Source organism: Stackebrandtia soli (assembly GCF_965137155.1).
In the GTDB taxonomy this organism is placed as follows: domain Bacteria; phylum Actinomycetota; class Actinomycetes; order Mycobacteriales; family Micromonosporaceae; genus Stackebrandtia; species Stackebrandtia soli.
In genome coordinates, this window is sequence record NZ_CBCRZX010000015.1 from 1 (window position 1) to 57,671 (window position 57,671).

A 57,671-nucleotide genomic window follows, 5' to 3' on the forward strand; every position below is an offset into this window, starting at 1 on the left:
CGGTTGGGGAGCGTCGGGGGTGAACAGCGCCGCGAATCGGGCGCGGTCTCCGGTTGCCACGCTGAGCCGGTCGGCGAGCGCGTCGACGTCGGTGGCGGTGTGCCGCGCCGCGTACAGCGCGTCGAGTTCCGGTGAGTCGAAAGGGATCGCGATGTCGACACGGTCGGAGTTGGGCAACAGCGGACTGTTGAAGATGAATGGTTGGTTCAGGTCCGGTTCGGCCAGGAGCGAGATCGACTGCGCGTTCCGTTGGTAGGCGTCGTCGCGATAGACGAGGGATTCGAAGAACCGGATGGCGGGCTGATCGAAGTCGTCGTAGGTGAGCTCGACGAGGCCGCGCAGTCCTTCGGGAAGACTGTCGTAGATGGATGTCAGGGGGCCGCCATCGGCGTGCTCGCGCAGGAGCGCACGGGCCGCGATGACGTCTTCGGCGAACCGCAGCATCGGGGCGGCGTCGAGACGTACCCGCTCGCTGTACACCTTCACATCGTCGATGGTGGACTGTCCTGGGTCGAGAAACGGGCCCGCCATTCGGGCGGGGTTCGCCAGCGCGTCGGCGTGGATCTTGGCGTTCGCAAGGTAACTATCCATGATGGCCAGCTGTCGGTTGCGCAGGTTGAGTCCACCGGTCAGCGGGCTGACCAACTGTGGCCAGGCGTACCACCGGTGGATCAGCGGCTGCGGACTCACCGAAGGGGACAAGAACAGTTCCTGGGCCACGGGTTACTCCAATGCGGTCGGTTACGGCTGGCTTTGGTGGTGTCGGTGGACGGCGCGGCCGTGATCTCCGCCGCGCAAGCCGTCCGAGCGGCGCAGGTCGCCGGTGATCAGGATGCGTTTGAGCCACCGGTCGGTGCCGTCGAAGCGCGGCGTGAAGGGGTGGCGCCCGTGGACGGCGCGCTTGTTGTCCACGAGCAGCATCTCGCCGGGCTCGAGGACGACGTCGCACAACCGTTCGTTGATGGCCGTGATGACGGCGGACAGCGCGGCCTCGGCCTCGGGGTCGTCCAGGTCGAACTTCATGAACGCCGGGTCGATGCGGACGAACGGCGCGGCCCGGTCCCCCGACAGGATCGGGGTGGGTTCGGGCGTGTCGCTCATCGCGGTGATCGCCGCGAATGACGTGTCGGCGTGCTGCGGGTCCTCGTCCCCGGCGATCTCGCTGTTGAGCGCGGCCGTGTGCGAATCGTCGGGCAGCAGGACGAACCGGTCTTCGAACAGCACGCGCCGGACATCGGGGTCCAGGTCGAGATCGTCGACCAGGCCGAGGGTCGTGGCCGTCTTGTCGGGATTCCGAAGACCCATCAAGATGATCCAGTCGGGGCGGTCGGCGAGGAAGGCGTCCTCGTTGTGCCATTCGAGCAGCACGTTCGAACTCGTGCCCAACTGCCGCTTCTCGTGTCCGGGGATTGGGAAGACGTCGAGGACGAGCCGTCCACGTTGTTGCGTCGCGAAGGAGAACGGGTCGCCGATGAGCGATCCGATGAGGAGCAACAGCGTCTCCATGCGGACGGTGTACGGGTCTTTGTCGGTGATGGTGTAGCTCATGGGGGTGGGCTCGACGCGGGTCTCGTCGACGGGGAGCCCGGAGAGGATGAATCCGCCGTAGGGGCGTCCGGTCAGCCGGAAGTGGGTGGCGACTCGACGAAGTCGCTCCGGCAGGTGGTGCGCCAGGAGCGCCAGTTCCAGGAAGTCCGGTACGAGAGAGGCTCCGAAGGAGACCATCGCGGCGTCGACCAGTTCGTCGATGACCGTCGATTCGCCTGTGGTCAACCGGAACAAGGGGACGCCGTCGCGCGTCTCGAGCGGGATCACGGCGGTGTCGCTCATACGGGTCCTTCTGTTCGGCTGCACCGATACGGGGGCAGTGCTCGTCGGGACGGATCGGACGCGAGGCTTCGCCCACTGCCGCAAGCGGCCGGGGGCGCCACTGTGTCCATGTCCAGGATGCGAGTCTACTGATCGTGGCAAACGCCGACTACCAGGCACTTCGATGTCGATCGAATGTCGATCACGTTGCGTCGTCGGCGGTCTGGGCATGTCGCGGTGTCGGTTCGGTCTGGCCGTCGGCTCTCTACTCCGTACAATCCCGTCCAATGCACACCTACCCTGTGAACGATCCTGGAGAACCAGATCTCCGTTCGGCCAACCGTTTCCTGACGTGGCTGGCCTTTCGGCACGCCGGTGTCGTCTCAGCCGGACTCGGCTGGGGCTGCCTGTGGATGGTCAGTATGGCGCTGACACCGTACGCGATCGGCCGAAGCATCGACGCCGTCATCTCGTCTGATATGGACAGTATGTTGTGGTGGGTTGCGGCCGTGTTCGTGCTCGCCGTCCTGACCGCGGTCGGAGGCATCATGCGGCACCGATGCGACACGGCCATCCGTCTCGGCGTCACGTATCGCATCATGCAGTTGGTGACCCGGCACGCCACGCGTCTCGGCGCCCGACTCCAGGAACGGATCGCGGCCGGTGAGGTCGTCGCCGTCGGTACCAACGACATCTCCCAGGTCGGATACCTTCTGGATTCCCTGGCCCGTGGGCTCGGCGCGGTCGTGACGATCCTCGTCGTCGCCGCGATGCTGTTGGTCGCGTCCATCCCGATGGGACTCGTCGTCCTCATCGGAGTTCCCCTGTTGCTGTTCGGCACGGGGCCGTTGCTGCGCCCGTTGCACAATCGGATCGAGCAGCGTCGAGACCGACAGGCCGACCTCGTTGAACGAGCCTCCGACATCGTTGTCGGCCTGCGGGTGTTGCGTGGCATCGGCGGCGAGTCGACGTTCTCGCGGCGCTATCGCCGAGATTCGGCGGAGGTGCGGGACGCGGGTGTGCGGGTCGCGCGGATCGAGTCGGTTCTGTCGGCGGCCGAGGTGCTCCTGCCGGGCATACTCGTCATCGCCGTCGTGTGGCTCGGTGCCCGTCTCGCGGTCGCCGACGCGTTGACGCCCGGCGAACTCGTCACCTTCTACGGTTACGTCGCGTTCCTGGCGTTGCCGATGCGGGTCGTCACCGAACTCGTCGACCTGGCGGTGGGCGCGAACGTCTCCGCCGGCCGGGTCGTGAAGGTGCTGTCCCTGGCGTCCGCGCCCGATGGCGACGCCGTGCCGCCTCCCCCTCGGTCTCCTGTGCACGATCCCGTTTCCGGCTTCGTCGCGAAACCCGGCAGCCTCACCGCGTTGGTGACCCCGGAACCGGAGATCGGAGCCGAGATCGCGGAGCGGCTCGGCGGTTTCGCCGCCGGTGCGACCATCGGCGGAGTGCCGGTGTCCTCCGTGCCGACCGACGTCGTCCGGCAGCGTGTACTGCTCGCGGACAACGAGGCCACACTCTTCGCCGGACCGTTGTCGGATGAACTCGACGGTCCACCGGACCGGGTCGCGGCGGCGTTGCGCGTCGCGTGCGCCGAGGACGTCGTCGCCGCGCTTCCGGACGGCCTGAACTCGATCATCGGCGAGAGAGGACTGTCCTTCTCGGGGGGAGAGCGGCAACGGATTCGTCTGGCGCGCGCCCTATTGCGGGATCCGGAGGTGTTGATCCTCGTTGAACCGACCAGCGCGGTCGACGCGCACACGGAGACCGTGATCGCCCGTCGGCTCCGCCAAGCCCGTGCGGGCAAGACTACGATCGTCGTCTCCACCAGCCCGCTCGTGCTGGACCAAGCGGACGAAGTGGTCGTGTGCGACGGTACGTCCGTGACGGCGACCGGCACCCACCACGCGTTGGTCACGGGCGACCCGGCGTACGCCGCGAAAGTCATGAGGGAAGAGGCATGAGTGTGACCATCGAGGAATCATCGAGGGCTTTGCCGGTCGCCGACCCGCCGACGGTTCGCCGTCATCTCCTCACCCTGGCGCGAACCAGGAAACGGATGTTGTTCGCCACGATCGCGTGGTTCTTCGGCGCGACCGCCTGCGGCCTCGCCGTTCCCGCCCTCCTCGGATACCTCGTCGAGGACGTGGCGCGCGGCTCGACGGCACCCCGTGTCGACCTGGTCGTGGCCGCCGTCGCGGTGTTCTTGCTCGTGCAGGGCCTCCTGACCCGAATGGCCCGGCTCGCCGCAGCCCGGCTCGGCGAGCACACGCTCGCGGACCTGCGGGAGGAGTTCGTCGATCGTGTTCTCGCGGTGCCGATCGCCACAGTGGAGACCGCCGGTACCGGCGATCTGCTCTCGCGCAGTTCCCGGGACGTCAACATGTTGTCACGGGCGATCCGCATGGGCGTTCCGTCGATCGCGACGGCCGTTCTGACCGTGGTGTTGACAGCGGTCGCCCTCGTCGTCGTGAGCCCGCTTCTGGCGCTCGCCAGTCTGATCGCCGTGCCCCTGCTCGGCCTGTCGACCCGGTGGTATCTGCGACGCGCGCGCCCCGCGTACCTCAACGAGGGCGCGAGCTATTCGGATCTCACCGACGGGCTCTCGGAGACCGTGCACGGGGCCCGCACCGTCGATGCGCTGAGCCTTCAGCAACGCCGTGTTCGTCGCACCGACACGGACATCGCGCGCTCCTACCGTGCTGAACGCGGAACGCTTCGCCTGCGCACGGTGTGGTTCCCGATGGTCGATGTCGGATACATCCTTCCCGTCGTCGGCACGCTGCTCGTCGGCGGCATCGCCTATGCCAACGACTGGGTCGGGCTCGGCGAGGTGACGGCGGCGGTGCTGTACACCAGGGCTCTCGTCGACCCGCTCGACGAACTATTGAGCTGGCTCGACGAGCTCCAGGTCGGCGGGGCGGCGCTGTCGCGCATCCTCGGTGTCGGTCAGGTCTCGGAGGCTCCGAGCTCCGAAACGGCGACCCCCAACGGTTCCCGGGTTCGCGTCGACGGGGTCCGGTTCTCGTATCGGTCCGATCGGGAGGTCCTGCGTGGCATCGATCTCGATGTCGCGCCCGGTGAACGGATCGCCATCGTCGGAGCGTCCGGTGCCGGAAAGTCCACACTGGGCAGAATCGTCGCCGGCGTACACCCCGCGACGGCCGGTCGCGTGACCGTCGGAGACGTCGATCTGGCCGCGATCGCGCCGCATCACCGTCGTAATGTCGTCGCCCTCGTCACCCAGGAACATCACGTCTTCGCCGGCAGCATCGCCGACAACGTCGCCCTCGCGGACCCGAACGCGTCCCCCGAACGGGTCGCGGCCGCGCTGGCGGCGGTCGACGCCGCCGACTGGGTCGAGGCGCTCCCGGATGGAGTGTCCACGGTGGTCGGGTCAGGCGGCTTGTCGCTGTCCCCGGCACGTTCTCAGCAGGTCGCGCTGGCCCGGTTGGCCTTGTCCGATCCTCAGATACTCGTCCTGGACGAGGCCACCTCCATGATCGACGCCTCGGTGGCCCGCCACCTGGAACGCTCGCTCGCCACCGTCATGCGGGGACGGACGGTGCTCGCGATCGCGCACCGCCTGCACACCGCCTCGGACGCCGACCGCGTCGCGGTGATGGCGGACGGCGAGATCGTCGAACTCGGTACGCATGACGAACTGTTGGCGGCCGATGGGACGTATGCGAGTCTCTGGCGGTCCTGGCACGGCACCGCCGCCGACGCCGCGGACGGAGACGGTGAGTGACGGAATGCGGTGGAACGGACACACGGATCGATGTATCTGCATGTTAAGGTTGCACTCCGCAGCGCGTCCGGCCATCGTGGAACGGCGCCCTTGCCAACGTGGCCCATAGTGCATTGGACAGGACACGGCACCACGGTAGCTAGGAGGAGAAGTTGCGCAGCGGAATATTCGAGCGTTTCGAGCGTCTCGACGACGAGGACAAGGCCACCTTCCTTCGTCAGCTGACCGGGAATCCCGCAGCGGCGCGGCATACCGCGTCGTCGTTCGAACAACGTCGTCTGTGGTTCACCGACCGAATCGGTGGATCGTCCGCCCTGTACAACTCGCCGCTGGTCTACCGCTTTTCGAAGGCGCTCGACGTCGACGCGTTGAACGTCGCGCTCGCCGGACTGTGCGAACGTCATGAAGTCCTGCGGTCGCGCTTCGTTGACGTGGACGGCGAACCCGTCGTCCTCGTCTCCTCCACGGTTCCATCGTTGACGGTGACCGACCTGCGTGACGTCGACGAGGCCGACCGCGAGAAGGCCCTGGAGCGCCGCATTCTCGACGCGACCCGTGAGGCCTTCGATCTGGAACGGGACTCGCTGGTCCGTGGCGAGTTGATCATGGTCGATGCCGACGACCATGTTCTCGCCCTCACCATGCACCACATCGTCACCGACGGCTGGTCCGTCGGGATCGTGCACCGTGATCTGTCCGAACTGTACGGAGCGGCGCTCGCCGATCGCGCCGCCGACCTGCCGCCGCTGCCGGTGCAGTACATCGACTACGCGGCATGGCAGACCGACGAGTTCGCCACGGGGCGGATGGACGCCGACATCGAGCACTGGCGCGGCGTCCTCGACGGCGCCGAGCCGGTGCTCGACCTTCCTCTCGACCACGCGCGTCCGAGTGGCGCCTCCGCCGGCCGTGGAGGACTGGCGTCGGTGACGCTGCCGCCCGAGGTCGGCGACGCGTTGCGTGAGGTGGGGCGTCGCTTCGAGGCCACGCCGTTCATGGTGCACCTGGCGCTCTACGCCGCGATGCTTGCACGGTACAGTGGACAGTCCGATGTGTTGATCGGCGCGCCCGAGGCGGGCCGGGGCCGATCCGAACTGCGCGATCTGCTCGGCCTGTTCGTCAACACGATCGTCGTCCGCGCGAAGGTCGGTGACGCGCCAAGCCTCGGTTCCCTCCTTGGGCAGGTCCGCTCGGCCGCCCTCGACGCGTATCAACACGCCGCACTCCCGTTCGAGCGACTCGTCTCGGCCCTGGACGTGCCGCGCAGCCTGGATCGCAACCCGCTGTTCCAAGCCATGTTCACCTGCGACGTGTTCGACGCCGACACCTGCGAACTCGGTGGGGTTCCCGGGCGATACATGGATTTCCCGAGCGAACTCGCGAAGTTCGACGTCGCCCTGTTCGCTCGTCTGCCACAGGACGGTTCGGTCGTCTATCACCTCGAATACGCGGCCGACCTGTTCGACCCGTCGACGGCCGAGGCGATGCTCGCCGATGTGCGCGCCCTGGCGGTCGCCTTGACGGAGGACGTCGACACGTCGATCGCCTCGGTGCGATTGTCGATCGACGGTCGATCCCCTCGTCCGACCGCGATGCCCGTCGTGTCCGAGACGCCGACCGTCGTCGCTCCACGCGACGACGTCGAGCGCAGCGTCCATGCCACCTGGGCGGAGATCCTCGGCCACACCGACTTCGGCGTTGATGACGCCTTCTTCTCCGTCGGCGGCACCTCCATGCTCGCGCTCAAACTCGTCGCTCGGCTGCGCGGCCGTTTCGATGCGGAGGTCGCGCCGTCCCTGGCATTCGACCATCCGACGGTCGCAGGCATGGCGCGCCGACTCGCGCCCCCGCCGACCGAGGTGGGGACGACGGCCCACGATCACGTCGCGTCGAACGAACCGCCAACACCACCGCCGCCATCCGAGCTCGCCGCATCGACCAGTTCGGACACTCGCTCCCTGTCGCTGGCGCAGCGTCGGTTGTGGTTCCTCGAACAGACCGGCCACGTCGCCGCCACGTACAACGCCCCAATGGTGCTGCGTCTGCGGGGCCCGCTCGACCAGGCGGCCCTACGCGGCGCGGTCGGCGAACTCGCCCGGCGCCACGAGGTGCTGCGGTGGCGGTTCACCGCGGTCGACGGTGAACCCGCCGCTCTCGTCAGCGACGACTCCGTCCCGTTCGCATGGGTCCGTGTCGACCCGAGCCGCCCGGATCCGTGGGCGGAAGGCCGACGTCACATCGCGGCCGAGGTCGAACGGCCCTTCGACATCGCCGCTGAACTGCCGACACGATGCCTGGTCGTGACGGTCGCACCGGACGACCACGCCATCGTTCTCAACACTCACCACATCGTGTCCGACGGGTGGTCGCAGTCGATCCTGCGTCGTGAACTCGCGATCGCGTATCGCGCCTGGTGTGAGGCCGCGCCGGTGGAACTGCCCCCGCCGCCGCGATTCGCCGATCACGTGACACGGCAGCGCGCTCGGCTCGACGGAGCCGGTCTCGACGGGGAACTGGCGTACTGGCGGAACGCGCTGGCGGGCGCGCCGGTCGAATTGGACCTGCCATTCGACCGGCCCCGTCCCGAGCGCCCCGCGTACGTGGGAGGGACCGTCACGGCGACGATTCCCGAATCGATCGGGCGGGCGCTCGTCGAGTTGGGACGTCGGCAGCAGGCGACCGGTTTCATGGTGTACCACGCGATCTGGGCCGCCGTGCTGTCTCAGTACTCAGGACAGTCGGAGGTGCTGGTCGGTATTCCGGAGTCCGGCCGGGGTCGGGACGCGGTCGACGACGTGGTGGGTCTGTTCGTCAACACAGTGGTGTTGCGCACGAACGTCGGTGGTGATCCGTCCGGTGAGGACCTCATTGCCCGGGTGCGAGACACGGCGGTGGCGGCCTACCGGCACGCCGAGGTGCCGTTCGATCGCGTCGTCGAAGAACTCGGCGTCGAGTCGCGGCTGAACCGCAACCCACTCGTCCAGGCGTTCTACTCGCACGATTCCGCAGCCGAGGAACCCGCCGATCTGTTCGGCGACATCGACATCGAAGAGAACTCGGCGAAGTTCGATGTCGACCTGAGCGTGCGGGAGACGGTCGACGGTCACGTCGACGTCGGCCTGAGTTACGTCACGGACCTGTTCGACGCGGCGACGGCCGAGGCGATGCTGGCGAGGTTCGTCGGTGCGGCCGAGGCGTTCGCCGCCGATCCGTCCGCCCCGCTTTCTCGGCTCGCGCGTCTGACGGACACCGAGGCGTCGTCCCTCACGGTCGCCGTGGAACCCGCGCTGGCCCGTCCGGTGCTCACCGCGCACGAATACCTGGAGCGGACGGCCGATCTCACCGGGGACCGGATCGCTCTGCGGCACAACGACACCGTCGTCAGTTTCGCCGAGTTGGACGCGGCAGCCAACCGGCTCGCACGGTATCTGCGGTCGCGCGGTGTCGGCCCGCAGACCCCGGTGGGGATCATCCTGCCGAGAGATACGCGCGTCTTCACCGTGCTGTTCGCGATCCTCAAAGCCGGTGGCACGTACGTTCCGATCGATCCCGGCTTGCCGTCGGATCGGCTGGCCTACCTACTGGACGACTCGGCGGTCCCGATCGTCGTCACGGACTCGACCCATGCGCCGCTGGTGGAGGGCCGACCCGTCGAGGTCGTCTCACTCGACGCGGACGCCGCCTCGATCTCGGCCTGCGCGGGCGACCGGCTCGCGGCGATGACGGACGACCGTGGCGCTGCGTACATCCTGTACACGTCCGGTTCGACGGGGAAGCCGAAGGGCGTCGTCGTCGAGCATCACAGCGTGGTGTCCCTTGTCGAGTATTACCGACGGACCCTGCGGCCCCAGTGGGTCGAGGTCGTCTTCGCGGCCAGCCCGCTCGGTTTCGACGCGTCCGTGTTCGAGATCTTCGCGGCGATCCCGCTCGGGGGAAGCCTGCTCATCGTCGACACCGCCCTAGACTTGGCGAACCATCCCGAGGCCGACACGGTGACTTTGCTGCAAACGGTGCCGAGCCTGATGCGGGAACTCCTCAAAGCCGGACCGTTGCCGCCCAAGCTGACGACGGTGTGTCTCGGTGGCGAACCGCTGCCGGGCGAGCTGGTTCAGCGCGTGTACGACGCGGGCCGAGTCGAGCGGATCTTCAACATCTACGGTCCGACGGAGGACACCGCCGATTCGAGCTGGGCCGATGTCAAGCAGGGGAATCGGCGCCCGTCGATCGGTCGGCCGTTGCCCGGCACCCGTGGCTACATCCTCGGCGAGGACGCCGAACTCGTCCCGCGTGGCGCTCGCGGTGAGCTGTACCTGGCGGGCCCCGGGCTCGCGCGCGGCTACCTGGGGCGCGATGCGGAGACCGCGCGGAGGTTCTTGCCCGATCCGTGGCATCCCGGCGAGCGGATGTACCGCACCGGCGACATCGTCCGCCTGCGCGGCGACGGCGAATGGGAGTACCTCGGCCGGGCGGACCGACAGCTCAAACTGCGCGGTCTGCGCATCGAACCCGGCGAGATCGAAGGCGCGGTCACGGCTCTGGCCGCCGTGTCCGACGCGGCCGTGACGGTGCGCCGGGACCGGCACGGTGTCGACCGGTTGGCGGCGTACGTCGTGACGACCGGTCCGTGGGACGAACCCGCCGTTCGAACGGAGCTGCGCCGTCGTCTCCCCGAGTACATGGTTCCGTCGGTGTTCACCGCCATCGGATCGCTTCCATTGACCCCCAACGGAAAGCTGGACGAATCGGCGCTTCCGGAACCGGCGTGGGCGGCCCCGGCCGCGCCCGTCCCGGCGGCCACTCCGCACGAGCACCGGCTTCTGGCACTGTGGATTGATGTTCTCGGGATCGACGGCATCGGCGTCCATGACAACTTCTTCGACGTCGGCGGCACGTCCTTCTCGCTCATGACCCTGAGGGCCCGGATCGCGGCCGAGCTGGGGAGGGAATTGCCGGTCACGGCGCTGTACGACAGTCCCACCGTGTCGGCGATGGCGCGGTACTGGACCGATGAAACCGATTCGAACCCCGGCCCGGCGGACCGCGGAGCAAGACTCCGACACGGACGGTCCGCCCTGGATCGTCGTCGGCGATCCCGTTCCGGTAGATCTCACGAGGAGAACTCATGACTCTCGACGCGGACTCCACCATCGCGGTGGTCGGGATGGCCGGACGGTTCGCGTCCGTCCGTGGTCTCGATGCGCTGTGGCGGGCCATGAACTCCGAGAACGACCTGCTGACCCGCTACCCGGCGCTGCCGGACGGAAGAGTCCCCGCGTACGGGGTCATGCCGGACGCCGACGCGTTCGACGCGTCGTTCTTCGCGATCACCGACGACGAGGCGTTGATCCTCGATCCTCAGCACCGTGTCCTCCTGGAGTGCGCATGGGAGGCGCTCGAACACGCCGGGCACGATCCGGCCGTGTTCGACGGTCACATCGGTGTCTACGCGGGAGTCAGCGAGTCGGGCCACCTGCTCGAACTCTTCCTGCGTCGTCGGCGGCTGGGGTTGCGGCATGATCAGTTGCACGCCGCCAGCGACGTGGCGGAACTGACCGGCCGCATCGCGTACCTGCTCGGACTGACCGGGCCCGCGCTCGGCGTTCAGGCGGCCTGCGCATCATCCGGTGTGTCCATTCATCTGGCCTGTCAGGCGCTCCTGGCGGGCGATTGCGACATGGCCCTCGCGGGCGGCGCGAGCGTGCATGTTCCACACGAGACGGACATCTCAGGTTCGGCCGGATCGATCTCCGCCGATGGGCACCATCGGGCGCTCGACGCGCGCGGCGACGGCATCGTCATGGCCAACGGCGCCGGTCTCGTCGTCCTCAAGCGATTGTCAGACGCGATCGCCGACGGGGACACCGTGCACGCCCTCGTCCGTGGTTCCGCCGTCCACAATGATGGAAGTCGTAAGCCCGACTACACATCGCTCAGCGTCGATGGTGTCAGCGACACGATCTCCGCCGCCTGCCAGGTCGCCGACGTCGACCCCGCGACGATCGGGTACGCCGAACTCGGTTCCGGCTTCCGGGGGCTCGGCGATCTCGAACTCGCCGGGATGCGCCGGGTCTTCCTGCCCCGTGACGCGGCGCTTCCGTCCTGTCGGGTCGGATCCCTGAAGGCCCTCATCGGATACACCGACGCCGCAGGTGGGGTGTTGGCGCTCATCCTGGTCATTCTCGCTCTACGACATGAGCGACTACCCGCGACCATCGGTCTCGCCGAAGTCAACCCGGGGCTCGGCGTCGAACGGAACCCGTTCACCGTCGGCCGCACCGTCGACGCATGGCCGCGCACGTCGACACCCCGCCGGGCGGGCATTTCCAACTGGGGGCACGGCGGCAACAACACCTACCTCGTGATCGAGGAAGCCCCGACGTCCACGCCGCACACCCCCGCGACGGGACCCCAGCTCTTCCCCGTCAGCGCACGGACCCCGGAGGCGCTGTGCGAATATCGCGACGCCGTTGCCGCGGCGGCCGCCACGACGTCACCCCACGACCTCGCCTGGACCCTTCAAATCGGACGTCGCGCCTTCGAACATCGCGCCTGCGTCGTGCATCCGGCCGGGATCGTCGTCACCGGCGAGGAACGTCGCGAACTCGGCTTCGTTTACGACGACCTCGATGCGACGGCACTCGCCGCAGCTCGCCATCGCTATGACCGGGACAGCGCGTTCGCGTCCCGCGTCGACGCGTGCGCCGCCGTCTGCCCGATCGATCCGCGACCCGCGTTGCGCGGGGACGCAACCGATCCCGACGCGCTCCGATACACGTCGATCGCCGTCGCGTACGCCCTCACCGGCTGGTGGAACGACCTCGGGGTCACGCCTACGCGCGTCGCGGGAACGTACGCGCCGGTCCTCGCCGCGGTGCGCGGTGATCGTCCACTGTCGGAAGCGGTGGCGGCGGCCGAGTCGGGTTCGACTTCGACGCTCGCCGGCGTCAGCGTCGATCCCGGCCCCGTCGCCCGTCGAGACCGGCTGTGGATCGCGCTGACGTCGTCCGCACCGGATGCGGTGTCCTGCTTGGGTCTGGACGAGTCGACCCCGCTTGTCGCCGTCGCCTCCGTCTGGGTCGCCGGACACGAGATCCGCTGGGAGGCGACGCACGAGACGCCCGCCCGTCGCGTTCCCGCTCCGACCTACCCGTTCCAGCGTCGCGCGTATCGGCTTCCTGAACCGGACGAGGCGACGCCGTCGTCCGTCGCCGAACCGCGCTCGACCGCCGTTCCGATCGCGAACCCGCCCCGGACGGACGTCCGTCCGCGCTGGCTTCTCTCGCGACGGCAGGATCCGGCCGCGCGCCAACGCCTCTACTGTTTTCCGCACTCGGGGGGAGCGGCGGGAGAGTACATGGCGTGGTCGGACCCGCTGCCAGGCACCGAGGTGTGGGCCGTGCAGCTCCCTGGCCGCGGCAGCCGATTCTCCGAATCGCATCTCACCTCGGTCGATGACATCGTCAAGGCGATGATCGCCGAGGTCGACTTCCAGCCGCCCTACACGCTGTTCGGGCACAGTTTCGGAGCCCTGCTCGCGTTCGAGGTCGCGCGCGGCCTCGCGGCGGCGGGCCGACCGGCACCTGAACGCCTCATCCTCTCCGCCTGCGGGGCACCCGAGACGCTCGACATCCGAGACACTCCTCTGTACATGTTGGATGATGACGCGTTCGTGTCCGAGATGGAGCGGTTGTACGGCACGATGCCCAGCGAGATCCGCGACGACCCGGACGTCCGCGCACTCGCCTTGCCGAGTCTGCGATCGGACATGCGAGCAGCCGAGGACTACCGCTTCGTCGACGGCAATCCACTATCGACACCAATCGTCGCGCTCGGGGGCCGGGACGACTACGAGGACGAACCGAAGCTCGCCGCGTGGGCGCGGCACACCCGGGCCGCGTTCTCCTCGCGCATGTTCGCCGGGGGGCATTTCTACTTCCGGGATCGTCCCGACGACTTCTTCGCAGAACTGGCCCGCCTGCTGGCGGATCCCAGCTGACACCACCGAGGAGCCCCCTCATGTCCCTTACAGAGCTATCGGCGACGTTCTTCATGGCCCTCGCCGTCATCGTTGTCGCGTGCCGGATCATGCACGCCCTGTGCAAGAAGATCGGACAGCCTCCGGTCGTCGGCGAGATGATCGCCGGTGTGCTGCTCGGGCCGTCACTGCTCGGCCTAGTCGCGCCGCAGGTGCAGGACTGGATCTTCCCCGAGGAGGTCCTGTCGACCATCGGTGTCGTCAGCCAGCTCGGTCTCGTCCTCTACATGTTCACCGTCGGTCTGGAGTTCCCCACCGACGGCATCAAACGCTTCGCCGGTCCCGGCATGGCCGTGTCCGCCGGTGGGATCATCATCCCGATCGCGCTCGGCTTCGGCTTCGTCTACCTGGCCGACGGCGCCGTTCCGTTGTTCCCCGACGGGATCTCGATCGAGATCGGCGCGATGTACGTGGGCCTGCTCCTGGCGATCACGGCGTTCCCGATGCTCGCGCGCATCATCAGTGAGCGCGGTGAGTCGAAGACGCGGTACGGACTGTTGTCGCTCGCGGCCGGTGCGCTCGACGACGTCCTCGCGTGGGTCCTGCTCGCCGTCGCGCTCGCTCTCGCGGGCTCCGGCACCAGCGGCGGGGCGATGTTGGCGGGCGGCGGTTTCGTGCTCCTCATCGTCGTGCTCCTCATTCTGCGGCCGATCCTGGCTCGGACGCTGCCGCGGCTCAGCCAGGAGAAGATCTTCGCGGTCGCCGCCGTGATTCTGTTGATCTCGGCGTGGTTCACGGACATGATCGGCATCCACGCGATCTTCGGCGGGTTCGCCCTCGGAGCCGTCATTCCGCGAGGCGCCATCTCGGAACGCCTCATCGAGGTGATCCGTCCGATGACGGTGGGCCTGTTGCTGCCGCTGTTCTTCACGTTCTCCGGGCTCCGCACCGACTTCGGTCTGCTCGGGACGAGTTCGATCCTCGTCGCGGGCGCGGCGCTGGTCGTGGTGGCCTTCGCCGGAAAGCTCGGGGCGTGCGCGTTGACGGCTCGCGCGGTCGGGGAGTCGTGGACGGACTCGTTGCGGATCGGTCTGTTGATGAACGCGCGCGGGTTGATCCAATTGATCGCGCTCAATATCGGTCTTCAGGCCGGCCTGATCACGTCTACGACGTTCGCGCTCGTCGTGGTCGTCGCGATCGTGACGACTCTGGCCGCGTCCCCCGGTCTGTCTCTTGTCGACAGGTGGGCGCGTCGCCGTGGAGAAGAGATTGTCTCGGCGGCTTTGGACTCCTCCGACGACCTGGAACCGGTACTTGTCAATGACGGAAAGGGCACCGCATGAGGAACGACGTGACACGTGTGATTGACGCCGAGGCGGTCGCCGCGATCGTGTCCAAGGTCGGCCTGGATCACCTGTACGACATGGCGATCGACCGGCTCATGGCAGTGATGACGGACAGCGTTCAGGGTCTCGTCGAACTGCGTGAGCGTGACGGATTCGTGCTGACGACTCCGCATCGCGGCCTCGTCGAGTGGATGCCCGCGCTGCGCCACGGCTCGACGGTGGCGGTGAAGATGGTCAGCTATCACCCGCACAATCCGGCCAAGTATCTGCAACCGACCATTCTGTCTACGTTGTACGGCTTCGACGCCGCGTCGGGGCATCTTCGAGCCATTGTGGATGCGACCTTCGCGACGGCGATTCGGACGGGAGCCGCGTCGGCGATCGCGAGCCGTCTGCTCGCCGATCCGTCGTCCTCGGTGCTCGGTCTCGTCGGTTGCGGCGCGCAGGCCGTGACGCAGTTGCACGCGCTCGACCGGGTCTTCGACTTCGACCGGGTTCTGGTGAGCGACGTTGAAACCGAAGCCGAGAACGGCTTCGCGGCGCGCGCTCGGGGCGCGGGAGCGCGGGTCGAGGTGGTCTCGCTGCGGGAGTTGGAGGATCGCGCGGATCTCATTTGCACGGCCACCTCGGTCGCCGTGGGGGAGGGGCCGGTGCTCGCCGACGCCGCCGCCGGTCACGTCAACGCCGTCGGGTCCGACATGCCGGGAAAGATCGAGCTGCCGATCTCCCTGCTGCGCAAGCGAGTCGTGTGTCCCGATCATCGCGGTCAGGCGTCCCGTGAGGGCGAGTGCCAGCAACTCGTCGACGGGGAGATTGGACCATCTGTTTTGGACATGATCGCGCGGCCCGAGCTCGCGGCCGGATTGCGGGATCGACCGACCGTGTACGACTCGACGGGCCTCGCAGTGCAGGACCTGGCGATGATCGAGCTGTTCGAGGAGCTCGCCTCGGAATGCGGTGTCGGAGTGGACATCGCGATTGAGTCGAACTCGGGCGACCCGCGCGACCCGTACGCGTTCCTGGCAGGCTCGCAGGTATGAGCGGATTCGTTGGTCCCGGGCACGCCGGTCCGTCAGTGCGGATCGGCGCGGTGACGGTTCTGGAGTCGATCGACCGTGTTGTGAAGCGGAAGCCCGACACCCTCGCGGTCGTCGCGTCGGATGGTCGCGCGACATACGCGGAGTTGGACTTCCGGGCGGACACGGCCGCGTCCGGGCTGTCTCGGCGCGGTGTCGGGCGAGGCGATGTCGTCCTGATAGCCGCTGAGGCCGGGGTGGACTTCACCGCGGCCGTGCTGGGTGCGCTGCGGGTCGGCGCGGCGTATCTGCCGGTCGACCTGTCGTATCCGGCCGATCGGATCGCCGCCATCGCGTCGACGGCGTCGGCGTCGATTCGGGTCGACGCCGGCGAGGAGGTCGACGCTGGGGCGGTGCGGCTGCGGGACCTCGTGTCCGGGGCACCGGAACCGTATCTGCGACCGGAGCTCACTGGCGAGGACACGTCCTATCTGATCGTCACGTCGGGCTCGACCGGCGCGCCGAAGGGCATCGTCCAAACGCACCGGTGCCTCGCCAACTTCGTGTCATGGCAAGTGGAGGCGTCCGGCCTCGGTCGTGATCGCAGGGTCCTGCAGGCGGCTCCGTTGAGCTTCGACGTCTCCGTGCAGGAGCTGTTCTACACCCTCGCGTCGGGTGGAACCCTGTACGTGCCGCCGCGAGCCGTTCGACGCGATCCGCGCGCCCTCGTGCGTTTCGTCATCGACAACGACATCGAGGTCATCGATCTTCCACAGTCGATGATCGATGCGATGATGGCCGCGCCGACGTCGTTGGCGAACGCTCCGTCGCTCAGGCATGTCATCAGCGCGGGAGAGACCGTGCGGGTGTCGCCGGAACTCGCGGAGTTGCTGCGGGACCGTCCCGAACTGTCCCTCCACAATCATTACGGCCCGGCCGAGAACCACATGGTGTGCTCGCACTCGATGAGCGATCGCCTCGGCAACGTCGAAGCGGATCCGCCGGTGGGCGCGCTCGTGTGGAACACCTATATCCGGATCTTGGACGGGGAACGTCGTGCGGTGCCGGATGGAGAGGTCGGAGAGGTCTACATCGGAGGTGTCGGCGTCGGTCGATACACCGATCCGGAGTTGACCGGTCTGCTGTTCCTCGACGACCCCTTCGCGACCGGCCATCGCCTGTATCGGACCCGGGACCGGGGCCGGTGGCGTTCGGACGGGACGCTTCAACTGCTCGGTCGGATCGACGATCTTCTCAAGATTCGCGGGAACTCCGTCGAACCGCGCGAGGTCGAGGCTCATCTATCGACATTGGATGGGATCCGGGGTGCGGCGGTGTACGGGGTTCGCGGTGCGGACGGCGCGATCGCGCTGCACGCGGTGATCGTCGGTGATCCGCCACCGGTGCCGCGACTGAGGGCGATCCTGCTGGCGGTGCTGCCGGACTACATGGTGCCGGTGAAATGGTGGACGGTCGCGGCACTTCCGATGTCTCCGAACGGAAAGCTCGATCGGCGAGCCCTGCCGGGCGTCGACCCCATCCCGGTGCCGATGCGCCGCTAGAGGGTGTCTCGTCGTCTCAGGTCATGCGCGGCAACGAAACACGCTTCAGGGCTTGTGGGAGTCCTCGTCCGTCGCGAGTGGTTCCAGGTGGAATGCATCCGAGAGGCGGATGTGCCGACAACGTGGCGAGGCGTCGTCCGGAGCCCGCGCGGCGGGATGGGTTCCGGCCCTGACCGCCGTCACCAGACGAAGTCCTCTTTATATGCTCGCTTGTGGATGCAGTAGGTGCGGAACGCGATCGCCTTGGCGATGAGTTCGTCATCGCCCGTGGCGCGAGCGGCACGCTCGAACCAGTCGAAGACCTCGGTGGCGTTCGACTGGCGTTGATAGTGGACAGCTGCGAGGCTGCCGAACACGTCACGGGCGTTCTGTCGTGTCGGCTTCGCGTTCGCGATGATCTCGTCCAGCTCGCCATCGGCGAACACGGGACGGTCGTGGAGGTACACGTCCTCGGTCGGCGTGATGTTTCCGGTGATGTCACGTTCGGGGTCGAAGTGCCCTTCGGCGAAGTCCAGGCAGAGCGACAGCCGCGACTCCTCGCTGGAACTGTACGCGGAGTGCGGATCGGTGGTGTGGATGCGCCACACCTCACCACGACGCAGGTGGTAGACGAGGTCGTTCTCCGTGTGCAGGGATTCGACGCTGGTCTGAAGGGGGAGTTGCAGGCGGACGCCCGGCTGCTCGAACTCGAGGAAGTCGACGTGGGGCGCCAGGATCCCCTTGTGGAGCCGGAAGATCCGTGCCCATTGTAGGTGCTCGACGTTGAAATGGTCGTGGATGAGGCCCATGATGGTCGGCAGCCGGTCCCCGAGCTCGGTGTGGTGCAGGCCGTTGTCGTGTGGTTGGAACGCCGTGTCCGACGCACTTCCCGATCCGTTGGCGAGTACGTGACTGGTCCACGACCCGAAGGTGAAGGCATCGTATTCGGCGGCGGCGTCGAGGTTGTCGAGGATCGCCAGTTCCTCGTCGAGCCGTTTCGGGGAGAAGGGGATGACGGCCATACGGTGCGATTTCAGCATGTGTCCTCACCTGCGTCTGGGGTCGTGTGTGACACAATAGCCCACTGCTTCACCTCCCCCGGTTCTCCTTTCTTTTGGCGAGAGGCTCACTCGTGCGCGTCGATTGCGTCGTCATCGGAGCACGTTGTGCCGGAGCGGCATCCGCGATGCTGTTGGCGCGCGAGGGTTTCCGAGTGCTCGTTTTGGACAGGGCGGAGTTTCCGTCCGACACCATGTCCACTCTCTACATACAACCGTCCGGCGTCATCCTGCTCGACAAATGGAAGGTCCTCGATGACGTGCGCGCCACCGGGTGCCCTCCGATCACCGAGATCCGGTATCGCGTCGAGGATGTCACGCTTGCCGGCCCGGTGCCCTTCGTCGGCGGGCAGGCGTCGACCTACGCGCCCCGGCGGTGGCTCCTGGACCAGGTGCTCATCCGTGCCGCCGTCGATAGTGGAGCAACATTCGTCGATCGCGCTCGCTGCGTCGACCTGACTCGGACGGCCGACGGCCGCGTCGACGGTGTCCGTTACACCACGGGCGGGCGGGAGCACCACGTCCGATGTGATCTCGTCATCGGTGCCGACGGCGCCAACTCGACGGTGGCGCGGCTCGTCGACGCGCCGATGGAACTGGAGGAGCCGTCCGTCAGCTACGTGCACTACAGCGCGTGGCAAGGCCTGGGCGTCGGCTTCGGTTTCTATGAACGTGTGGGGCATTGGACCGCCGTCATCCCCACCAACGACGACACGACGCTCGTCGCCACCTACCGCCCACAGGACCACTTTCCCACGGCCGCAGCCGATCTGGAAGCCGCGCACCTGGCGGCGATCGCCCATGTCGTTCCCGAACTCGCCGACGCGCTCACCCCCGAGCGCCGCACGGATCGCCTGCGCGGCAGCCGTCGACAGCGCAACTTCTTCCGCCGGGCCGCCGGTCCCGGCTGGGCGCTCGTCGGTGACGCCGGGCATCATCGCGACTCGATCACCGCGCACGGCATCACGAACGCGTTCACCCAGGCGGACTTGCTGGCGTCAATGCTGACCGGCCACGATCCGACCGAATGGGACGCCGCCCTCGCGGGCTACGGGGCCGCGCGGGACGCCGCGCTACGACCGTCCTACTCGGCCACCCTGGAATGCGCTCGGCTCGCCGTTCCGCCCGCGAGACTGGCGATGATGCGGCACATCGCGGCCGACGCGAATCTGACGGCACGGTACTTCGAGGTCGTCGGCGGGCTTCGATCCATAGAGGATCTCTTCGCCTGAACCCACGTATCGCGTGCTCAGGTTGGGCGCGACAGCATCGAATATCATGGCGGACGTGGAAGCGACGTGATAGCCGACGATCTTCGGCGCATGACGTTCGGCGAAGGCCCTGCGTCGGCTCCACACCGTCCGGTGAGGATGCGCTGACGGTCGCGGGTGGGCAACGACCGTACTCAATGCCGTCGGCTCGGCAACGACACCCCGACAGAAAGCAGGATCGATGAGTGGCGATATGACGGTGCCGGAAGCATGGCTGTCCCGGCTGGCATCGGTCGATGGCGAACCCCTGCTGGAATCCGTGGCGTCGTCCCTCGCCACCGTTGAGACCGGCCATGTCCCGGCCGACGCCACGTCCGCGCTGGATCGGATGACCGGCGGCGAACCCGTGGGTTGGCGGCTGCTCGTCGCCGCCGCCACCCGCATCGTCCTGCGGCGCTTCGATTCCGCGAGGCTCCCCGCCCTCGTCACGGCGGCCCCCGGTGGGGGAGAACTGGCGTTGTGCGCTCCGCTGGACGCCGACGCGCCCGTCTCGGCATTCCTGGGGGCGCTGCACGCCGAGTTCGAGAGCGCCGTACCGATCGCCTGGACGGACCGGGGCGCGCTCCTCGACCGCCTCGCGCTCGCCGGCGTCGTCGCGCCCTTGTCACTGTCCATCCGCGTGGACGACGACGTTCTCACCCCGACCTCCGGTCTCACGGTGACGGCACGCCACCGCGACGGCGCGTTGACGATCGATGTGGACAGTGTTTCGGGGGCGTTTCCCGCCGCGGCGCACGGACTCGCCGTCGGCGTCGCGGCGGCCTTGACCGCCATCGCCGAGGATCCGCACCGCCGTTGCCTTGATGTCGACGTGCTCGGTGTCGCGCAACGCGAGCGCATCCGGTCCTGGTCCGGCCCTGAGCGTCCGGCTCCTTTCGCCGCTCGGACCCTGACCGAACTCGTCGACACGACCATCGCCACCGGCCCGCACCGGGAGGCGTTGACCGACGGCACCCGCCGGTGGACATACGCGGAGCTCGACCGGAGCGTTCACGCCGCCGCCGCGCTCATGCGTGAGCGGCCGGGCGTCGTCGGCGGGCGCGTCGCCGTTCTGCTGCCACGCGGCCCCGAACTCGTCATTACGATCCTCGCCGCGCTGCGTGCGGGAGCGTCCTATGTGCCGCTCGACCCGAGCCATCCCTCGGAGCGGCTCGCGCGGCAACTGCGACTGTCCGGCGCCTCCCTCGTTGTCACGGTCGACGGCGCCCGTCTCGTTGACGGCGACGCTCCCGTGATCGCCGCGGCGGAGCTGCTGGTGGCCCCGCCCGCCGACGTCGCGTCGACGTCCACCGCCGACGGCGAGGCCGTCCTGTTCTTCACCTCCGGATCGACCGGGGCGCCCCGCCCCGTCGCGTTGACGCACCGGCAACTCGCGCACAAGATGACGGCGGCCGTCGCGTGGGCCGATTTCGACGACCGCACTCGATTCGCGATGCTCTCGGCGATCTCCTCGGACGCGCTGACCTATCAGATCTTCGTGACGTTGACGGCCGGTGGCTGCCTTGTGAGCCTGCCCTCGGGCGGCGACGTCGAGCCCGCCGTGTTCTGGGCCGACGTCGATCGTCTCGGGGTCACGGCGATCAACTGTGTCCCATCGCTTCTCGCCGCTCTCGTCGACGCCATTCCGTCCGGTGTCCCGCGGCGATTGCGCCACTGCCTGCTCGGCGGCGATGACATTCCCTCCGGGCTGCTGCCCCGGTTGGCGGGCCGCCTCGACGTCGACGTCTTCGGAAACCTATATGGCCCGACGGAAGCCACGGTCGAGGCGGTCAGCTTCCGTTGCGCGGGAGCCGATTGGCCCGCTCTTGTGTCCGTCCCCATCGGACGACCATCGCCCGGTTTCGCCGTCGAACTGCTCGGCGCCGACGACCGTCCCGTCCCGATCGGCGTACCTGGCGAGATCGTCATCCTGGGCCCCGGCGTCGCCACGGGGTACCTGGACGACGAACCGACCGGACCGGGCCGGTTCGTCCCCGTTCCGGACCGCCCCGACACACCCGCGTTCCGCACCGGTGACCAGGCTCGGTGGCGGCCCGACGGGGCCCTGGAGTTCCTGGGCCGCGGGGACGACCAGATCCAGATCCACGGCAACCGGGTCGAACCCGCCGAGGTCGAGGCCGCCTTCGCTGCCATCGAGGCGATCGCCGCCTCCGCCGTCGTCACGGCCGCCGAACCAGGATCCACCCCACGTCTCATCGGCGCCTATGTTCCCATCGACGCCACACTGGACACGGGCGCCGTTCGGTCCGCACTCGCCGCGAGACTGCCCGCGCACATGATCCCGACGACGCTGCTGTCCTTGGGGGCGTTGCCGTTGACGGTGCACGGCAAGGTCGACCGTCGAGAACTGTTGCGGTTGGCGGACACCGCCGAGACCGTGTGGGAACCGGAAGACGACCGGCACCGTCTGGTGGCCGACGCGTGGACCGAGGTCCTCGGTCGTCCGCCGCGCCACGGCGACGAGGAGTTCCTCTCCGCGGGCGGCCACAGCCTCACCGCGATGATCCTGACGCGCCGCCTGTGCGAGTTGTTCGGGGATGCCGCGATCACCGTCCGGCAGGTGTTCGCCGCCGCGACTCCGAACGCGATCGCCGCCGCCGTCGCCGAGCGTCCCGCCGCCCTGGCCGAGGCCGTCTCGGCACCGAGCTCGGGTCGCTTCCCCGCGGGTAGCGCGCAGCGTCGCATGTGGTTCCTCGAACAATATGACGACGGCGAATCCCGTCCGTACAACATGGTCGAGGCATTCCGGATCGACGCGGACTTCTCGATCGACACCCTTCGGGTCGGCCTCGCCGCCGTCATCGCGAGACACGGTGCGCTCCGTACGACCCTGGTCGCCGACGGCGAGCGGCTCGATCAGATCGTCGCCGCGCCGGACGATGTCGTCCCGTCCATGACGGTCTCGGCCGGTACCGTCTCCGACGAGGTCGACCGGTATCGCCGCCACCGCTTCGACCTCGGCGAGGGTCCCCTGTGGGCCGTCACGTGGATCGCGGAGGGCCCGGATCAAGGGCATCTCGTGCTGTGCGTCCACCACGCCGTCTGCGACGGCTGGTCCATCGCCGTCATGCTGCGGGACCTGCTGGAGGCCGTCGAGTCCGGCCGGATCGATCGGCCGACACCACTTCCGTACTCCGCGCACACCGGGGCACTCAGCGAACGGCTCGACGGTGACGCGGGCGCGGCGGCGCGCGACTATTGGCATCGCACACTCGCCAATCTGCCCGATGTGGATGTATCGATGGATCGGCATCGACCGCCGACGCGGTCCTCCTCGGGTGGAACGGTGCGCGTCGCGCTCGAACCGGCCGTCCGGGACGGCTTGCGGCGGTTGTGCGGGGCGACCGGCGCCACCCCGTTCGCCGGCGTCGTCGCCGCCGTTCGAGTACTGCTCCATCGCCTCTGTGGACACACTGATATTCCACTGGGGTCGATCACCTCGGGTCGCGACGAACCGAGGGTCGCCGACTCGGTGGGCCTGTTCGCGAACACGATCGTGCTGCGGTCACCGCTCGACCTCGACGCCGGGTTCCGGGGAGCCGTGGCGGCCTCGTCCGCGAACCTCGCGCAGGCGATGACGCACCAGGACTACCCGTTCGACCAGCTCGTCTCCGAGTTGGGCGTGGAACGCGCGACCGGGCGGAACCCCGTCTTCGACGTCCTCGTGGAATCCGTGTTCGCCGGACTCGAACCCCTGTCGGGCGCGGCGGACTCCGTCGTCCGACCCGTCGACCTCGCCGTCTCGGTATCGGACTTCGACCTCGTCTTCGGCTACGACGACGCCGGTGTGCTCTTGGTCAGCTATCGCGACGACGTCTTCGATCGGGACACCATCGAACGAACCGCCGATCAGTTGGCGCGATTGCTGAGCGGCCTCGTCGCCGAACCAGACCGTCCCGTGTCGACGGTAGAACTGCTCCCGGACGATCAACGTCGATTCCTGGTGCGCGACGCCAACGACACGGCCGCGCCGTTCCCCGAGTCGTCCACACTGTTGGACCTCGTGCACGAACAGGTACGTCGACACCCCGACCGGACGGCCGTCGCCGCCGGAACCGGCACGCTGACCTTCGCGGAACTCGACGCCCGCGCCGAGGCGCTCGCCGCACACCTGGCGTCGACCGCCGTCACCGGCCCGGATCGGTTGGTGGCGTTGGCGTGTGAACGAACCGAGTGGATGGTCGTGGCGCTGCTGGCGATCCTGAAGACGGGCTCGGCGTTCATGCCGGTCGACCCCGAACAGCCAAGCGCCAGACTCCGATCGATCGTGAGCGCGGCGAAGGCCACCGCGATGCTGTCCGATCTTTCGCACGCCGCCGAGTTCGGCGCCGCCGTCCCGGTCGTCATCGGCCCGAAGGACGTCGAGGAGAACGCGTCTCATCGTCCCGCCGCGTCGACGACGGCTCCCGGCGATCTCGCCTACGTCGTGCACACCTCAGGGTCCACCGGAGTCCCCAAGGGAGTCATGGTGGAGCATCGCGGCATCGTCAACACGGTGCACTATCGGGCCCGCTACTACGATTTCGACCCGGGCGCGTGCGTCCTTCAGGTGCCGCCGATCCACTTCGATTCGGGCATCAACGACGTCTTCTCGGCGTTGATCGCCGGGGCGCGCGTCGTCGTGATGTCCCGGGAACGCCTGCTGGACGCCGACGAGGTGGCGGCGGAGATCGAACGTCATCGCGTCACCCACGTGATGATGGTCCCGAGCCTGTACCAGGTGCTGTTGGATCGGGCGGCGTTCGCGTTGCGGTCGGTCCGGCAGATCGTCCTGGTGGGCGAGCGCCTCCCGCGATCCCTCGCCGAACGGCATGCCCGCCTGCTCCCGTCGACGGTGCTGTACAACGAGTACGGTCCGGCCGAGGACAGCGTGTGGACGACGGTGCACCTGATCACCGACCCCACCGCTGACGTCCTGATCGGACACCCGATCGCCAACAAGACGGTCGACCTGCTCGACGCCGAGGGGCGACTCGTTCCCGTCGGGCGCGTCGGAGAGATCTGCATCGGCGGAGTCGGAGTGGCGCGCGGCTACCTCAATGATCCACAGTTGACGGCGTCCCGTTTCGTCGACAACCCGGTGCGCCCGGGAACCCGTATGTACCGCACCGGAGACCTCGCCACCCGACTTCCCAGCGGCTTGCTGCGGTATCTGGGTCGCGCCGACGACCAGGTGAAGATCCGTGGCCAGCGTGTCGAACCGGGTGAGGTCGCCGCAGTCCTCTCCCTCGTCGAGGGAGTCGTCAACGCCGCCGTCCTCGCGGTCGGCGAAGGCACCGAGACCCGCTTGGTCGCCTACGTCGTCGGGTCCGTCTCCGAGGACGTCCTGCGCACCCATGTCGCCGAGCGCCTCCCGGCCGCGATGCGCCCGCATTCCTACGTCGCGATGACGGAGCTTCCGGTCACCGTCAACGGAAAGCTCGACCGTGGCGCGCTTCCGGTGCCCCCGGCCGGCGCCCCGGCGACTTCCTCGGCGGCGTTCACGGAGGCCGAGGCACAGATCGCCTCAGTGTGGACCGAGGTCCTCGGACTACCGGTCACCGACCCGGACGCGAACCTGTTCGAACTGGGTGGGCACAGTCTCGTCGCCGCTCGCATCGCGCAGCTTCTCGGCGTTCCGGTGCGCACCGTGATGGAGCACCAGACGGTGCGCCTGCTCGCCGTCACCCTGGGCAGGGAGCCCGCGCGGGCGACACCGGCTCCGGAGCGGGTCGGACCGGCCCCGCGAGTGTTCCCCCTGTCCCGCACCCAGCGTCGGATCTGGTTGGCGGCGCGGCGCGACCAGGCGAACTCGTACATCGTCTCGGACCTGGTGCGGCTCGGTCGCCGACTCGACCCCGACCTGCTCGCCTCCGCCGCCGCGCACGTCGTCTCCGCTCAGTCGCAACTTCGCGTCGGCACTCGCATGAGCGGCGGCGAGATCGAACAGGTCGTCGTCGACACCCTGCCGGACGGGCCGCCGCTCATCGTGGTGGACCTGCCCGGCGAGGCACCCGAGGGTCCCGCCGTCACCACCGCGCTCGCCGAGGCTCGCGAACCCGGCTTCGACTTGGCGCGTCCGCCGCTGTGGGAACTTCGACTGTTGCGCGGTGTCGTCGGCGGCGACCTGTTGACGGTGACCGCCCATCACCTCATCTACGACGGCGCCAGCGTGGACGTCCTCATAGGATCACTGCTCGACGCCTACGACGCGCTCGACGCGGGTCGGGAACCGCCGGGGCCGTCCAGCCGATACGACTTCGCCGACTGGGTCGCCGCCGAACGCGCGTGGCTGGAGTCCCCCGAGGCGTCCGACCAACGGGATCGCCTGGTCGAGAGATTGACGGCCACCGTTGTGTCGCCCGATCTTCTGGACGCGAATCGGCGGCAGGGAAGTCGTGGCCTCAATCGCCTGGTGCGAGCCGAGATCGACTGGGCGACAGTCGAAGACGCCGCAGCGACTCCGTATGCCCTCACGGTCGCGGCCTTCGTGGCGATGGTGCACCGTCAAACCGGGGCGACCGATCTGACCCTCGGCTTCCCCGTCAGCCTCCGAGACCGGGCCGAAGCCGATGATCTGGTCGGGTGTTTCGTCAACGCCGTGCCCTTGCGCGTCGAGATCGATCCACGAGGGAACCTCGGCGACCTTCTCGAGCACGTGCGCGAGCGCGTCCTGGAGGCGTACGAGCACGCCCGCGTGCCGTTCGACGACATCGTCGGACGCCTGCGCGTGACCACGGCGCCGGGTCGAAGCGTGCTTTACGACCTCGGCGTCACCTGGGAAAACGCGACCGTGCGAAAGCAGCGTTTCGAGGTCGAGGACGTCCTGTCCACCGACATGCTCGCCCACAGTGACCTGTGGCTGTACGCCGCCCGATACGGTGACCGGCTTCGCTTCGACGTCGCCCATGACCTCAACCTCGTGACCGCCGACGAGGCGCGTCACTTCGTCGACGCGATAGCGGAACTCGCGACCGCCATCGCCACCCGGCCCGGTGAACCGCTGGCCGGACCGCCCATCATCACCGCCGACTCACCTTGGAGCGACACACACTATGACTTCTGAGCTGAACTTCGCGCCGACCCGCCTCCGGCAGCGACTGACCGGGCCGGCCGGGATCGGACGGGTCGCGGAGCGCCACCTCCTCGACGACGCGGCGCTGGCCGGGCTGGCCCGCATCTCCGGCGGTCGTCCATTGGAGGAGCTCGTCGTGGTCGCCGCCGCGACGGCGCTCACCGTCGCGGACCTGGAACACACGACCACGCCCGGTGTCGTCGTCGAAGGCCCGAACGGTCGCGCCGTCGCCGGCGTCGACCTCTCCGAGGCCGCGACGTTCGCCGATCTGGTGCGGTCCGTGGACGCGAGTCTGCGCGGCGGCGGCGGTGTCGACATCGATCCCGTCGAGGCCATCGTGATCGCCTCGGATCGTGTCATCGCGGCCGACGACGGCCCCGCGCTCGCCATCACACTGTCGAATGAGGATGGTATTCGTGAGCTGAGGGCCGACGCCGACGCCTCGCTCGTGGAGACCTGGTTCATTGGTATCGTGCTGCGGTCGATCGCGGTGGCGCTGGCAGGATTCGCGCAACCGCGCGAGTCGATCGACGGCCACGACCGGCACGTCGGTGCGGACGTCGACACGGCGGTCTCCTTCGCCAGCGCCGACTATGACCCGACCCCGGCCGAGGAGACACTGCTGTCGCCCATCGCGACCGCCGCTGCCGACCGGCCGGACGCCGTCGCCGTCGTCTCCGGGAATGACACCCTCACCTACGGTGCATTGTGGATGCGGACAGAGGCCGTGGCCGCCCGCCTCGCCGCAGCCGGTGTCGGCGCGGGCGACCGGGTCGTCGTCCTCACCGGCAAGTCGACCTACGCCATCGGCGCGATCCTGGGCGTCCTGCGGTCCGGCGCGGCGTACGTCCCGCTCGACAATCGTTGGCCCGCAGCGCGAGTCGCGGCGATCATGGCCGACGTGGACGCGTCGGCGATCATTCTCGACGACGCGCTGCGCGGCCAGCTCGCCGAGTCGCGAGTGGATCTCCCCGTGTTCGACATCGTGTCCGTCGGCGACCCGGACGGAGCGCCGACCCTGTCCGTGCCGCCCCCGGTGGGCACCGACGTCGCCTATCTCATGTACACCTCCGGCTCCACCGGCATCCCCAAGGGAGTGATCGTTCGGCACGGCGCCATCGCCAGCTACATGCGCTGGAAGCTCCGCTATCACCGGCTCGGCCCGGACACGCGCATCCTGCAGACGGCGTCGCTGGCCTTCGACGGTGGCACGTCCGACGTCTTCTCCGTCCTGTCGGCGGGCGGCGCGCTCATCATGGCCGACATGCACAGCGCGACCCCCCGCGAACTCGGCGACCTCGCCGTCCGGCACGCCATCACCGACGTCAACACGGTGCCGAGCATGTACCGGCTGCTGCTCGACGAGTTGGCGGGCGCCGCGAGCACCCTGCGTCTGGTCACCGTCGGCGGCGAGGCCACGACCGAGGAACTGATGCACCGTCATCACGCGACGCTGCCGGACACGCGACTCGTCAACGAATACGGGCCGACGGAGGGCTCCATCGCCGCCACCGCGTTCGACCACGGCCTCGACGCGGGCCCGGGCTTCCCGATCGGTCGACCGCTCGACAACACGGTCGTCACGGTGTCCACACAAGATGGTCGGGCGTTGCCGCCCGGATTCGTCGGGGAGTTGCGTCTGTCGGGCCTCGGCCTCGCGGACGGCTACCGTAACCGGCCGGAGCAGACCGCCTCGGTATTCGTCGCCGATCCCCTGGCGCCCAACGGTCGCGCGTACCGGACGGGTGACCTCGGCTGGTGGCGGGCCGACGGCGTCCTCGAATTCGTCGGACGCGCCGACTCCCAGGTCAAGATCCGTGGTCAGCGAGTCGAGATCGGGGAGGTGGAGAACGCGCTCGGTCGTGTCGACGGCGTCGCCGCCGCCGCGGTCGTCGCCACCACCGGCCCCGACGGCGGGGTCGCCCTCGTCGGCTTCGTCGAGACGCCTCGATTGTCCCCCGCGGAGGTCCACACGGCGGCCGCCAAGCTGCTGCCTCCGGCGATGCTCCCGAGCCGGATCGAGGTCGTACCGGGTCTTCCGCGCATGGCGAGCGGGAAACTGAACAGGGCGGCTCTGGAACGCGACGCGGTGGCGGTGCTCGCCGCGCCCGTGTCCGTCAGCGCGGCAGCTCCCGCCGACGACGTCGAACGCGTTGTCGGTGAGGTCTTCGGTGAGGTCTTCGGTATCGACCCCTGTGGACCGGACACCGACTTCTTCATCCTGGGCGGACACAGCCTCATGGCGGTATCGGCGGTCGGGCTCCTCGAGGACCGCCTCGGCGTCCTTCTCGACCTGGACGACTTCCTGACCGCCGCGACCGTGTCGGGCGTCGCCGAACGCCTGCGCGAGGCGGCCCCCGCGCGGGTCACCCAGCGAGCCGAGTTGTCCGCTGTGGACGATGCTGATGTCCTTGGTCGACTCATCGACGATCTCAAGGGGTGATCGCGATGACGGACCACACCGCGCTTCTGCGAGAACTGTTCGCGTCGGTGCTCGACGTCGATCTGTCTGATGTGGATGACGACGCGGATTTCTTTCTGTACGGTGGGCACAGCCTGTCGGCCGCGACCCTGGCGTCCGCGATCGAGGAGGCGTGCCACGTCGAGGTCGCCACTCTCGACGTCTTCGAACATCCGACCCCCGCGCTGTTGGCCGAGCACCTGGTCGGGCGGACCGCCACCGCTTCCACACCGACGTCCGCTGAGGATCTCCGCGCTCCCGGATCGTCCGTCTCCGCCGAAACGGCGTGGTTGTGGATGGAGCGTCAACGCGATGCGGCGACCGGTTCCGCCTACACGGTGCCGTGTCTCCTGTCCGTGGACGGGGAGGTGCGGGTGGACCGGTTGCGGTCGGCTGTGGCGTCGCTGCTCGCCGCGCATCCGGCGCTGCGCACCACCTTCGTCGAGCATCTCGGCGCGCCCCGGGTCGTCGTCTCCGAACCGGACCCGGACCAGGTCCTGTCGATCGTGGAAGTCCCGGCTGTGGACGGCGCGATCGACCGGATCGTCACCGAGCACGTCGAGACGCCCTTCGACCCGGCGACCGGGGCCCTCTTCCGCGTGGCGGCGCTGCGCGACGGATCCGACTGGTCACTGCTGTTGACCGCCGACCACCTCGTGTGCGACGGGCGCAGTCTCGACATCCTGGCCGCCGATCTGGCCGCCGCGTACGACGATCTCGAAGCGTTGCGCGCGAACGTCTCCGTGCCGTCGGCGCCGGAAACGTCGGCGCGGAACAGCCTCGACCACTGGCGTACTGTGCTCGACCCGCCGCCCCCACCGCTGCCGTTGCCGATCACAGCGCCACGTCGGGGACCGGTCGGAGACACCGGTACGGCCGAGGTGCGGCTCGGCCCCGCGTTGACGGCCGCGTTCCGCGACCGCGCGCGGGCGGCTCGGGTCGGGCCGTTCGCGCCGATGGCGGCGGGAGTGATGAAGGCCCTCTCCGAGCTGACCGGCGTCGAGGACGTCTGCGTCGGAACCGCCGTCGACCGTCGGGCCAGGAATGGTTCGCCCCGGACCGTCGGCTTCCATGTCGCGACGATTCCGCTGCGCGTGCGGCTGTCGTCAGGCGACACCTCCGCCGAGGTCGTCGGCGCTGTCGCCCGTGCCGCCATCGAGGGCGTCGACCATTCGGACGTTCCGTTTGCGGACGTCGTCGCCGAGTTGGATCCACCCCGGACGGCATGGCGCAACCCGTACTTCGACGTCTGGGTAGCCGTGTACCCGTGGGTCGACACGGGACCGTCGTCGGGCATTCGCTTGCGCGGCGGCCCGGTTCCGTTGCGCCAGGGCCTGTTTGAACTGTCCTTCCAGTTCGTCGAGAAGGGCGACGGGGACACGGTGCTGACGCTTCAGTATGACCGGCTCCGGTACGACGACGCGGCCGCGCGTCGTCTCGTGGATCGGGTCGTGACGGCTCTGCGATGGGTGGTCGACGAGGCTCCGTCCGTTCCGGCGCCCGCTGCGTCGTCGGCCCCCGCGTTCAGCGGATTCCGCTTCGGATGACGAGAAGTGCCCACAGTAGATAATCTACTGTGGGCGCCTTGCGTCATGGTGGATGTGTTCGCTACCACCGCGAACGACGATCCCGCACGCGCTCTAGCGCAGTGATCGGGCGATCGCGTCCCGGTCGATCTTTCCGCTCGGTGTGCGGGGCAACTCGTCGAGGACGGTGATCGAACGAGGCACCGCCACCTCCGGCAGCGTCGTCTCCAAAGTCGCCCGCAGCGCGTCGGTGTCCACGCTCGCGCCGTCATCGACGGTGATGCCCGCGCGCAACACCCGCACACCCGGCACGGCCGTGTCCACGAGCACCGCCGCGGACTGGGCGACCCCGGGCTGGTCGAGGAGCCACGCGTCGATCTCCAACAGGTTGACCCGCACGCCGCGGATCTTCACCTCGTCGTCGATGCGGGTGAGGAACTGGACGACACCGTCTTCGAGTCGCACGAGATCACCTGTGCGGAACGCCCGCAGCGGTCCCGAACGCGGCGACTCCACGGTGAGGTAGCGGGCGGCGTTCAGCTCCGGATGCCCCCGATAGCCCAACGACACCGGCGATCCCGCCACGATCAGCTCGCCGACGTCGGGATCGGCGTCCGAGGAATCGATGAACACCTCGCAGCCCGGCAGCGGCACCCCGATCGGTGGCAGCGCCGGCCACAGCGACGGCGGGCCCGAGAGGATATGGCTCGTCACCATCGCCGATTCGCTCTGTCCATAGTGATTGACGAGTCGGCAGCCCGGCAGCCGCGTGAAGAACTCCCGAATCTGGGGCGTACAGACGAGCTGCTCCCCGGCGGTGTTGACCTCGACGAGCGCGACCTCGGACAGGTCCTCGGTGGCGGTCGCGGCGACCGCGAGCATCTGCAGCGCCACGTACGGCATGAACAGTCGTTCGACGCGATGGCTCACGATCCAGTCGAGAAGGCCCATCGGATCCCGACGCAACGACTCCGGCATGACGACGACGGTCCCGCCCCCGCACAGCGAACCCAGGACCTCCTGGAAGAACACGTCGAAGTTCAACGGGGCGAACTGGCCGGTGCGCAGTCGCGGTCTCGGAGAATGCCGCCACTGCCACTGCGCCATGTTGTCCAGGCAGCCGTGGTCGATGCCGACGCCCTTCGGCCATCCCGTGGAGCCGGACGTGTAGATCGTGTAGATCGGCAAGGTCGGATCGCACGAGACCGGTTGCCACGGAAGGACGTCGGTGGGGGCGTGGGGAACCCGCAGAGTCGGGGTGTCGCCGTCGGCCAGCGCCGGAACGTCACCGGTGGACAGGACGAGCGCCGCGCCGCTGTCGGAGAGCATGTGCGCGATCCGCCTGGGCGGGTACTCCGGGTCGAGCGGCACATAGGTCGCCCCGACGGTCATGACGCCCAGATACGCGGCGACCGTCGCCGCCGTCCGTGGGCCGGTGACGGCCACGCCGTCCCGTTCCGCGACACCGTTCCGCCGAAGCTCGTCCGCCACGAACGCGGCCCAGGACAGCAACCGCGTGTAGCTGTACTCGCCGTTCTCGTCGACGAGCGCGATCGCGTCGGGGGTCGCCGCCGCGCTGGCCGCGATGGACGTCAACAGGCACGTCCCGTCGCCGTCGCCGCCCCACAGGCTCCGCTTCGGGTCGATCACTGGTACGTCTCCATTTCGTTGGCGCGCATGGCATCGGCGAGGTCCCGCTGGTTGCCGCGACGACTCTCGGCGAACCAGTCGATGACGTGCGCCCGGGTCGCCTCGTCCTTGTCCTGGCTGAGTTTGTACTGGGCGTCGACCGCCGTCACCGTGAACCGGAACGCGCCCACGGCGTCCCCGATCCGGTGGAAGTACTCAAGGGAACCGTCGGGGCTCCAGCCCGTGCCGAAGCGTTCCTCATACGTGGCGACCGTCGCGGACACGACACGGATCGTGTTCTCCAGTCCATCGAGCAGCTCGATCGTCCCCTTCAGATGCACTGACACGAAGTTCCATGTCGGCGCGGCTGGCGTCGTCCCGTACACGCTCGGCGTCACATACCCGTTCGGGCCGGTGAAGACGAGCCACCCGGTCGTGCCGTCGGCGAGCGCGCTCCAATGGGGATTCGCGCGGTTCAGGTGGCCGAGGAGGGTCGCGCCGACGATTCCGGGGCGGGGAGACTCCGGGATGATCGGCAGGTGCGTCGCGTGCGGTGCGTCGTCGCCGTTAGTGGTCAGCAACGCCAATGGGTGATCCCGGATGACGGCGTCGATGCGGCGCTCGTCCTCCGTGCGGTAGACGGGCGGTACGAACATGGCGGCTCTTTCTGAGGGGAGTACGAACGGTACGGGAGACAGCCGGATTACATCATGATGGCAGCGGGTCCCGGCCATCTCAGGTCGTGAGAGGAACGCCCGTGGGCATCATCCGACACCACTGGACGTTCACGGACCGGCCGCAAGGGGAGTCGGAGCCGCCGTCGGGTCACGGTGCGGCGCCCAGCTCGCGCAACGGCTGGACGTAGACGCGCGACGACCGTCTCGGGTCGAGTGCGTCGACCCACGACCGTGGCGCGGCGTCCGGCGTCGTCGGGACGAAGCCGAACCGTTCGAACCAGGCGCCCGCGCCGGTCGTGGCGGTGTACACGCGCGCGGCGCCGTCAGCGGCGGCGTCGGTGAGGACCTGGTCGAGGAGGACGCGTCCAATGCCACGGCGTTGATGAGCGGGGTGCACGCAGAAGTTGTACAACACCTGACTGCCGGCGTCGTCGGGCGGACGACGCATCCCGACACAGCCGATCAGGTCACCGTCGGCGTCGACGACGGTGAACTCCTTCACCGCGTCGGCGATCGCCGCGGCCGACCGTTCCCGCAACGCTCCGTCGACGACGAACAGTGACGAGAGCCGGTGGATGCGCTCCGCGTCGGCGTCGACCGCCCGTCGTCGGGTGAGTTCGGCGCCGGGCGGTGGGAACGCGGCCGTCAGCGGTGTCGTCATAGGTAGTCGGCGAGTTCACCGGTTCGGCGGACGTCGAGCGAGCAACAGTGCAACCCGCCACCGAACGTCCGCCCGTGCCGGAACCGGGTCAGGATCGGCTCGATGCCGACCTCCTCCAGCTGCCTCGCGAGCCGGGTCTGGTTGGACGGCACGAGGATCCGGTCCGGGCCCAGCGCGAGGATGTTCATTCCGACCCATACGGACGCGCGCGGCCACGCAAAGGCGTAGCCGTCGTCCTCCGGCGGGTCCACCCAGATCGTCTTCCACGACCGCAGCTGCTCGGGGATGAGCTCGGGGGTGAGACGCTCCGAGTTCGCCAGCAGCAGGCCCGGACGCAGTATGTGGATCGTCGTTCCAACATGGTCGGTGCACAGCGACATCTCGTGGACGCGGAACTGCGGCCCGAGAACGCGACGCAGCCATTCGGCGCCGAAGCGATTGCCCGTATTGCTGACGTTGAAGAAGATGTCATGGCCGCAGCGCAACATGTTCGCCGCGTCGAACAGCGGCTCGATCTCGCCGACGAGGGACCGGCCGGGTTCGTACACATAGGTTTCGTCGGGGAGCGTCGGTTTCGGCGCCGACAACCACACCGCGCCCGAGTCGAAGTACTCCCGCAGCAGCGAACGGAACGGCCCGGTCTCGAAGTACCGGGACCGTGCGGCCATTGGGGCTTCGATCACGTGATCGCCGACGACGAGCAGGCAGTCGCGCGGCATGAGCGCGTGCGAGGCGACGGATTCCCAGTCGGGGCTGGCATAGCGGCGGTCGGCGACCGGCGGCTCCGGGCGGCGGACGGTCACACCCGCGTCGGTGAGGATCTTCGCGGCGTCGGCGAAGTCCTCCTCGGCCTCGTCGACGACACGACGCATGACATCGGCGTCGATCCGCTCCGAGGCGGCGTCGGCGGGGGGCTCGAAGAAGTGCCGCAGCGACACGTCAACGGGAGGCAGGGTCAGGCCTTGCGCCGTCCCCAGAATGACCTCTTCGAGCGGGTCCCAGTCATTGTTGCTGCTGATCAACGACACAGTGGATACTCCTAACGCGACGTTGGGGCTTTGAATCCCAGACCGAACGGTTGATCGGTGGGCATCAGTTCGATGAGATTGACGTTGACATGACGGGGCTGAGCGAGACACCAGGCGACCGCTTCGGCGACATCCTCCGAGGCGAGCGGCTGGACGCCGTCGTAGAGGGCCTCCGACTTGGCGCGATCCCCGTCGAAACGCACCATCGCGAACTCCGTCTTCGCCATCCCGGGGTCGACGCAGGTGACGCGGATCCCCGAGCCGCTGAGATCCGTGCGCAGGTTGAGGCTCAGCTGCCGAGCGAAGGCCTTCGTCGCCCCGTAGACGTTGCCGCCCATGTACGGATAGGACGCCGCGATCGACCCGATCGTGACAATGTGGCCGTCGCCGGCGCGCTGCAACGCGGGCAGCACCGCCCGCGTGCAATGCAGCACCCCCATCACGTTCGTGTCGACCATCTCCTGCCAGTGCTCCAGCCGAGCGTCGCCGATCGGGCCGAAACCCTTCGACAGCCCCGCGTTGTTGACGAGCACCCGGACCTGAGCGAACTCCTCGGGGAGAGTGGTCAGGGCCTTCTCGACGGCGTCCGCGTCGCGCACGTCGAGCGGGACCGCGTGCACCCGGTCCTTTCCGAGCAGGTCCGTCAGTTCCGCGAGGCGTTCCGCTCGCCGGGCGACCGCGACCACCCGGTAGCCGGACTCGACCAACCGTTGAGCGATGGCACGGCCGAATCCCGATGACGCTCCGGTGACGACGGCACTGAACTCAGCTTCGTTCACAGACAGTCCTTTATAGAGTGCGTTCATGATGGCGGGTCCTCGACGTGGAACGGGCACGACCAGTCCGCCTCCGCGGCCCGCCCGGAGTACTGACGGGCCTCGGACGCCTCACCGTGCTCGGCGAGATTCGGATTGAGCGATCCTTGAAGTCGCAGCTCGCGCGCCCGAATCCGTTCCTGAAGACCGCCGTAGACGTCGGCGGCCTTCAGCCGGTCGAACTGTGCATGGTGGTTGAACGCCAGGGTCGGCAGCGGAAAGCGGCGCGCCGATCGCGAGGAGCGGTCATGCATGCCGACGACGAAGAAGGCCTCGCCGCCGACGCTGAACGCGAAGTCCGGAGAGGACGGATCGCCGTCGACCGACGCGGCCCACGAGTGGGTTCGCGCGTCCAACTCGCTCAGCCGCGTCAACTGGCGCCACAGCGCCAGCTCGAAGGCCTTCTCGGAGACGTTGGTGGGGGCGGAGAACACCGCGACGAAGGTCGCGAAGTTCTCGTCGGGACGCAACCAGTGATCGATGAAGTCGAGCAGCGCCCGATGCAACGCGACGGTCGTGTCGGCGTTGTCGAGCGGTCCGAAGGCCTCGGAAACCATGACACCGCGCCGAAGTGCCGCGCGCGCTCCCAGGCAAGGATAGTCCTCATGGGACACGATTGCCTCGACGAGTCGACGTGCGGTCGTCGCGGAAGTCGCTGCCGCTGACGGCATCACGCTCCCCTTCGACGGTCGACCCGCGTCCTTGCGAGATGTTTCCGAACTATACATGACCACATCTCAATATCTAGGCGCCTCTTTTTGGGAATCGGCGGAGATCCGCGACTCCGTCGCTGGCCAAACCCGTGCTGATTCACGATTGTGGACAATTATGTCGAGTATGGTGGGACCGTGATGTGGCGTGGATTCCGTTGGCGGCGATCGACTGGAACCCGTGTCCAGGCCGATTCCCGCCAACGATCCACAGTTGCATCAGATTCCGTCAGCCGACGAGGCGCGGTCCCAACCGTCCCCGCATCTCGGCCGACTTGCGCAAGTCGGTCGTCACATTGACGCGCTTGAGCCACCGATCAGTACCGTCGTAACGGGCCTTGAAAGTGCTGCGTCCGTGAACGACCCGACTGTTGTTGAGAATGAGCAGCGCTCCCGCATCGACCCGCGCGTCATGACGACGAGCCCGCAGTTCGTCGCCGACCAGGTCGTACACCCTCTTCGCCTCGGGATCGTCGTCGGCCGGGCGCATGTACGACTCGTCGAAACGCAGGAACGGAGCGCTTCGAGAACCGAACAGCAGCGACGCGCGGCGATCACCGTTCATGAGTGCTTCGATGCTGTCGAAGTACGCGCGGTCGGCCTCGGAACGGATCGTGTTGTTCTTCGGCAGGTGCGACGTATCGGGGACCACCCGGAACCGGTCCGAGAACAGCACGTCCAAGTCCTCACCAGTGAAGACGGAGTAGTCCAACTCGGCGACGATCGTGGGCACGTGATCGGGATTGCGCAAGGCATAGAGCATCACGTAATCCGCGCGATACGGATGGAACGCGTCCTCGGTGTGCAGAGTCAACGGCGTCTTGCTTCCCGTGCCGAGCCGTTCGTTCTCGTACTCACGGATCGGGAACACGTCATTGACGAAGTGGCCGTTCTGCTGGGTCGCCCAACCGAACGGCTCACCGAGCAGGGAACCGTACAACAGCAGGAGGATCTCCTCCGCGAACTCCGGTCCCGGGCGCGCTCGTCCCTTCCAGTGTTCGGGCGTCGCGCCGATGCGGTCGTCGTCGACGACGTGCCCGTCGATGACGCAGTAGCCGTTGTACTCGTCCAAGCTGAAATCACGGAGAAAGCGGCGCACGCGGTCCGGCAAACCGGTGGCCAGCAGCGGGAGTTCGCGCAGCAGGGCCGGGTCGTCCATGGCAGGAAAGCGGGCGGCGACGTAGTGCGCCAGATCGGCGGCGACGGTGGCCTCGGTGGGGGACAGGGTGAGGGACGCGGGCGCGCCGATGTCCGGGCGGTTCATGGGGGGTACTCCTCGGCGGGGAAGGATCAGGGCCGCAGCTCGACGTCGATGGGGGTGAGGACTCCGTTGTTGCACGTTTCGGCGGAACAGGACGTCACGCCGACGAGCAGGTCGTCCTCGGCGATGAGATCGATGTGATCTCCCGCCTTCGAAACACCGGGGAGGATGTCTATCGAACCGTCCTCTTTGGGAACGACGTTCATGAAGACGTTGAGCGTGGTTCCGATGTCGTCCGCCGTGATTCCGTGTGGGGCGAACGCCTTGGTCAGATTCTCCAGACAGCTCGGGTGATATCCGGTGTGGTCGGGATACAGGAGATCGAAGGTCGCCTGACTGCACGGGGTGAGGATGAAGTCGTGCCGACCGACGGTGTCCTCGCCGATGGTAAACATCGGACGGCTGCGGTTGCTGTACAGCACATCACCGGTGGTCACGAGGTACTTTCCCAGGTTGTCCAATGTGCGGCCCGAGGACAGCGATTCGCGGGTGTCGGCCGCGTTGAACGCGAACACGTCTGAGATCTGTTGTCCGAAAGGGTCGATCACCCGCAACGTCGAACCGGAGGGGACCTCGATCAGCCGTCCCGTCTGCGGTGGAATCCTCCATGAGGTGGTCAAGGCTGCACTCCTGTATCTGCGGAACCCGTACGGAAGACACTGCGCCCCTTGGCGTTGCCACGCGACGCGCCGGTCGAGACCTCCGTACCACGACCGGCGGGGTCGAGCCTAACAAGCGGTTGCCAGTCGACAGCACACGCGGATCCCACATGGTCCACAATGCTGCGTTCGGTCGGGACATGATGTGCCTCTTCGGCTTGGTGGGAATGTCCTCAACCGAGACACGGTGCGTCTCTTGGGTTTCATGTGGCCGCGTATGGGACCGGAGGACGAGCCTCAGTCGGGAAAGAGAGCCCCACCAAGCCGGAAGCCCCGACCACGCAGTGACTGGAACTCTCTCGACCGTGCAATGGTGCCGTTGGCGGCTTCAGTGAGGGCTCCGTTGTGGACTCCGCAGAACGGCCACGTGTGCATGGGTTCTTCGCGCATTCGTTACGACTCACAGGTCAGCGGGGGCGCTGCTCCCCACCCTCGGGATGGGGCGGGCGGCCGCCTCAAGTCGGGGGTAAACGCCGAGCCGAACTTGCGGTGTTCGGAGTTCGTCGCGACGGGCCGTGCCCGGGGAGTGTTAGGAGAGGAGCCTTCGGGTCCGGTTCCATTCCTCCGCGATGTCGACGGTGGCGAGGACGTCGTCGAGGTCGACGGATTCCTCGTAGTCGATCCGCTCGAACGCAACCGTCGCCAACCGCGCCAGATTCTCGGCCGAGCCGTCGCCCAGGTACGACGACCAAGACGAGACAACCTCGATGACGGCGAGGAGTTCCGGGTCCATATCCCCATCGGACAGGACTCCCTCGTCGACCGTCCCGAGCAGCCGGTCGATCACGGTCGCGACACTCGCACCAGTCGTCGGCTCGACGTCCCGCGCCGCCGCGACCGCCGTGCGCAACGCACCCCACGCCGCCTCGGTCAGCTCGCCATCCCACAACGCGTCGAGTGCTTCGGCGTTCGTCAAGCGGCGCACTGTGTCCAACCCGAACGCCCACCGCCGTTCCACCGTCGCACCCTCGACGAGCACTCGCAGCTCGACGGTCCACTCCTCATATCGCATGGTCCTCGATGCTAGAACGCCTGCGGCCGAGTGGGGAACCTGTGGGTTGCCGGTGTCGATCACGCGCCAACCGGAATGGCTTGGAACGCGGCCAAAAGAGGGACCACAGCGACTGAGGCTGCCCGTTAGCATCAATCGGAGTGTCAATATCGGTATGTGCAGCGGTGGCCTGTGAACCGGTTGGATATGCGGCCGGGGTTTCCTTAGAGGTTCTGTTTCCGTAGTGTCAGGACGCGGGTGACGCTGCCGTCGTCGTTCGGATCATCGCGGACGTGTTCGAAGCCGAGTTTGGTCATGACCGCAAGGGAAGCGGTGTTCTCCGCCTTGACCGTGGCATGGATTTCAGAGAGTCCCAGTTCGTCGAAGCCGTAGGCGACGATCGTGTTCGCCAGTTCGGTTCCCAGACCCCGGCCCCATGCCGAGTGGGCCAGGGCGTAGATGAGCTCATGGCCTCCAGAGACCTCTGTCGGTTTGATCTCGGCGTGCCCGACCAGGGCGCCGTTCTCGCGGACCGCCCACACGTCGAAGGCGCTCGTGTCGTACACGTTGGGGAAGATCCGCCAGAACAGGGCGCGGTCGTCCTCCTCGGGAGAGGGGCCGTCGCCCATCCACCGCGATACCCGGGCGTCCTGGAAGAACGCGACGAAGTCCGCTTCGTCCCGGGGGAGGTACGGTTCGAGCACGAGTCGTTCGGAGCGCAGCACGGGTGTCATGGTCGCGACCTTGCCAGGAATTGGGACGGTCGGCAACGGCCATTTCGAGGCGCCCCAGGCGACCGGCGCGAAGGTGACCAGGTACATGCGGGACCCATTTCTGCTGGTATGAGCCACCCCTTGGACAACCGGACGCCGCACCGGCCACACCGCCAGGCGACCGGAGTGCTCGGCGCCCCACCAGCGACCCGACCTACGCCTACCCGCCTGGGGCAGCGAACAACCGAACGCGCAGGTACTAATACGATGGCGACGAACACGACTCTCTTCCTGTCCGAACTCGAGTTCGTTCGGGAGCACCCCGGAAGCGCATCCGGGGCAGGCGGACCATCGAGCTCCTTGGTGGAGTGACGTATGTCAAGACTTCCAGTGATCTGAAGCAGTATCAGTTGTCCGACCACCACGGCACGGCAACGATGAGCCTCGACCCGGCGACGGGCGCGATCGTTCACAGGCGTACCGACCCGTACGGCAACCCGCGCGGCCCACAACCCGCGAGCGGTTCCTGGGGCAGCCGGAAGGGTTTCGTCGGAGGCACCATCGACCCGACGGGTTTGACGCATCTCGGTGCGCGCGAATACGACTCGACGACCGGGCGGTTCATCTCGATCGACCCGCTCATCGACCAGTTCGACCCGCAAACGATGCACGGCTACGCGTACAGCAACAACAACCCCACCACCTACAGCGACCCCGACGGCCTGGAGTTCTGTGGTGACGATGCCTGCAAGACCTCATTCCACAGGGATAGCAAGGGCAACGTCTTCGGCGCGTCCGACACCCGCTCGGCATACGAGAAGTACATCGGGGCCCAGACCTTGGGGAATGAACCCGGTGTCGATCGCGTATGGACCTTGGATGAGTACTCGATGGTTGTGAATGACGGTCGATCGTTCATGCAACTTACACATGACGAACAGCAGTCAACAATGACAGCAATGTGGTGTGAGCACAACCCCACTGCATGCAGAGAATACCAGGAGGCAGCCTCCGGTACATCCATTATGGATATGGTGGTCGCAGTTCTGGACCCGGGATTCGCTGATGCCACTGATTGTACTAATGGCGATATAGGTGCCTGCGCAACTGCTGCCTTGGGATTCACCCCGGCAGGCAAACTTGCGAAGATTGCCGACAAGATTGGTGACGCAATCAAGGTCAGCACAGATATCTCCATAACCATTGCCCCCCGGCAAGTTCGATTACATCTTCGGGAAGGTAGATTCGGGCAAACACAACAGTGATCGTTCGAAATTTATGAAAGAACAATTCGCTAGAATCGGAATTCATGATACGCCGGAGGGTCGACAGATCCTGAGCGATTCCCTCACTGAACAAGCCGGTCGTTATGATAACATCGTCAAAGAATACACGAACAAGCACGGTACGACAATGATCGTCAAAGACGGCTTGTTCGCTGGACCGAATGGCTTCCTCTTGGTGGAGTCATCTTGGGCAGTTACAGACGATGGGCTGAAACTAAGTTCAATCGTCCCGAAGGGTTGATGATCTTTGTGGAACTCCTTACTCCTGATGAGAACGAATGGCTTGCCTGGCTGGGTGTGCAGCCTGTACCCGATGAATACGAAGAATGGTCGGTGCAGCACGTCTCTATCCCGTGTGGTCCTGATGAACAGCTTCTGTTCACATACGACCTCCTTCGGAAATCGATTGAGATTCGCTGGACGCAAGGCAGCGAAATGCTCGTCGAGATCATTCGCGAAGGTGTCCGACGCATATCGTTGACATTCAATAGGACAACTGGCGCGAATATTAGAGTAATATTCTCGGATAGCTTGGTCGTTTCGAATGTCATGAACGTACGAGTTTGGCCCTCCATCAGCATCCGTGATGAGATGAGATAGGTGAGTGGAGGGAGATTAGAGGTTGTCCCGTTACTGAGCCTTTTTCATCCTGTCGGGGATTCGTTGGAGTGCAGCGGATCTAGGGTTCTCTGGGTGTGGTTCTGGTGTGGATGGCGCCGGGTGTGGGCGTGAAGGAAGCTCCTGGTAGAACGACGGTTGTCTATGTCGCTGTCCCACAGGAGCTTCTCTTGTTGTTGTATCAGGCGGGTTTGGGCGTTGTCGTCGTCGACCCTGCGGTTCGTGGCCGGGGTGATTCGTGTCCACCGGAGGAAGGTCCGGGTGCGGTGGCGGCGCGTTACTGCTGGTCGGCAGGCGTTGATGACGCTGGCGTATCTCCATAAGGGTGAGACGTATGCGTGTGTGGCGGTGGGGTTCGAGGTGTCGGTGTCGACGGTGTTCCGTCGGGTGAACGAGACGATTTCCCTGGTGGCGGCGCGTGCGCCGGGTTTGGTGAAGGTGTTGCGGCGTGCGAAACGGCGTGGGGTGCCGTATGTGATCCTCGACGGGACGTTGATCCATGGTGATCGTGTTGCGGTGGATCGTCCGTATTACTCGGGGAAGCATCGGACGCATGGGGTGAACGTGCAGGCCATCACGGCCCCCGATGGTGATCTGTTGTGGACGTCGGGTGCGCTGCCAAGGCTTACGAGGAGATACGGGCAGGAGTCGGAACTCCGAGGATAGATCCTGTCACTGGAAAATCAAAGGTATACAAGGGGCACGAAAATCGACGATGGGCTGGTGCAATCGAGTACGAAGTCCCGAGTCGGAAGGACACACAAAATGGATTTAGGATGCTTGTAAAGGTGCTCTCCGATGGCAGGGTAATAATGGGATACTCTCTCGAGCATTATTCGGATATTCGGCCATTCCCGGCTCCCCATTTCCCGGATGACGGTTGGAAGTGAGTTGTAACATGACGGTCTCTATGGAAATGGAGTGAAGTGTGCACCCGATGTATCGGTTGGTGGATCGGGAGTCTGACGCGGTGTTGGTGGAGGCGATCGACGTGGAGGGGTTGTTTCCGTCCTCTGCCGAAAGTGCATCGGGCTTGTTGACGTTTCGTGGTGTGACGCGGGATCTTCTGGAGGATATTCCTCAACCAGATCGTGTGCGTCGCGCGTTGGGTTTGTCGGTGCTGGACGTGGTTAATCGACGTGGTGAGAATCTGGGTCGTTACGCGCAGTCGGAGATGGATGTACTTGATCCGGTGCCGAGCGAGCGTTTCACCGGGTTGGTCGATCGATCGTTCGGTGTTGGTCTGCCAGATGAGGACGATGTGTTTCATTCGTTCGCGGGGGAGCTATGGCGGCGGTGGGTGGATGTTCCTGCTGGGCGTGCAGAGTGGATGGAGTATCCGGTCGAGTGGCATAGAGACTGGTTGCATGTGGTGATGTCCGCGTGGTTCTTTGCTGGAAAAGGACCGGTCCGGTGTGGGACAGATCCTGTCGTGGAAGTCGACGGACGGACAATGTTGAGTCGTGCGGGAATGTACTGCGCGTTGGGTGAGGCGGTGAACGGCCCGCGCGGGTATTTCGGGTGCAACCTGGATGGAATGGACGACTGTCTGCGGTCGACCGTTGGCGGGAATGTTCCGTTTCGGTTGGTGTGGCGGTATTTCGAGACCTCGAGACGGTTCGTGGGCACCGATTACGTGGAGCGAACGGTAGAAATACTCCGCGAACACGGTGTTGACGTGGTGATTACTGGTACTACGGAGTCCACGAGGAACTCAAGAAACTCATGAAGCAAATAGATGTCAAAGATCTCCGCAATGATGTCGAGCGGCGACCAGATACATTCGGTCATAGAGCTCCGACCAGGTTTATGTGGTAATGCCGCCGATATTCGCATTATGATTACAAGTCGCCCGATAGGGTCGACTATTGCATCTTTGAAGATGGACTTGTTTTGCCGAAAAAAGAAGAGAAGTGAGGTGTTGTCGTGACGTTTATTCATGGTGTTGGTGTTGAGGCGTTTCGGTATAGCTTGGAGGATTTTCGCGAGCATGGGGCTTTGGCCTGGGCTTTGGGGGATGAGGCCGTTGCTGGTATGGGTTCGGTGGTGATCGCGCCGGGGTCGTTGCCGGTGGATGTGGCTCGGGATTTCAGGTGGGGAAAGCCACAGTTCATAGATCCATTTGACGGCTATTTCGAACCGATGTCGAGTTTCTTGGTTGATCGGTTTCCTGAGGGGCGTTTGTTTCTCGAACTTCCGCTACCAGAAGAGGTATTCACACCCAAGTATTCGATGAAGATCATCAAATGTGGTGAGGCGATATTCGCATCGTGCGAAATCGCTGCGGGCTATGTTGACGTAGAACGGACACTGCGAGCCCACGATCCGACCTTTTTGTATTATGCGGTGGTTTTGGGTTGGTCGGGTTCGGGTCCTGCGCCGGAGTGTCCTGAAGAGTGGCTGCGAAGCGACGACGGCGAGCTGCTCGCGATCTTGACGGGAATCTATGACGGTGAGGGCTTCATCCTCACCACGGCTACTGAACTCCTCCCGAAAGAAGACACATCTTGAACAACTCAGTATGGTAGCCATGAGCGGCAGATCATAGGAATCCAGAAGAACATTAATCGTGTGATCGGAGAATTGGAAAGTAGAGGGTTGGACAGCTGTTGATGTCACTTATGGTTGACGATGTAGTTGCAATCGGAGATCGTTTGATCGCGAGAACATTCGCGTCCAACGATGTGCTGGCGGTACATGGTGACCTCTTTTGGGTTCAGGCGCATGACAGCATGTGGCTTGACATCAACCCGGAGCCCGCTACCCCAGTACTAGCATCGCTGGTAGACGCATGGGATGGTGTGGTTACGATGTCCGAGGACAAGTATGCTGGCATCCCCTTGGGGCTCGACTGGCTGGGAACAGTCCTGTTCGCCGTAGGCTCCCGAGTTCATGCTCGACGGCTCGCGGCTGACCATCCCTTTCATGTTGATATCGACAGGGACGTGCTGATGCGAGCGTTTCATGGATTCTTTGGATTCAAAGCCTTCAATCCGGACCCGACCCTAATTGAGAAGGATGCCTATTGGTGCTATCGCGATGGGGCAGATTGGGCCAGCTCAGATCGGCCGTCAGCTCCGGTGGTTGAGAGCATCTCTCGTGCATGGCAGGTTCTGAAAGATGATCGCCAAGACTGTGAAAGTTCGATTCTGAGGTTTGCCGAAGTCCTATGGTCAATAAGCGCGACTGGCTTCATGTCAGGGATCCATGAAGGACGATTATCGGTGCGCGTGCGTGGCTTAGCTCGCCAATCCATAGTGGCATGTTATCGTCGAGCTAATCGGGTCGGCGAATGCGCGACTGTTGTCGTCTGTGTACTGATGCGAGTCGTATCGCGAGTCGCGCAGCGATAAGGGAGCTTCATGACGTCGATTGAGGAAGTCCTCGCGCAGTTGGGATCGGTGGAGACGCAGATCGCTGAGGCGACGGGCGTGTGCGCGTCGGTGTCGAGCAAGTTCCACGAGGCGGTCGCTTCGTGTGGTGCGGCGCGATCGGCTGGTATCAACGCCTTCGTTGATGAAGCACGTCATGACTACCGGAACGCGGAACCCGAGCTGAACGTTCTCGTTCTCGAAGCCATGATTCGGGCGATCTACGGGGAGGAACACCTCGTGGATCACGTACCGTCGGCTGATCAGCTGATGGTGCAGGAACCCGCGATCCGCAAGATCGTTCTGCAATCTCAGGAGATGCAAGACCGCCTCGACGACTACCTTGCCGGCGCCGAGACTCTGGCGAAGGCGTGGTCCGAAGAGGATTGATCAGTTTCGAGCAACGTGTGGGGCACAGTCCCTTCATGTCTCACCTGTTGGTTGGGCTCTTGGGGCCCTTGAGGAGGTAATGCACGTGCCAGATGTGAAACAGTTCAGAGCATTGCTTCAAGCGGTCGTCGATGATGACCGTCAGACGGTTGTTCGGCTTGAGAACGAGATATCCGAGGAGGACTTCCTCGCGTACGACACCTTCGTCGCGGCGGTCTTCTACGGTGTCGTCGACCAGGCGTTTCCCGAGAACGACCTTGAACAGATTCGGGACTTCGTCGACGAGTTGCGCAGCGAGGTCCCGAGTGCGTCGGGACGTTTCAAGCCGTTGATCGCGGAGGGGCTGATTCGCGCGGCCATTGGTGAGGAGCACCTTCTCGACGACATCGCGCCCAGCGATCAGATCGTGTTGATGTTCCCGATCATCCGAAAGATCGTCGTCCAGTCCGCTGAGGTGCGAGAAAGCCTCGACGACCACTTCACGGACGCCGAAGCGCTGGCCGAGAGCTGGTCCGAAGAGGACTGATCTCCTGCGCACCGTTCGACGCTGTCTCAACCTGGTGGGGTGCCCGGTGGCGCCCCACCAAGTTGAAGTTTCGGGCAGGGGGTTGTGGGTGCCGGCGACGACCACCCCGCTCGCAGACGTGACGGGGCGCCCCAGCTATCCGCGGACGTTTAGTTTGGCGGTCGTACCGGACTTGAGGTGGGCCGTATCCGGATGAGCCCCCACGCCAAGCGGGAGCGCGCGACCCGCGCCGGAACTGCGGATGGATGTGGGGCGCCGGTAGTGTTGGCCGCTGTCGCGACCGAAGCGAAGCCGCGGCGGATTGGTCGGAGTAGGAGTGACGGTGCCTCAGTATCGGGAAGTCTTGAAGGCCTTGGTTTTGGGCGATCTGGAGACCGCCAATCGCTTGAGTGGTGAGGTCCCGGATTCCGATGGCGCGGCGTACCACGATCTGGTGACGGCGTTGTTCTGCGTCATGCTCGACCACCGCTTCGGCAGCACCGCGGACCACGCGAGCATTCTCGTGTTCGTGAACGAGATGCGCAACGACTATCGTCATGCCGACTCCGCCATCAAACCGCTGGCCATCGAGGCGACGATCCGCGCGTTCCGTGGGGAGGAGGACCTTCTCAACGAGGTCACCCCGGAGGACACTCTCGCGGCGCGGTATCAGGTCATTCGGAAGATCGTCCTTCAATCCGAGGACGCCCAGCAGAACATCGATCGTTACCTATCGGAAGCACAGGACCTCTCCAAACAATGGTCCGAAGAGGCCTGATCCATCTATTTCAGACCTCGCGGCGCGGATGTCGGCCGGGCGGGGTTCATGGGCTCGATGTGACACCGAACCCGCCGATGCTGCTGTCCTTCTGACCTTCCTGTGCGCTGCACAAACAGCCGCTTTGAGCGGATGGTCAGTCGGTGTGTGCGTCGATGACCGGTTTGACCGTGTCCCAGGGAACCCATCCGCAACCACCCCAACTCCACCAGTCGACCACGGCCGGAACATATCCATTATGGACCTCTAGGTAGGCGGGGTCGGGGTTGCTGGCGGGGTCAATCAGGAAGCGGATGCGCACCGGCTCCTGGTCATCTGGGTAGCGTTCCTTCGGATCTTCGTCTGGCCCGCTGACTGGTGGTGCACCATCCCGTGGTTGGAGCAGTGGTGTCGTCGACTCGGTTATGTCGATGAAATCGGTGTCGGAACTACGAATCCAGGGTTCTCCACCGACGCACGTTTCCGTAGCATGTCGAGTCAGTCCCTCATCACGTATCAAGATCGGGATACCGTCACGCATCCCTATGAACGCGTGCGTTTCAGAGACGTCACCGACATCGGCGCCGCACACGTTCTGGGCACTCCGTAGAACATCAATACCGGGACCCTTCTCGAGCCCCCAGATCGTGAGGCCATCACTGTACTCATGGTTCTCGGCTGCGCAGGTCCACTGCCATGACGCGGGCCACTCAACAGGAGTTACGGATTCCGGTGTCACGGTCCAGAGATAAACGGCCTGCCAGCGAGGTTCCTTCGTCGATTCCAATACCGCGGCAACATCCTTAGCACCGTCGCCATCCACGTCAAACCGATACTCGGGCTCGCCAACGATCCGGATCGTCTCTTCGCCTCTGACGTATGCCCCGTCGGCCAGTCGGACCTTCTCTTGTGGAACACCCTGCTCGTGAAGATAGAACCACTGGTTCGCAAGATCGATACGTTCCTCCCGCGTCAACTCTGCCACCGACTTGCTGTTAACCCACAACAGTCCAGCACCCACCGCCACGATCGCCGCCACACCCACCACAAGACCTCGTCTACGACACCAGAACGACTGCCGCTCACGCGAAACCGACTCTTTAGACTCCATGAGGGTTTTCTACCTGTGTGGTTGATGACGGTGATGGCTCGGGCGGTACACCGTTGATGTCGACACACCGAACCCGGCCGCCAGACATGCAAAGGTTTCACTGTTTGGAGGTACAAGAGGTCACCAAACCTGTCCACCTGGGGCAGGCGCGGCCACGGGTCACGCCTGAAATTGATCTGCATGATTGCGTGTCGCCTGATAGCGTCCAGCACCGAGTCCTTCAGGGTGTACGTATCGGTCCCAAATGGTCAGTAACGGGGAGCTGTCGTGGCATTTGTTCATGGTGTTGGTGTTGAGGCGTTTCGGTATAGCCTGGAGGACTTCCGTGGGTATGGGGCTTTGGCCTGGGCATTGGACGATGAGGCCGTTGCTGGTATGGGTTCGGTGGTGATCGCGCCGATGTCGTTGCCTGTGGAGGTGGCTCGGGATTTCAGGTGGGGGAAGCCGCAGTTTCGGGAAGCACCCGACGGATACGCAAACGTGCTCGTCTCGTTCCTGGAGGATCAGCTTCCTCGAGGACGGTTGTTCGTTGAGTTGCCGCTCAAGGCAGCGTTGGTGAATCCGGCACCAGAATCTTCGATGGTCGTTGTTGAATGTCACGAGGCAATGTTCGCATCGTGCTCAGTCTCGGCCGGACCAGACGACCTGTGGGAGACCATCATGTCCCACGACACGACCTTTTTGTATTATGCGGTGGTTTTGGGTTGGTCGGGTTCGGGTCCTGAGCCGGAGTGTCCTGAAGAGTGGCTGCGAAGCGATGACGGTGAGCTGCTCGCGATTCTGACGGGTATCTACGACGGCGAGGGTTTCATCCTCACCACCGCAACCGAACTCCTCCCGGCGGAAGACAGTCAATGAGCGCACGTTGTGCTGACGTCGGCGGTTCGGGCGAGGCAGGAGAATCCGAGGAGATCGTGGAATGGATCATGATCAGTTCAAAGTGGATTTGATCGTCTCGGAGCTGTCGGAGCGGATCCAGGCGGGGAACGCTGCCGATGCCGAGACGGAAATGATAGTCCTTAGACACAAGGGACTGAGTCCGTTGCGATCCGCGCACGTCATTGTGAAAGCGTTTGGGATTTCGCTGCCCGAGATGAAGAGGATCCTGCTTCGCGTCGAGAGTCCGTTCGACTTGCAGGAGAAGATCGCGCGTTTTCATGAGAGAGCGGCTGAGTTCTTGAGGAAGCAAGAAGCCGACATGGCTGAATACGGCTCGGACGCCATCCCCTGATCTGTGACACGGACTTCCATCTCCAACGATTGCCTGCCTTGGAACTCGATGATCTCGTTGACATACGACGCGAGCCGCCAGCTTCAGGTGATGGGCTGAAGAGCATCGGCGTGACGTGACATCGGCTGGGATGGAAGGGCTCAAGCGCTGGGGGTCGTATGTGGATCTTCGCCCGTGTTGTCTCTTGTCGACGCGCTGTAGCCTCCCGGTATGAATGGCCCAATACCTGTCAGCGGCGTCGCGATCGACCTGGGGACGGCGAACACCGTCGTGAGCGTGCGCCGCGCGAACGGCGACCACCGTCTTCATGTGTTCGACGGCAACCTGCAACTGCCGTCGGGTGTGTTCCGCCGCGACGACGGGTCGCTGTCCACCGGCCTCGATGCCCGGATCGATGGACAACGGCTGCCGGAAAGATATGAGCCGCACCCGAAGCGGCACATCGACGACGGTCGCATCGATCTCGGTGAGGATGCGATCGAAGTCGTCCACGCCCTCGCCGCAGTGCTTCGGAGAGTCAAGGACGAGGTCCTCCCGTCGGGCCCCGCCACTGTCCCGGTGGTTCTCACCGTCCCCGCGACGTGGAGTCCCGCCCGCCGAGCCACATTGACGCGGGCGGCCGAACAGGCCGGAATCCCGGCGCCGTCCCTCGTCTCCGAACCGCTCGCGGCCGTGCGGCACTATCTCGATCAGGCCGGGCAGCTCGCGGACGGGCACGCTCTCGCCGTCTACGACCTCGGGGCAGGAACCTTCGACGTCACCGTCTTCAGGCGTGACGGCGCCGCCCTGGACATGATGGTCGCGGACAGCCGCGACGACCTGGGTGGTCTCGCCATCGACGAGGCGCTTGCCCGGTACCTGCTGGTACGCGCCGAAACCGACTGGGAGAAGCCGGCCGACATCATCGACCCGTCGTCGCGTCGCGAACTGTACGCGGCGGTGCGGCAGGCGAAGGAGCAGCTTTCGCGTCGTGACGAGACCGTCGTCGTGTGGTCCGGCTTCGACCGTGATGTGCGACTGTCTCGACTGGAACTGGAGGAGACGGTCGAGCCGGTCATCGGGCAGACCGTCCGCTCCACCTACACCGCGATCCACGGCATGGACCTGCCCGCCGAGCGGGTCGCCGCGATCATCCTCATCGGAGGCGGCAGCCAGATGCCGATGGTGGCAAAGCTTCTCGGTGAGAAGACCGGCATCGCGACCGTCGTCATGGACGACCCTCAGTTCGCCATCGCGAGCGGGGCGCTCGCGGAGCTGAACGGTGGGGAGCAGGCGGACGTCGCGGCGCCGACGCCCGCACTCGACTGCGCTGCATCGTCCCCAATAGATGATTTTCACCGGTCAAGCGTCGCGCTTCCGGACGGTTCGACGGCGCCAATCGCTGAGCCGCAGCCTGCGATTGACCTTCCGCGACACGCGATCGACGGGACGGCTGACGTTTCACCGCGATCGACGGCCCCGGCCGCCAGTCCATCCTCAACGGACGCCTCATTCCTATCGGCGCACTCGGGACCCCCGGCACGTCCCGACACGAACCGACCGAACGCAGGCTCGTCCTCCTCGGAGGAACGCGACGGATCGACGCCGTCAGACGCCCCCGCCGCTCAGCCCATGACGTCGGGTGCGCTCGCGGCACCGGTGCAGCTGATCCCGCCGACCGTCGACACTGATTCGGTTCCCGTGACGCCCCCGGCCCATCCGGTCCACGCCGGAAATCCGATGGCGCCCGCGCGGAACCTGACGCCACAATCGTTGCCGCCCAGTGGATCGTTCGGTTCCGGGTATGGTCCTCGCATCGATGCCTTCCCTTCGTCGATATCGGGAAGTCCGTCGCCTCGGGTGTCCCCCGGAGTAGTCGTGGGTGCCGTGCTCGTCTCCGCCCTCATCGCCGTCCTCGCCGTCGTGCTCGGGACCGGCGGTGGTCCCCCGGAGCCTTCCGACTATCCCGCCTATGAGGACACGGTCGGCGCCACACAGGAGGAAGCCGATCTCGGCCCGTACTTCGGCATTCCCGGCAGCGTCTGCGACGCGGTCAACGAGGCCGAACTCGCCGCGATAATCGGTGACGGCACCACCTGGATGCTCATGGACGACGCCGGAGTCAATCGCACCGACACGACCGAGGACGGATCGTGCAACATCGTCTTCACCGGTGACGGGGCCTCCAACGCGTATCAGGGAACGATCGCCATCACCGTAAGCATCGACCGCGTCAACGGTCAATCCAACGTGGGTGAATGCTTCTTCGACTCGGAATGCGCTGGAATGACGGTGGTCGAGGAGTCCGAGGCGCGGGCGTGGACGCGGGGTGGGCTGGTCGCCATGGAGGAGGTGGACACCCTGACGATGCACTGGTATCAGGGATCCGCCCGCGTCATGATCCTTCCTGCACTGTGGACGATTCCGGACGAGGCGGCCTTCAACGAATACCTGATCGACCTCGGTGCCGCCATCTACGACCTCCTCATCGAAGCGGGTTGACGCACCGGCTTGGGTGTTGGGATTGGTGAGACGGTTTGGACAGGGTCCGCAGTGCTCGGATGGTGTGGTGGTTGGGTTTTGCGGCTTGGTGGGTCTTTGTTCCTGTTCGTGGCTCGGGTGGCGGTTTCGTCGTCGCCCCACCAAGCCGTAGAGGGTTGCGGTCTTCGGAAGGTGGCGGCGTTGTGGTGGGTTCGGGTTGACGGGCCGTCGGTGGTGGCGTTTGCTTAGTGGACATTCTTAGTGGGGAACCGCGGGGGTTCGGCTTGGTGGGGTGATGTTGCGCAGTGCTCGGATGGCGTGGTGGTTGGGTTTTGCGGCTTGGTGGGTCTTTGTTGCTGTTTGTGGTTCGGGTGGCGGTTTCGTTCGTCGCCCCACCAAGCCGTAGAGGGTTGCGGTCTTCGGAAGGTGGCGGCGACTTCGTGATGGGTTCGGGTAGATGCACCATGCCGTAGAGGGTTGCGGTCTCGGGGAGGTGTCGGGGGCGGTTCATGCGGAAGGTGTGGGGGGACGAGTTCGTTTGGGCGTCCCGGCGGTGGTGCTGCCTGCCACCGCCGGGACTTGGGGGAGGGTCAGGTCAGTGTGGTGTTGAGGTTTCGGATCGGGCGTCGACGGTGCTTGTGGTCGACACGCGAATCGGAGTGGCTTCGCTTGTGAGACAGCCGTTCCAGTTCGACATCGCGTCGCCGCGTGTCGGCGGGGCTCAGCGTCGGGTATCGCTCGTGCAGCGATCGGACTAGTGGCCGACAGGGCCAGTCGGCTCGGCAGTCACGGCACGTCTTCGCCCACCAGAACGGACGCGGGGACAGCCCCACCCCGAACAGCCACAACAGGACGCGTCGTACGAGGTTCCATCGTGGAAGGTGTTCGGATTCGACCGCCGTACGTGAGTCGGACGGGTTCGGCTGCTGCTGACGGTGCGGCGGGATCGGTCGCTCCGAGCGCGACTTTTCCTCATTGGGCGGGATGCTGAGTGGCCTCCGGAACTCGAAGGGGTGGGCCGGTCCGGGTTCCGGTTCCGGTCGCGGTGTGGGCGTGTTGTCCGGTGGTGCCCACCAGTCGAACTCGGGAGCGTCGACGGCTGCCCGGGCGAGAATCCGACGCGCGAGGTTGCGCCAATGCTCGTTGGCGCGGGACGGCAGGTCCTCACTGGACGACGACGCATCAGTCCCGCTGGGGCGCAGCACGAGTGGCGGCGTCCGATCCCGTTCGCGGCGTTCAGCCAGCGCCGCCTCGACCCGGTCGCGGTGCGCGTTGAGGACGCGTTCACGCCACCCGAGGCGGTCCCACTCCGAATCAGTCGGTTCGGCCTTGGGCCGGCGACGCTGCCGGATCGCCGCGTCACGCACGCGCTCCCGGGCGAGGCGTCGCCGATGTGGATCGTCGTCGGGCACCCATTCGTGACTGTCGGCGTCGACGTGTGGCGCGAGCGCGAAGGCCGTCATGCCTCGGCACCCTTCGGCCGGGCACGCGCGTCTCGCGGTGACGGCGAGTCGAGTTGCGCTGGTGGAACGGCATTCCGCGCTCGCCGACTTCCCATGGGCGGCGTCGGATCGGGATCGGTCACCGGACGCGGATTCGAGTCAACGTTGGTGGGTTCGACGCGCGATCCGGACGGAGCGCGGGGCCCGGACGGTGCGTGGGGATCGGGCCGGTCGGGGTTGGCTGCGGGTGGTGCGTAGGGGCGGGNGGCGTCGGCTGGCCGCGTTGTCGGGGTCGCGCGTCGGTGGTGGGTTTCTATTGGGCGGGCCGGTATCGGAGCACCGGTCGGGTGCGTGGGCGGGTTGGGCGTGCTGCGATATCGGTCGACGGTGGTGCGGGTCAGGAACCACGCGGTGGCGGGCTCGCTCGTCCAGTGGCGCTGGGCGGGCTGGGTGAACAGGAGCGGCACGGCGGTGTCGACGCCGGTGATCACGCCGACGGGATCGGACACGGCGCCGCCGGGCGCGAGGAGGACGAGACTCGCGTGTCCGCGCCCGATGTAGGTGGCGACGATGAGCCGGGCGCCGAGGGCGAACGATCCCAGGGAGCGGGCCGGGTCCTCCTCTGGCGCGGGTTCGTCGATGGTGGTGGCCGGTGCGATCGCCGGACGGCCGGGCCGTGCTGTGGACGGCCGTCGGTACGGCGTTTCGGCGACTATCGGGTCGTGGGCAGGGTCGTAGACGGGCATGACGATGAACCCCCAAAGAGGACGGAGTGTCGACCGCGCGCGTCATCCCTAACGGACGGTCGATGATGGTGTGTGTGGACGGTCGGGGGCGTCGAAGGCCCCGAGGCTCGCCGCCGCACGCGTCGCGCCGGGCGGAGCGGCACGGCCAGGGGCCGCAGCGCCGAGGCGGCGGGTGCCGGTGGCGGCGTGGGGAGTGCGGTGGGGGCGTCGAGGCCCCCGACCATCCGGACCCCGCGTGTTCGTCGATGGACGCGCGGGGGTGAGGTCGACCCGTGCTGGTGTGCGGCGGTGGCGGGTCGATCGTTACCGCAGGTCAAGCCGAGAGTGAAAGGCTCCTCGGCGGGACCGCGCGGTATCGGGTAGCCGGGTTGTCACCCGGCTGGCACAATGGGTACCGCAGAGGGCTGGTTTCCGTCCATGACGGGAACCTCCTTTCTCTCAAGACCGGAGCGGGCATTGCTTGCAGGCGCGACCGCTCCGGTCGTTCTATGTCTCCACGTCCGGCCTCCGTGTTCGGGAGATCGGCGAGGAACTCTTGTGGAGTGTTCGCCCCCGCATTACGCAGTGTGACGACCACTCGGCAACGGTAGCGCATGGTGTGTAGTCGATGTCAAGCACCACCGCCCACATCGGCACGACTTTTCTCGCGCGCCCGCGCCTAAGTCCGATGCGGACGGTTCGGATGGTGCACCGTAGAGTGGAATGATCCGCTAGTTGGTCGGCTCTGGCAGCACTTCCGTTGCACGCACCAGCCCTCGACGCGGACGGTCGCCTCGACGTCCATCGAGCGCCGGTCCCAACTCAACCATGGAGATATGCCTCCACGGGAGAGCATTGGAGGCGACGTGGAGCGCGTGTCTGAAGGCCAGATATCCGGATCGAACGTTCTCGGTGAAAATGGACTACTCGGACCCTGATGCGGTGTCCTGGTTGCACGTGACGCAGACCGCTCCGGAGTTGATTGCTCCGCCTTGGTGGGAAAACGTACTTCGAGACGTGACCGAATAATGCAATGCCATCGTCGGCGCCATCACCGTCAACCACACGGGACGAAAGATTCATTTACATGGAGACACATATGAACAAACCCCGGGCGTTCTCTTCCCAAGAGATCGAGTCTCTCGGGGTAGGGCGAAACTTTCTGCAGGATCAGTCCGAATCGCCTTGCCCTTCGTGCGGAGTATGCGCGATTCGTTGTTACCTACGAAATACGCAACGCGCTGGTCGGCCTGCTGTATTCAGCTATACGTGGTGCGCATCCTGTCGCAAAATGTGCGGCTCTATGGGGCCTCTGCCAAGAGGATTGATCATCACGGATCCGTGGCGCGAGCTGGATCCTGTGGCATGGGAGGAGTTCGACACGAGCTTGTCCAGGCTTTTCGTCAGGCTTGATCGGCTTTGGAGCGACGGTGTGCTACCGCAACCGATCCGTTGGAAGAAGAAATAGACCCGGTGATGCAGGGATGCGTCGCGTCCTGGCGGTGGCGACACGTCTTTCGGTTTGGCGGGCGGCGGTTTCGTCTGCGGGGCAAGGGTGTCGCCGCGTACGGCGACTCATCGAGCCGTTGGCGGTGACACCCCGCGCATCGCCCGTGTACCGCACCGTTCTAGCGAACCGGATGAGAATCGGGGGACGGTGTGAGGTGACGGCGGGGGATAGGGTGAGCGGTGGCCGACACGGCGGTGTGCGATGGCGTGGCCGGTCTCAAATGGAGTCGACGTGCGCGAGAGGTCAGGGTCGTGATGTGTGGGGAGGTTCGATGACGCCGCTCGCGTCCGGAGATCCGCGTCAGGTGGGCAGATACTGGCTCCTCGCCCGGATCGGCCACGGTGGAATGGGGAGAGTCTTCCTCGGGAGTGGCCCGGACGGGCGACTCGTCGCCGTCAAACGCATTCACGAGCACATCGCCGACGATCCCGAGTTCCGACAACGATTCCGCAGAGAAGTGGCCGCCTCGGGCCGCGTCTCCGGCGCGTTCACGGCCCCCGTGATCGACCACGACGTGAACGCGTCCATCCCGTGGTCCGCGTCGGCATACGTCCCCGGAGTTCCACTGTCCGAAGTGCTGCGACACATGGGGAGGCTGCCCGAAGACGCGGTGCTGCGCCTCGCGGCGGGCCTCGCTTCAGCGCTGACCGAGCTCGGACGCGTCAATCTCGTTCACCGTGATCTGAAGCCGTCGAACATCCTGCTCACCGACGAGGGCCTACGCCTCATCGACTTCGGTATCGCCCGCGCCGTCGACTCGACCCGACTCACCGGCACACATCAGGTGATCGGATCCCTCGAGTTCATGTCGCCGGAGCAGGCCGAGGGCCAAGCGGTGACCGTCGCCAGCGACATGTTCTCGCTTGGCTCCGTACTCACGACGGCAGCGACCGGGGAAAGCCCCTTCTCCGGCGCATCGGCAGCGCAGCTCCTATACAAAATCGTCTACAAAGAACCCGCGTTGGCGGGCGTGCCCCCACTGACGCGAGTCCTCGTCGAACGCTGCCTGCACAAAGACCCCGCGCGCCGATTCACCCCGTCGAGCCTCCTCGACGCGATCGGTCGTGTTCCCCCGAAGGCGCGACCGTGGCCGGGCGGCGTTCACTCGCTCATCAGCGCACGCCAAGACGACCTTCACCGGTTGATCCGACGCAACCCACCGACCGTGTCGACAATCGACGAACCTCTCCGAATAGAGGGGGCCGTCGACCGCGCGAGACACGGGTCGCTCGCGAGCGCTCTCGACGCGCATTGGTGGGATCGAGTCTGTGCCGAGTCTCCGGCCGGTTCTCCCGAACGTCGGATCGTGTTGCAGCGCTTCGCATCCAGCTTGAAGGCGCACCAACAGGCGACATCGACGGGCGCGACGCTCATCGATCACCAGAACTCGCTCGGAGAGTCCACCACACGTCTCGACGTCGACGCCACACTCCTGCTGGATCCGGGCATCGAGTCTCCTCGCGTTGTGTGGGCACCGACCTGGGTGCGCGCATTGGCGACCCGCTACGGCGTCGAACTCGCGTCGATCGTGGGGACCGGGACCGACGGAGCCATCACTTCCCGCGACGTGCTCGACGCGGCGGTGCGCGCCGACGGTTCGTGGCACGATCTGTCCCCATCGACGTCCTCACTGGCGTTTCGGCTCGGCGCCGCTATCCCGGTCGTCCGCAGGCGTCGCGCGCCCGAGTCGCCGGGACGACCCGAACCAGATGAGGAGGAGGAGCCGATTTTGGGCACGGACGCCGATGGCCTTCTCATTGTCGCCTTGGTGGTTCTCCTCGCCGTCGGGTTCGTGGTCGGGTTCGTCATGTTCTTCGGGGCTTGACCGAGCAGGATCACGGCCTCCGCCGGTACATGCGCCGACATCCATTCGCCTCCAACCGAACCGGCAGATCGTGGCCGGGACCGGACGGTGTTTAGGTGCTGCGGCTCCGCTCGCCGGTCGAACGGAATCGTCACCTCGATCAGGAACCTGTGGAATGGCGCCGCGTCTTGATCCTGAGCGGCGCCACCGACCTGGTGCATCGGCCGTCCCGTCGTCGGATTCGCACTCCTGCCCGGGAACGACGGACACGCGATGGGTTTGCGCGGCGGGATGGCGTTACGCAGGGATTCCGTGGTGTGTCGACGAACCCGCCGACCAACCCACGGCTCGCCTCGGAGGACTCGACCGGAGAGCGCAAGCTTTACAATCTGGCGGTGAGTACCACCCCTCGTTCCTTCCTCGGCGTCGATTTCGGGACGTCCCACACCGTCGCCGTCGTACGGCGCGTCGACGGACGAGTCGAGCCGCTGCTGTTCGACTCGTCCCCG

Annotated in this window: 38 protein-coding genes and 1 pseudogene (1 of these 39 running past the window's edge); 24 read left to right on the forward strand and 15 right to left on the reverse strand. The window is 66.1% G+C overall.

Annotated elements, in window-relative coordinates; translation table 11 throughout:
• Positions 1 to 720 (reverse strand): annotated as a pseudogene (locus ACM9NP_RS11140) (MBL fold metallo-hydrolase); the annotation flags it as partial.
• A 21-nt stretch (positions 721 to 741) separates the two neighbouring features.
• Positions 742 to 1,830: a guanitoxin biosynthesis L-enduracididine beta-hydroxylase GntD gene (gene gntD, locus ACM9NP_RS11145; protein ID WP_415646581.1), complete on the reverse strand. Its 1,089-nt coding sequence runs from the start codon at positions 1,828 to 1,830 to the stop codon at positions 742 to 744.
• 266 nt (positions 1,831 to 2,096) lie between these two features.
• On the opposite strand from gntD (ACM9NP_RS11145), the gene ACM9NP_RS11150 reads away from it, so the two are divergent.
• The 7 genes from ACM9NP_RS11150 to ACM9NP_RS11180 all read left to right on the forward strand — a co-directional run bounded on the left by ACM9NP_RS11150 (position 2,097) and on the right by ACM9NP_RS11180 (position 17,459).
• Positions 2,097 to 3,773: an ABC transporter ATP-binding protein gene (locus ACM9NP_RS11150; protein ID WP_415646582.1), complete on the forward strand. Its 1,677-nt coding sequence runs from the start codon at positions 2,097 to 2,099 to the stop codon at positions 3,771 to 3,773.
• Positions 3,770 to 5,560, forward strand: coding sequence for an ABC transporter ATP-binding protein (locus ACM9NP_RS11155; RefSeq protein ID WP_415646583.1), 1,791 nt, complete (start codon positions 3,770 to 3,772; stop codon positions 5,558 to 5,560). The genes ACM9NP_RS11150 and ACM9NP_RS11155 overlap by 4 nt, the downstream gene beginning before the upstream one ends.
• A 152-nt stretch (positions 5,561 to 5,712) precedes the next feature.
• A complete protein-coding gene (locus ACM9NP_RS11160; protein WP_415646584.1) occupies positions 5,713 to 10,686 on the forward strand; it encodes an amino acid adenylation domain-containing protein in 4,974 nt (1,657 codons plus the stop codon).
• Positions 10,683 to 13,556, forward strand: coding sequence for an alpha/beta fold hydrolase (locus ACM9NP_RS11165; RefSeq protein WP_415646585.1), 2,874 nt, complete (start codon positions 10,683 to 10,685; stop codon positions 13,554 to 13,556). The genes ACM9NP_RS11160 and ACM9NP_RS11165 overlap by 4 nt, the downstream gene beginning before the upstream one ends.
• 20 nt (positions 13,557 to 13,576) lie before the next feature.
• A complete protein-coding gene (locus ACM9NP_RS11170; protein ID WP_415646586.1) occupies positions 13,577 to 14,878 on the forward strand; it encodes a cation:proton antiporter in 1,302 nt (433 codons plus the stop codon).
• Between the two features lie 8 nt (positions 14,879 to 14,886).
• The gene (locus tag ACM9NP_RS11175) at positions 14,887 to 15,921 is read left to right on the forward strand and encodes an ornithine cyclodeaminase family protein (RefSeq protein WP_415646587.1); all 1,035 of its coding nucleotides are present in this window, start codon (positions 14,887 to 14,889) and stop codon (positions 15,919 to 15,921) included.
• On the forward strand, positions 15,918 to 17,459 hold the full coding sequence (locus ACM9NP_RS11180) for an amino acid adenylation domain-containing protein (RefSeq protein ID WP_415646588.1): 1,542 nt from the start codon (positions 15,918 to 15,920) through the stop codon (positions 17,457 to 17,459). The genes ACM9NP_RS11175 and ACM9NP_RS11180 overlap by 4 nt, the downstream gene beginning before the upstream one ends.
• Before the next feature lie 179 nt (positions 17,460 to 17,638).
• Here the strand turns inward: ACM9NP_RS11180 and ACM9NP_RS11185 are convergent, their stop codons facing one another.
• On the reverse strand, positions 17,639 to 18,478 hold the full coding sequence (locus ACM9NP_RS11185; protein ID WP_415646589.1) for a putative nonproteinogenic amino acid hydroxylase: 840 nt from the start codon (positions 18,476 to 18,478) through the stop codon (positions 17,639 to 17,641).
• A 92-nt stretch (positions 18,479 to 18,570) separates the two neighbouring features.
• Between ACM9NP_RS11185 and ACM9NP_RS11190 the strand changes: the two genes are divergently transcribed.
• From ACM9NP_RS11190 to ACM9NP_RS11205, 4 genes are all read left to right on the forward strand, one after another.
• Entirely contained in the window at positions 18,571 to 19,728 is a 1,158-nt protein-coding gene (locus ACM9NP_RS11190) for an NAD(P)/FAD-dependent oxidoreductase (RefSeq protein WP_415646590.1), read from the forward strand.
• 220 nt (positions 19,729 to 19,948) lie between these two features.
• On the forward strand, positions 19,949 to 26,812 hold the full coding sequence (locus ACM9NP_RS11195) for an amino acid adenylation domain-containing protein (RefSeq protein WP_415646591.1): 6,864 nt from the start codon (positions 19,949 to 19,951) through the stop codon (positions 26,810 to 26,812).
• Positions 26,802 to 29,264, forward strand: a complete 2,463-nt coding sequence (locus ACM9NP_RS11200; RefSeq protein ID WP_415646592.1) for a non-ribosomal peptide synthetase — start codon at positions 26,802 to 26,804, stop codon at positions 29,262 to 29,264. The genes ACM9NP_RS11195 and ACM9NP_RS11200 overlap by 11 nt, the downstream gene beginning before the upstream one ends.
• Positions 29,265 to 29,269: 5 nt before the next feature.
• Positions 29,270 to 30,829: a condensation domain-containing protein gene (locus ACM9NP_RS11205; protein WP_415646593.1), complete on the forward strand. Its 1,560-nt coding sequence runs from the start codon at positions 29,270 to 29,272 to the stop codon at positions 30,827 to 30,829.
• 93 nt (positions 30,830 to 30,922) lie between these two features.
• Here the strand turns inward: ACM9NP_RS11205 and ACM9NP_RS11210 are convergent, their stop codons facing one another.
• From ACM9NP_RS11210 to ACM9NP_RS11255, 10 genes are all read right to left on the reverse strand, one after another.
• Positions 30,923 to 32,458 carry an AMP-binding protein gene (locus tag ACM9NP_RS11210; RefSeq protein WP_415646594.1) on the reverse strand — a complete coding sequence of 512 codons (1,536 nt, stop codon included), beginning with the start codon at positions 32,456 to 32,458 and terminating at the stop codon, positions 30,923 to 30,925.
• A complete protein-coding gene (locus tag ACM9NP_RS11215; RefSeq protein WP_415646595.1) occupies positions 32,455 to 33,093 on the reverse strand; it encodes an FMN-binding negative transcriptional regulator in 639 nt (212 codons plus the stop codon). Before ACM9NP_RS11215 ends, ACM9NP_RS11210 begins: the two co-directional genes overlap by 4 nt.
• 169 nt (positions 33,094 to 33,262) lie before the next feature.
• The gene (locus ACM9NP_RS11220; RefSeq protein WP_415646596.1) at positions 33,263 to 33,775 is read right to left on the reverse strand and encodes a GNAT family N-acetyltransferase; all 513 of its coding nucleotides are present in this window, start codon (positions 33,773 to 33,775) and stop codon (positions 33,263 to 33,265) included.
• Positions 33,772 to 34,803, reverse strand: a complete 1,032-nt coding sequence (locus ACM9NP_RS11225) for an inosamine-phosphate amidinotransferase 1 (RefSeq protein ID WP_415646597.1) — start codon at positions 34,801 to 34,803, stop codon at positions 33,772 to 33,774. Before ACM9NP_RS11225 ends, ACM9NP_RS11220 begins: the two co-directional genes overlap by 4 nt.
• 11 nt (positions 34,804 to 34,814) lie before the next feature.
• On the reverse strand, positions 34,815 to 35,582 hold the full coding sequence (locus tag ACM9NP_RS11230) for an SDR family NAD(P)-dependent oxidoreductase (protein ID WP_415646598.1): 768 nt from the start codon (positions 35,580 to 35,582) through the stop codon (positions 34,815 to 34,817).
• A 23-nt stretch (positions 35,583 to 35,605) separates the two neighbouring features.
• A complete protein-coding gene (gntA, locus tag ACM9NP_RS11235; RefSeq protein ID WP_415646599.1) occupies positions 35,606 to 36,346 on the reverse strand; it encodes a guanitoxin biosynthesis heme-dependent pre-guanitoxin N-hydroxylase GntA in 741 nt (246 codons plus the stop codon).
• Positions 36,347 to 36,557: 211 nt separating this feature from the next.
• Positions 36,558 to 37,592 carry a guanitoxin biosynthesis L-enduracididine beta-hydroxylase GntD gene (gntD, locus tag ACM9NP_RS11240; protein ID WP_415646600.1) on the reverse strand — a complete coding sequence of 345 codons (1,035 nt, stop codon included), beginning with the start codon at positions 37,590 to 37,592 and terminating at the stop codon, positions 36,558 to 36,560.
• A 26-nt stretch (positions 37,593 to 37,618) separates the two neighbouring features.
• Positions 37,619 to 38,209 (reverse strand): DUF1989 domain-containing protein, encoded by a 591-nt coding sequence (locus ACM9NP_RS11245; protein ID WP_415646601.1) that lies wholly within the window; start codon positions 38,207 to 38,209, stop codon positions 37,619 to 37,621.
• A gap of 568 nt (positions 38,210 to 38,777) precedes the next feature.
• Positions 38,778 to 39,260 (reverse strand): hypothetical protein, encoded by a 483-nt coding sequence (locus tag ACM9NP_RS11250; RefSeq protein WP_415646602.1) that lies wholly within the window; start codon positions 39,258 to 39,260, stop codon positions 38,778 to 38,780.
• Between the two features lie 203 nt (positions 39,261 to 39,463).
• Positions 39,464 to 39,973 carry a GNAT family N-acetyltransferase gene (locus ACM9NP_RS11255; RefSeq protein WP_415646603.1) on the reverse strand — a complete coding sequence of 170 codons (510 nt, stop codon included), beginning with the start codon at positions 39,971 to 39,973 and terminating at the stop codon, positions 39,464 to 39,466.
• A 347-nt stretch (positions 39,974 to 40,320) separates the two neighbouring features.
• On the opposite strand from ACM9NP_RS11255, the gene ACM9NP_RS11260 reads away from it, so the two are divergent.
• The 8 genes from ACM9NP_RS11260 to ACM9NP_RS11295 all read left to right on the forward strand — a co-directional run bounded on the left by ACM9NP_RS11260 (position 40,321) and on the right by ACM9NP_RS11295 (position 46,900).
• A complete protein-coding gene (locus tag ACM9NP_RS11260) occupies positions 40,321 to 41,217 on the forward strand; it encodes an RHS repeat-associated core domain-containing protein (protein ID WP_415646604.1) in 897 nt (298 codons plus the stop codon).
• Positions 41,218 to 41,424: 207 nt separating this feature from the next.
• Positions 41,425 to 41,838, forward strand: a complete 414-nt coding sequence (locus tag ACM9NP_RS11265; RefSeq protein WP_415646605.1) for a hypothetical protein — start codon at positions 41,425 to 41,427, stop codon at positions 41,836 to 41,838.
• A gap of 240 nt (positions 41,839 to 42,078) precedes the next feature.
• Complete coding sequence (locus ACM9NP_RS11270) at positions 42,079 to 42,522, forward strand: transposase family protein (RefSeq protein WP_415646606.1); 444 nt, start codon at positions 42,079 to 42,081, stop codon at positions 42,520 to 42,522.
• Positions 42,523 to 42,793: 271 nt separating this feature from the next.
• Positions 42,794 to 43,585 carry a barstar family protein gene (locus ACM9NP_RS11275; RefSeq protein WP_415646641.1) on the forward strand — a complete coding sequence of 264 codons (792 nt, stop codon included), beginning with the start codon at positions 42,794 to 42,796 and terminating at the stop codon, positions 43,583 to 43,585.
• Between the two features lie 197 nt (positions 43,586 to 43,782).
• Positions 43,783 to 44,367 carry a hypothetical protein gene (locus tag ACM9NP_RS11280; protein WP_415646607.1) on the forward strand — a complete coding sequence of 195 codons (585 nt, stop codon included), beginning with the start codon at positions 43,783 to 43,785 and terminating at the stop codon, positions 44,365 to 44,367.
• Between the two features lie 851 nt (positions 44,368 to 45,218).
• Positions 45,219 to 45,617, forward strand: a complete 399-nt coding sequence (locus tag ACM9NP_RS11285) for a hypothetical protein (RefSeq protein ID WP_415646608.1) — start codon at positions 45,219 to 45,221, stop codon at positions 45,615 to 45,617.
• Positions 45,618 to 45,702: 85 nt separating this feature from the next.
• Complete coding sequence (locus ACM9NP_RS11290) at positions 45,703 to 46,143, forward strand: hypothetical protein (protein WP_415646609.1); 441 nt, start codon at positions 45,703 to 45,705, stop codon at positions 46,141 to 46,143.
• A gap of 322 nt (positions 46,144 to 46,465) precedes the next feature.
• Positions 46,466 to 46,900, forward strand: coding sequence for a hypothetical protein (locus tag ACM9NP_RS11295; protein WP_415646610.1), 435 nt, complete (start codon positions 46,466 to 46,468; stop codon positions 46,898 to 46,900).
• Between the two features lie 136 nt (positions 46,901 to 47,036).
• On the opposite strand, the gene ACM9NP_RS11300 is transcribed toward ACM9NP_RS11295, so the two are convergent.
• Entirely contained in the window at positions 47,037 to 47,990 is a 954-nt protein-coding gene (locus ACM9NP_RS11300) for a hypothetical protein (protein WP_415646611.1), read from the reverse strand.
• 267 nt (positions 47,991 to 48,257) lie between these two features.
• Here ACM9NP_RS11300 and ACM9NP_RS11305 point away from each other — a divergent pair, with 267 nt between their 5' ends.
• From ACM9NP_RS11305 to ACM9NP_RS11315, 3 genes are all read left to right on the forward strand, one after another.
• A complete protein-coding gene (locus ACM9NP_RS11305; protein ID WP_415646612.1) occupies positions 48,258 to 48,848 on the forward strand; it encodes a hypothetical protein in 591 nt (196 codons plus the stop codon).
• 61 nt (positions 48,849 to 48,909) lie between these two features.
• The gene (locus ACM9NP_RS11310; RefSeq protein ID WP_415646613.1) at positions 48,910 to 49,221 is read left to right on the forward strand and encodes a hypothetical protein; all 312 of its coding nucleotides are present in this window, start codon (positions 48,910 to 48,912) and stop codon (positions 49,219 to 49,221) included.
• 210 nt (positions 49,222 to 49,431) lie between these two features.
• Positions 49,432 to 51,702 (forward strand): Hsp70 family protein, encoded by a 2,271-nt coding sequence (locus ACM9NP_RS11315; protein WP_415646614.1) that lies wholly within the window; start codon positions 49,432 to 49,434, stop codon positions 51,700 to 51,702.
• Positions 51,703 to 52,271: 569 nt separating this feature from the next.
• Here the strand turns inward: ACM9NP_RS11315 and ACM9NP_RS11320 are convergent.
• Entirely contained in the window at positions 52,272 to 53,144 is an 873-nt protein-coding gene (locus ACM9NP_RS11320; RefSeq protein WP_415646615.1) for a hypothetical protein, read from the reverse strand.
• A gap of 2,485 nt (positions 53,145 to 55,629) precedes the next feature.
• On the opposite strand from ACM9NP_RS11320, the gene ACM9NP_RS11325 reads away from it, so the two are divergent.
• A complete protein-coding gene (locus ACM9NP_RS11325; protein ID WP_415646616.1) occupies positions 55,630 to 57,183 on the forward strand; it encodes a protein kinase domain-containing protein in 1,554 nt (517 codons plus the stop codon).
• 374 nt (positions 57,184 to 57,557) lie between these two features.
• A protein-coding gene (locus ACM9NP_RS11330; protein WP_415646617.1) for an Hsp70 family protein crosses the window boundary here: on the forward strand, positions 57,558 to 57,671 show its beginning. It continues 2,367 nt past the right edge of the window; only the first 114 of its 2,481 coding nucleotides appear in the window; it begins with the start codon at positions 57,558 to 57,560; the stop codon falls past the right edge of the window.

Coding starts and splice junctions, on each gene's coding strand:
- gntD (WP_415646581.1), bottom strand. CDS start 1,830: ATGAGCGACACCGCCGTGATCCCGCTCGAGACGCGCGACGGCGTCCCC.
- ACM9NP_RS11150 (WP_415646582.1), top strand. CDS start 2,097: ATGCACACCTACCCTGTGAACGATCCTGGAGAACCAGATCTCCGTTCG.
- ACM9NP_RS11155 (WP_415646583.1), top strand. CDS start 3,770: ATGAGTGTGACCATCGAGGAATCATCGAGGGCTTTGCCGGTCGCCGAC.
- ACM9NP_RS11165 (WP_415646585.1), top strand. CDS start 10,683: ATGACTCTCGACGCGGACTCCACCATCGCGGTGGTCGGGATGGCCGGA.
- ACM9NP_RS11170 (WP_415646586.1), top strand. CDS start 13,577: ATGTCCCTTACAGAGCTATCGGCGACGTTCTTCATGGCCCTCGCCGTC.
- ACM9NP_RS11180 (WP_415646588.1), top strand. CDS start 15,918: ATGAGCGGATTCGTTGGTCCCGGGCACGCCGGTCCGTCAGTGCGGATC.
- ACM9NP_RS11185 (WP_415646589.1), bottom strand. CDS start 18,478: ATGCTGAAATCGCACCGTATGGCCGTCATCCCCTTCTCCCCGAAACGG.
- ACM9NP_RS11195 (WP_415646591.1), top strand. CDS start 19,949: ATGAGTGGCGATATGACGGTGCCGGAAGCATGGCTGTCCCGGCTGGCA.
- ACM9NP_RS11200 (WP_415646592.1), top strand. CDS start 26,802: ATGACTTCTGAGCTGAACTTCGCGCCGACCCGCCTCCGGCAGCGACTG.
- ACM9NP_RS11205 (WP_415646593.1), top strand. CDS start 29,270: ATGACGGACCACACCGCGCTTCTGCGAGAACTGTTCGCGTCGGTGCTC.
- ACM9NP_RS11215 (WP_415646595.1), bottom strand. CDS start 33,093: ATGTTCGTACCGCCCGTCTACCGCACGGAGGACGAGCGCCGCATCGAC.
- ACM9NP_RS11220 (WP_415646596.1), bottom strand. CDS start 33,775: ATGACGACACCGCTGACGGCCGCGTTCCCACCGCCCGGCGCCGAACTC.
- gntA (WP_415646599.1), bottom strand. CDS start 36,346: ATGTATAGTTCGGAAACATCTCGCAAGGACGCGGGTCGACCGTCGAAG.
- gntD (WP_415646600.1), bottom strand. CDS start 37,592: ATGAACCGCCCGGACATCGGCGCGCCCGCGTCCCTCACCCTGTCCCCC.
- ACM9NP_RS11250 (WP_415646602.1), bottom strand. CDS start 39,260: ATGCGATATGAGGAGTGGACCGTCGAGCTGCGAGTGCTCGTCGAGGGT.
- ACM9NP_RS11255 (WP_415646603.1), bottom strand. CDS start 39,973: ATGACACCCGTGCTGCGCTCCGAACGACTCGTGCTCGAACCGTACCTC.
- ACM9NP_RS11275 (WP_415646641.1), top strand. CDS start 42,794: ATGTATCGGTTGGTGGATCGGGAGTCTGACGCGGTGTTGGTGGAGGCG.
- ACM9NP_RS11285 (WP_415646608.1), top strand. CDS start 45,219: ATGACGTCGATTGAGGAAGTCCTCGCGCAGTTGGGATCGGTGGAGACG.
- ACM9NP_RS11300 (WP_415646611.1), bottom strand. CDS start 47,990: ATGGAGTCTAAAGAGTCGGTTTCGCGTGAGCGGCAGTCGTTCTGGTGT.
- ACM9NP_RS11310 (WP_415646613.1), top strand. CDS start 48,910: ATGGATCATGATCAGTTCAAAGTGGATTTGATCGTCTCGGAGCTGTCG.
- ACM9NP_RS11315 (WP_415646614.1), top strand. CDS start 49,432: ATGAATGGCCCAATACCTGTCAGCGGCGTCGCGATCGACCTGGGGACG.
- ACM9NP_RS11320 (WP_415646615.1), bottom strand. CDS start 53,144: ATGACGGCCTTCGCGCTCGCGCCACACGTCGACGCCGACAGTCACGAA.
- ACM9NP_RS11325 (WP_415646616.1), top strand. CDS start 55,630: ATGACGCCGCTCGCGTCCGGAGATCCGCGTCAGGTGGGCAGATACTGG.